Annotated in this window: 53 protein-coding genes and 1 tRNA gene (1 of these 54 running past the window's edge); 29 read left to right on the top strand and 25 right to left on the bottom strand. The window is 58.0% G+C overall.

Features of this window, described 5'->3' with window-relative positions; genetic code table 11:
* Positions 1–227 carry the 3' portion of an iron export ABC transporter permease subunit FetB gene (gene fetB, locus IM271_RS08670; protein ID WP_041911046.1) on the top strand. Its footprint begins 556 nt before the window's first position, so 227 of the gene's 783 nt are visible here — the last part of the coding sequence; its start codon lies off the left edge, out of view; its stop codon occupies positions 225–227.
* A 50-nt stretch (positions 228–277) separates the two neighbouring features.
* Here the strand turns inward: fetB and IM271_RS08665 are convergent, their stop codons facing one another.
* From IM271_RS08665 to tesA, 3 genes are read right to left on the bottom strand one after another with little or no spacing between them, the layout of a single operon-like run.
* Entirely contained in the window at positions 278–1,132 is an 855-nt protein-coding gene (locus IM271_RS08665) for a co-chaperone YbbN (protein ID WP_193052455.1), read from the bottom strand.
* 58 nt (positions 1,133–1,190) lie between these two features.
* A complete protein-coding gene (locus IM271_RS08660; protein ID WP_193052454.1) occupies positions 1,191–2,000 on the bottom strand; it encodes an SDR family oxidoreductase in 810 nt (269 codons plus the stop codon).
* Entirely contained in the window at positions 1,990–2,613 is a 624-nt protein-coding gene (gene tesA / locus IM271_RS08655) for a multifunctional acyl-CoA thioesterase I/protease I/lysophospholipase L1 (RefSeq protein ID WP_028012213.1), read from the bottom strand. Before tesA ends, IM271_RS08660 begins: the two co-directional genes overlap by 11 nt.
* Between tesA and ybbA the strand changes: the two genes are divergently transcribed.
* The 3 genes from ybbA to IM271_RS08640 all read left to right on the top strand — a co-directional run bounded on the left by ybbA (position 2,584) and on the right by IM271_RS08640 (position 7,009).
* Entirely contained in the window at positions 2,584–3,270 is a 687-nt protein-coding gene (gene ybbA / locus IM271_RS08650) for a putative ABC transporter ATP-binding protein YbbA (protein WP_041912055.1), read from the top strand. The two genes, tesA and ybbA, sit on opposite strands and share 30 nt — an antisense overlap.
* On the top strand, positions 3,267–5,681 hold the full coding sequence (gene ybbP, locus IM271_RS08645) for a putative ABC transporter permease subunit YbbP (RefSeq protein WP_059357446.1): 2,415 nt from the start codon (positions 3,267–3,269) through the stop codon (positions 5,679–5,681). The genes ybbA and ybbP overlap by 4 nt, the downstream gene beginning before the upstream one ends.
* 182 nt (positions 5,682–5,863) lie before the next feature.
* A complete protein-coding gene (locus IM271_RS08640) occupies positions 5,864–7,009 on the top strand; it encodes a porin (RefSeq protein WP_047367634.1) in 1,146 nt (381 codons plus the stop codon).
* Positions 7,010–7,131: 122 nt separating this feature from the next.
* Here the strand turns inward: IM271_RS08640 and mnmH are convergent, their stop codons facing one another.
* The 5 genes from mnmH to ppiB all read right to left on the bottom strand — a co-directional run bounded on the left by mnmH (position 7,132) and on the right by ppiB (position 11,200).
* The gene (gene mnmH, locus IM271_RS08635; RefSeq protein ID WP_059357447.1) at positions 7,132–8,202 is read right to left on the bottom strand and encodes a tRNA 2-selenouridine(34) synthase MnmH; all 1,071 of its coding nucleotides are present in this window, start codon (positions 8,200–8,202) and stop codon (positions 7,132–7,134) included.
* A gap of 84 nt (positions 8,203–8,286) precedes the next feature.
* On the bottom strand, positions 8,287–9,354 hold the full coding sequence (gene purK, locus IM271_RS08630; protein WP_028012218.1) for a 5-(carboxyamino)imidazole ribonucleotide synthase: 1,068 nt from the start codon (positions 9,352–9,354) through the stop codon (positions 8,287–8,289).
* Positions 9,351–9,860, bottom strand: coding sequence for a 5-(carboxyamino)imidazole ribonucleotide mutase (gene purE / locus IM271_RS08625; RefSeq protein WP_006809824.1), 510 nt, complete (start codon positions 9,858–9,860; stop codon positions 9,351–9,353). Before purE ends, purK begins: the two co-directional genes overlap by 4 nt.
* 119 nt (positions 9,861–9,979) lie before the next feature.
* Entirely contained in the window at positions 9,980–10,702 is a 723-nt protein-coding gene (gene lpxH, locus IM271_RS08620) for a UDP-2,3-diacylglucosamine diphosphatase (RefSeq protein WP_047367637.1), read from the bottom strand.
* 3 nt (positions 10,703–10,705) lie between these two features.
* Entirely contained in the window at positions 10,706–11,200 is a 495-nt protein-coding gene (gene ppiB, locus IM271_RS08615; protein ID WP_000256009.1) for a peptidylprolyl isomerase B, read from the bottom strand.
* A gap of 175 nt (positions 11,201–11,375) precedes the next feature.
* Between ppiB and cysS the strand changes: the two genes are divergently transcribed.
* A complete protein-coding gene (gene cysS, locus IM271_RS08610) occupies positions 11,376–12,761 on the top strand; it encodes a cysteine--tRNA ligase (protein ID WP_041911037.1) in 1,386 nt (461 codons plus the stop codon).
* Positions 12,762–12,803: 42 nt separating this feature from the next.
* On the opposite strand, the gene IM271_RS08605 is transcribed toward cysS, so the two are convergent.
* The 5 genes from IM271_RS08605 to folD form a co-directional block, all read right to left on the bottom strand.
* Entirely contained in the window at positions 12,804–13,325 is a 522-nt protein-coding gene (locus IM271_RS08605; protein ID WP_193052453.1) for a metal-dependent hydrolase, read from the bottom strand.
* Positions 13,326–13,398: 73 nt separating this feature from the next.
* Positions 13,399–14,415, bottom strand: a complete 1,017-nt coding sequence (gene malI, locus IM271_RS08600; RefSeq protein ID WP_193052452.1) for a Mal regulon transcriptional regulator MalI — start codon at positions 14,413–14,415, stop codon at positions 13,399–13,401.
* Positions 14,416–14,498: 83 nt separating this feature from the next.
* Positions 14,499–15,998 (bottom strand): PTS transporter subunit EIIC, encoded by a 1,500-nt coding sequence (locus IM271_RS08595; protein ID WP_028012223.1) that lies wholly within the window; start codon positions 15,996–15,998, stop codon positions 14,499–14,501.
* Between the two features lie 223 nt (positions 15,999–16,221).
* Positions 16,222–16,434: a ribosome-associated protein YbcJ gene (ybcJ, locus tag IM271_RS08590; RefSeq protein WP_028012224.1), complete on the bottom strand. Its 213-nt coding sequence runs from the start codon at positions 16,432–16,434 to the stop codon at positions 16,222–16,224.
* Position 16,435: 1 nt separating this feature from the next.
* Positions 16,436–17,302 carry a bifunctional methylenetetrahydrofolate dehydrogenase/methenyltetrahydrofolate cyclohydrolase FolD gene (folD, locus tag IM271_RS08585; RefSeq protein WP_028012225.1) on the bottom strand — a complete coding sequence of 289 codons (867 nt, stop codon included), beginning with the start codon at positions 17,300–17,302 and terminating at the stop codon, positions 16,436–16,438.
* A 310-nt stretch (positions 17,303–17,612) separates the two neighbouring features.
* Between folD and fimA the strand changes: the two genes are divergently transcribed.
* The 6 genes from fimA (at position 17,613) to sfmF (ending at position 23,624) form a co-directional block, all read left to right on the top strand.
* Positions 17,613–18,176: a type 1 fimbrial major subunit FimA gene (gene fimA, locus IM271_RS08580; protein ID WP_028012226.1), complete on the top strand. Its 564-nt coding sequence runs from the start codon at positions 17,613–17,615 to the stop codon at positions 18,174–18,176.
* Between the two features lie 68 nt (positions 18,177–18,244).
* On the top strand, positions 18,245–18,790 hold the full coding sequence (gene fimI / locus IM271_RS08575; protein WP_088205209.1) for a type 1 fimbrial protein subunit FimI: 546 nt from the start codon (positions 18,245–18,247) through the stop codon (positions 18,788–18,790).
* A gap of 34 nt (positions 18,791–18,824) precedes the next feature.
* Positions 18,825–19,517, top strand: a complete 693-nt coding sequence (gene fimC, locus IM271_RS08570; RefSeq protein ID WP_028012228.1) for a type 1 fimbria chaperone FimC — start codon at positions 18,825–18,827, stop codon at positions 19,515–19,517.
* A gap of 14 nt (positions 19,518–19,531) precedes the next feature.
* A complete protein-coding gene (locus tag IM271_RS08565; protein WP_041911034.1) occupies positions 19,532–22,093 on the top strand; it encodes a fimbrial biogenesis usher protein in 2,562 nt (853 codons plus the stop codon).
* Positions 22,086–23,093, top strand: a complete 1,008-nt coding sequence (gene fimH, locus IM271_RS20205; RefSeq protein WP_059355415.1) for a type 1 fimbria D-mannose specific adhesin FimH — start codon at positions 22,086–22,088, stop codon at positions 23,091–23,093. The genes IM271_RS08565 and fimH overlap by 8 nt, the downstream gene beginning before the upstream one ends.
* A 9-nt stretch (positions 23,094–23,102) precedes the next feature.
* Positions 23,103–23,624 (top strand): fimbria assembly protein, encoded by a 522-nt coding sequence (sfmF, locus tag IM271_RS20200; RefSeq protein ID WP_226858963.1) that lies wholly within the window; start codon positions 23,103–23,105, stop codon positions 23,622–23,624.
* A 51-nt stretch (positions 23,625–23,675) separates the two neighbouring features.
* On the opposite strand, the gene fimZ is transcribed toward sfmF, so the two are convergent.
* The 3 genes from fimZ to IM271_RS08545 all read right to left on the bottom strand — a co-directional run bounded on the left by fimZ (position 23,676) and on the right by IM271_RS08545 (position 26,560).
* Positions 23,676–24,308, bottom strand: coding sequence for a fimbria biosynthesis transcriptional regulator FimZ (fimZ, locus tag IM271_RS08555; protein ID WP_028012232.1), 633 nt, complete (start codon positions 24,306–24,308; stop codon positions 23,676–23,678).
* Positions 24,309–25,120: 812 nt separating this feature from the next.
* A complete protein-coding gene (locus IM271_RS08550; protein ID WP_028012233.1) occupies positions 25,121–25,837 on the bottom strand; it encodes a response regulator transcription factor in 717 nt (238 codons plus the stop codon).
* Positions 25,838–25,861: 24 nt separating this feature from the next.
* Entirely contained in the window at positions 25,862–26,560 is a 699-nt protein-coding gene (locus IM271_RS08545; RefSeq protein WP_059357448.1) for an EAL domain-containing protein, read from the bottom strand.
* Positions 26,561–26,838: 278 nt separating this feature from the next.
* Between IM271_RS08545 and IM271_RS08540 the strand changes: the two genes are divergently transcribed.
* From IM271_RS08540 to IM271_RS08500, 8 genes are all read left to right on the top strand, one after another.
* Positions 26,839–26,915, top strand: a tRNA-Arg gene (locus tag IM271_RS08540).
* Positions 26,916–27,203: 288 nt separating this feature from the next.
* A complete protein-coding gene (locus tag IM271_RS08530; protein WP_193052451.1) occupies positions 27,204–29,387 on the top strand; it encodes a TonB-dependent siderophore receptor in 2,184 nt (727 codons plus the stop codon).
* A 127-nt stretch (positions 29,388–29,514) separates the two neighbouring features.
* Positions 29,515–31,488: a PhoX family phosphatase gene (locus tag IM271_RS08525; RefSeq protein ID WP_193052450.1), complete on the top strand. Its 1,974-nt coding sequence runs from the start codon at positions 29,515–29,517 to the stop codon at positions 31,486–31,488.
* Positions 31,489–31,590: 102 nt separating this feature from the next.
* A complete protein-coding gene (gene pheP, locus IM271_RS08520) occupies positions 31,591–32,979 on the top strand; it encodes a phenylalanine transporter (RefSeq protein WP_193052449.1) in 1,389 nt (462 codons plus the stop codon).
* 244 nt (positions 32,980–33,223) lie between these two features.
* The gene (locus IM271_RS08515; protein WP_048956981.1) at positions 33,224–34,459 is read left to right on the top strand and encodes an MFS transporter; all 1,236 of its coding nucleotides are present in this window, start codon (positions 33,224–33,226) and stop codon (positions 34,457–34,459) included.
* Positions 34,460–34,474: 15 nt separating this feature from the next.
* The gene (locus IM271_RS08510; RefSeq protein WP_193052448.1) at positions 34,475–35,500 is read left to right on the top strand and encodes a sugar phosphate isomerase/epimerase; all 1,026 of its coding nucleotides are present in this window, start codon (positions 34,475–34,477) and stop codon (positions 35,498–35,500) included.
* The gene (locus tag IM271_RS08505; RefSeq protein ID WP_193052447.1) at positions 35,493–36,635 is read left to right on the top strand and encodes a Gfo/Idh/MocA family protein; all 1,143 of its coding nucleotides are present in this window, start codon (positions 35,493–35,495) and stop codon (positions 36,633–36,635) included. The genes IM271_RS08510 and IM271_RS08505 overlap by 8 nt, the downstream gene beginning before the upstream one ends.
* A 75-nt stretch (positions 36,636–36,710) precedes the next feature.
* On the top strand, positions 36,711–37,682 hold the full coding sequence (locus IM271_RS08500) for a LacI family DNA-binding transcriptional regulator (protein ID WP_193052446.1): 972 nt from the start codon (positions 36,711–36,713) through the stop codon (positions 37,680–37,682).
* Here the strand turns inward: IM271_RS08500 and IM271_RS08495 are convergent, their stop codons facing one another.
* Complete coding sequence (locus IM271_RS08495; RefSeq protein WP_041911005.1) at positions 37,683–38,927, bottom strand: mechanosensitive ion channel family protein; 1,245 nt, start codon at positions 38,925–38,927, stop codon at positions 37,683–37,685.
* A 65-nt stretch (positions 38,928–38,992) separates the two neighbouring features.
* The gene (locus tag IM271_RS08490) at positions 38,993–40,429 is read right to left on the bottom strand and encodes an MFS transporter (RefSeq protein ID WP_193052445.1); all 1,437 of its coding nucleotides are present in this window, start codon (positions 40,427–40,429) and stop codon (positions 38,993–38,995) included.
* 107 nt (positions 40,430–40,536) lie between these two features.
* Here IM271_RS08490 and IM271_RS08485 point away from each other — a divergent pair, with 107 nt between their 5' ends.
* The 4 genes from IM271_RS08485 (at position 40,537) to IM271_RS08470 (ending at position 42,824) form a co-directional block, all read left to right on the top strand.
* On the top strand, positions 40,537–41,406 hold the full coding sequence (locus IM271_RS08485) for a helix-turn-helix transcriptional regulator (protein ID WP_069733226.1): 870 nt from the start codon (positions 40,537–40,539) through the stop codon (positions 41,404–41,406).
* A 139-nt stretch (positions 41,407–41,545) separates the two neighbouring features.
* On the top strand, positions 41,546–41,875 hold the full coding sequence (locus IM271_RS08480) for a type II toxin-antitoxin system RelE/ParE family toxin (protein ID WP_193052444.1): 330 nt from the start codon (positions 41,546–41,548) through the stop codon (positions 41,873–41,875).
* Complete coding sequence (locus IM271_RS08475) at positions 41,856–42,143, top strand: helix-turn-helix domain-containing protein (protein ID WP_028012247.1); 288 nt, start codon at positions 41,856–41,858, stop codon at positions 42,141–42,143. The genes IM271_RS08480 and IM271_RS08475 overlap by 20 nt, the downstream gene beginning before the upstream one ends.
* A 78-nt stretch (positions 42,144–42,221) precedes the next feature.
* Positions 42,222–42,824 (top strand): hypothetical protein, encoded by a 603-nt coding sequence (locus tag IM271_RS08470; RefSeq protein ID WP_045260722.1) that lies wholly within the window; start codon positions 42,222–42,224, stop codon positions 42,822–42,824.
* Positions 42,825–42,851: 27 nt separating this feature from the next.
* Here IM271_RS08470 and nfsB read toward each other — a convergent pair whose 3' ends face one another.
* From nfsB to IM271_RS08455, 3 genes are all read right to left on the bottom strand, one after another.
* Positions 42,852–43,505: an oxygen-insensitive NAD(P)H nitroreductase gene (gene nfsB, locus IM271_RS08465; protein ID WP_047367650.1), complete on the bottom strand. Its 654-nt coding sequence runs from the start codon at positions 43,503–43,505 to the stop codon at positions 42,852–42,854.
* 120 nt (positions 43,506–43,625) lie between these two features.
* Complete coding sequence (locus IM271_RS08460) at positions 43,626–43,994, bottom strand: MmcQ/YjbR family DNA-binding protein (RefSeq protein ID WP_028012250.1); 369 nt, start codon at positions 43,992–43,994, stop codon at positions 43,626–43,628.
* Positions 43,984–44,574 (bottom strand): TetR/AcrR family transcriptional regulator, encoded by a 591-nt coding sequence (locus IM271_RS08455; protein WP_028012251.1) that lies wholly within the window; start codon positions 44,572–44,574, stop codon positions 43,984–43,986. The genes IM271_RS08460 and IM271_RS08455 overlap by 11 nt, the downstream gene beginning before the upstream one ends.
* 190 nt (positions 44,575–44,764) lie before the next feature.
* Here IM271_RS08455 and IM271_RS08450 point away from each other — a divergent pair, with 190 nt between their 5' ends.
* Together IM271_RS08450 and IM271_RS08445 are read left to right on the top strand one after the other, a co-directional pair.
* Positions 44,765–45,868 (top strand): RomA family MBL fold metallo-hydrolase, encoded by a 1,104-nt coding sequence (locus IM271_RS08450; protein ID WP_048960930.1) that lies wholly within the window; start codon positions 44,765–44,767, stop codon positions 45,866–45,868.
* Positions 45,869–45,900: 32 nt separating this feature from the next.
* Entirely contained in the window at positions 45,901–46,242 is a 342-nt protein-coding gene (locus IM271_RS08445) for a RamA family antibiotic efflux transcriptional regulator (RefSeq protein ID WP_028012253.1), read from the top strand.
* A 56-nt stretch (positions 46,243–46,298) separates the two neighbouring features.
* Here the strand turns inward: IM271_RS08445 and IM271_RS08440 are convergent, their stop codons facing one another.
* Positions 46,299–46,547, bottom strand: coding sequence for a DUF1158 domain-containing protein (locus IM271_RS08440; protein ID WP_041910998.1), 249 nt, complete (start codon positions 46,545–46,547; stop codon positions 46,299–46,301).
* 488 nt (positions 46,548–47,035) lie between these two features.
* Between IM271_RS08440 and IM271_RS08435 the strand changes: the two genes are divergently transcribed.
* From IM271_RS08435 to IM271_RS08425, 3 genes are all read left to right on the top strand, one after another.
* Positions 47,036–49,744: a cation-transporting P-type ATPase gene (locus tag IM271_RS08435; protein ID WP_193052488.1), complete on the top strand. Its 2,709-nt coding sequence runs from the start codon at positions 47,036–47,038 to the stop codon at positions 49,742–49,744.
* An 83-nt stretch (positions 49,745–49,827) separates the two neighbouring features.
* Entirely contained in the window at positions 49,828–50,892 is a 1,065-nt protein-coding gene (locus IM271_RS08430; RefSeq protein WP_193052443.1) for an efflux RND transporter periplasmic adaptor subunit, read from the top strand.
* Positions 50,893–50,901: 9 nt separating this feature from the next.
* Positions 50,902–54,036: an efflux RND transporter permease subunit gene (locus IM271_RS08425; RefSeq protein WP_193052442.1), complete on the top strand. Its 3,135-nt coding sequence runs from the start codon at positions 50,902–50,904 to the stop codon at positions 54,034–54,036.
* On the opposite strand, the gene IM271_RS08420 is transcribed toward IM271_RS08425, so the two are convergent.
* Positions 53,987–55,108 carry a YbdK family carboxylate-amine ligase gene (locus IM271_RS08420; protein WP_028012257.1) on the bottom strand — a complete coding sequence of 374 codons (1,122 nt, stop codon included), beginning with the start codon at positions 55,106–55,108 and terminating at the stop codon, positions 53,987–53,989. The two genes, IM271_RS08425 and IM271_RS08420, sit on opposite strands and share 50 nt — an antisense overlap.
* Before the next feature lie 105 nt (positions 55,109–55,213).
* On the opposite strand from IM271_RS08420, the gene IM271_RS08415 reads away from it, so the two are divergent.
* Positions 55,214–56,104, top strand: coding sequence for an oxidoreductase (locus IM271_RS08415; protein ID WP_028012258.1), 891 nt, complete (start codon positions 55,214–55,216; stop codon positions 56,102–56,104).
* Here the strand turns inward: IM271_RS08415 and IM271_RS20195 are convergent.
* The gene (locus tag IM271_RS20195; RefSeq protein WP_226858962.1) at positions 56,101–56,265 is read right to left on the bottom strand and encodes a hypothetical protein; all 165 of its coding nucleotides are present in this window, start codon (positions 56,263–56,265) and stop codon (positions 56,101–56,103) included. The genes IM271_RS08415 and IM271_RS20195 overlap by 4 nt on opposite strands.
* Before the next feature lie 133 nt (positions 56,266–56,398).
* Positions 56,399–57,092 (bottom strand): retron Ec48 family effector membrane protein (locus tag IM271_RS20190; protein WP_226858961.1); only part of this gene is annotated, 694 nt, incomplete at its 5' end.

The following is a 57,092-nucleotide window of genomic DNA, read 5'->3' as shown; positions in this document are numbered from 1 at the left end:
TGGATTCTGCCAAAACGGTGGGGCTGGTGAGCCTGCCGGGCATGATGTCGGGGCTGATCTTTGCCGGTATCGATCCGGTAAAAGCGATTAAATATCAGATCATGGTGACGTTTATGCTGCTTTCCACGGCGAGCCTGTCCACCATCATTGCCTGCTACCTGACCTATCGGAAGTTCTACAACCCGCGCCACCAGCTGGTGGTGACGCCGTTGAAAAAGACGGGGTAATATCCGTTTTTGTAGGCCCGGTAAGCGTTAGCGCCACCGGGCATTTTTTGTTAGTAGAGCAGCGCGTACAACTGACGACGATACTTCGACGCCAGCGCGTCTCCGGTGCCCAGCGCGGCCAGGATCTCCTGGAACATCTTGCGCGCCTGACCGTCTGCGGCAGCCAGATCTTTCTGCAGGTGGCTGAACAGCAGCTCCAGCGCCTCTTCGTTACGTCCCACCTGATGCAGCTGGAGCGCCAGCTGGCTTGCCAGCGCGGCATCCGCCGGGTTGTCGGCCACCTGCTGCTGCAGCTGCTGAATTTCCGGGGTGTCCGCCGCCTGCTTCAGCAGCTCAATCTGCGCCACCAGCCCCTGATACCGGGTGTCCTGATCCTGCATTGGAACCGACTTGAGCACGGCTTCCGCGTCTTCTGAACGGTGCAGGGCGATCTGCGTTTCCGCCAGCAGCAGGCCGATCTGGCTGTTCTGGTTCGACAGCTGCCACGCCTCTTTCAGCAGCGGCAGCGCCTCGTCGTATTTGCCTTCCTGCATCAGCGCCATCGCTTCCTGCGCTTTCAGCTCTTCTTCGCGCGGCAGCACTTTATCCAGCAGGGCGCGAATCGCCTCTTCCGGCTGGGGGCCCTGGAAGCCATCGACAGGCTGGCCGTTCTGGAACAGATAAACGGTTGGAATGGCGCGCAGACCAAACTGCGACGCCACCATCGGCTCGGCGTCACAGTCCAGTTTCGCCAGAATGAACTGACCGTTGTACTGCGCGGCAAGGCTTTCCAGCACCGGCGTCAGCTGCAGACAGTGCTGGCTGCGCTCAGACCAGAAGTAGAACAGCACCGGTTTAGCCATCGACTGTTCGAGGACCTGTTGCAGGTTTGCTTCTGTAATATTGACGATATTCTGTACGGACATGCGGCTTTCTCTTTTGTCGGTTTACTCTTTACATGGGGATGAGCGTCGTCGCTTCAACTCAGCCGTGCAAAATTTTGTCCATTATCCTGCCCGGCAGCAGGCGCTTTAACCAGCCGACGGCATGGGTGACCAGCGTCACCGGATAGCGCATTTTGGGATGCTCGCTCTCAAAAGCATGGCGCACTTTGGCAACCACCGCCTCTGGCCCGAGGGTAAAACGTGCGGCGATGCCGGGGTTTTCGACCGGTTTATCCGCCTGGGTCTGGTTAACGTTTTCGGTAAAGCGGGTGCGGATCGGGCCGGGTTCAATCAGGCTGACCTTGATGCCGCTGTGGCGCAGCTCCATGCGCAGGGCGTCGGACCAGGCTTCCAGCGCATATTTGCTGGCCGCGTAGGCGCCGCGGCCCGGGGTGGAAATCAGCCCCATCACTGACGATGTCATCACGATGCGCCCTTCGCCGTGCGGCAGCATGGCCGGGAGCAGACGCATGGTGAGCTGATGGACGCCGAAGAAATTGGTTGAAAACTGCTTCTCCAGCGTTTCGCGCGAGAGCGTATCCAGCGGGCCATACACGCCGTAACCGGCATTATTAAAGAGACCGTACAGACGGCCTTCGGTCAGGGCTATCACCTCGTCGGCGGCGCGTTCAACGCTCTCCGGCGAGTCCATATCCAGCTGTATGCCGGTAAAGCCCAGCCCGTTCATGCGCTCGACATCGTCAGGCTTGCGGCACGCTGCCAGCACCCTGAATCCCTGGCGCTTTAGTTCAAGCGCGCTTTCAAAGCCGATTCCGCTGGAACATCCTGTGATTAAGACCGATTTTTGCATAACTTTACCTGTCAGGAACTCCGCTGAATTACGAGTCATGTTTAACTAAAGGAGCCAGCCGCGTTGCCATCCAGTCGGCAATAAACGGCTGCGCATCGCGATTGGGGTGGATACCGTCGTCCTGCATCCACTGGGGTTTGAGATAGACCTCTTCCATGAAAAATGGCAGGAGCGGAATATCAAACTCTTTGGCAAGCTTAGGGTAGATCGCGCTAAAGGCCTCATTATACCGACGACCGTAGTTGGCGGGCAGGCGAATTTGCATTAGCAGCGGCTGGGCGTTTGCCGCCTTGATGTCCCGCAAAATGGTGCGCAGCGTTTGCTCGGTTTGCTGCGGCTGGAAGCCACGCAGGCCGTCATTACCGCCAAGCTCAACCAGCACCCAGCGCGGCTGATGCTGCTTGAGCAGCGCAGGCAGGCGCGACAGACCTTGCTGCGAGGTATCGCCGCTGATGCTGCCGTTGATAACGGTTGTCTTGCTTTGCCATTTGTCATTGAGCAGAGCCGGCCAGGCCGCGCTGGCCGCCATGCGGTAGCCCGCGCTCAGGCTGTCGCCAAGAATCAGTAACGTGTCCGCTGCCGCCGCGCGGAAGGTCATCAGCATCAAAAACAGGAAGGGCAAATGCCAGCGGAAAACAGTGTTGAAGTTCATCGTCTTAAGAAGTCCGTCGGTCAGGGGGAGCAGGAGCTTTCAATCCTTACCGGAGTTGAACTCGTTGTCAAACGCGCCGAAACCATCGCGCTGATTGGCGAATCCGGTTCCGGCAAGTCTACGCTGCTGGCGATTCTGGCCGGTCTGGACGACGGCAGCAGCGGCGAAGTCCACCTGGTCGGGCAACCGCTGCACCAGCTTGATGAAGAGGCGCGAGCCGCGCTGCGCGCGCGGCATATCGGTTTTGTCTTTCAGTCCTTTATGCTGATCCCGACCCTGAACGCGCTGGAAAACGTCGAGCTCCCGGCGCTGCTGCGCGGCGAAAAGAGCCGCGAAAGCCGCACGCATGCGAAGGCGCTGCTGGAACAGCTCGGCCTGGGCAAGCGCCTCGACCATCTTCCGGCACAGCTTTCTGGTGGCGAGCAGCAGCGCGTGGCGCTGGCGCGGGCGTTTAACGGCCGCCCGGAAGTGCTGTTTGCCGATGAACCCACCGGCAACCTTGACCGTAAAACCGGAGACAAAATTGCTGACCTACTGTTTTCGCTTAACCGCGAACATGGCACCACGCTGATCCTCGTGACCCACGATCCGCAACTGGCCGCCCGCTGCGACCGCCGCCTGCGGCTGGTGAACGGTATTCTTCAGGAGGAAGCATGATCGCCCGCTGGTTCTGGCGCGAATGGCGCTCGCCCTCGCTGCTGATTGTCTGGCTGGCGTTAAGCCTGGCGGTGGCCTGCGTGCTGGCGCTCGGCAGCGTCAGCGACCGTATGGAAAAAGGGCTCAGCCAGCAGAGCCGCGAATTTATGGCCGGGGACCGGGCGCTGCAAAGCTCGCGTCCTGTGCCGCCTGGCTGGATTGAGGAAGCGCGCAAGGAAGGGCTAAAGGTGGGGGAGCAGCTCACCTTCCAGACCATGACCTTCGCGGGGGACACCCCGCAGCTCGCCAGCGTGAAGGCCGTGGACGACATCTACCCGATGTACGGGGAATTACAAACCAGCCCGCCGGGGCTAAAGCCGACGCCCGGCACGGTGCTGCTGGCATCGCGCCTGATGGCACTTCTCAACCTGAAACCCGGCGACAGTATTGACGTTGGCGATGCCACGCTGAAAATCGCCGGGGAAGTGGTGCAGGAGCCCGACTCCGGCTTTAACCCGTTCCAGCTCGCGCCGCGCCTGCTGATGAACACCGCCGATGTCGCGAAAACCAACGCCGTCCAGCCGGGAAGCCGCGTCACCTGGCGCTACAAATTTGGCGGCACGCCCGCGCAGCTGGAGGCGTATGAAAAATGGCTTCTGCCGCAGCTCAAGCCGGAACACCGCTGGTACGGGCTGGAGCAGGACGAAGGGGCGCTCGGCAAATCCCTCGAACGTTCCCAACAGTTCCTGCTGCTGTCGGCGCTGTTAACCCTGCTGCTGGCGGTGGCGGCGGTTGCCGTGGCGATGGGGCACTACTGCCGCAGCCGCTACGACCTGGTGGCGATCCTTAAAACCCTCGGCGCGGGGCGGGCGCAGCTGCGCAAGCTGATCGTCGGCCAGTGGCTGATGCTGCTGGCCCTCTCTGCGCTCACTGGCGGAATAATAGGCCTGCTGTTTGAAAAACTGCTGATGGTGATGCTGAAACCGGTGCTGCCGGCCGCTTTGCCCCCGGCAAGCCTCTGGCCGTGGCTGTGGGCGATGGGCGCGATGACGGTGATCTCGGTGCTGGTGGGGCTGCGCCCGTACCGCCTGCTGCTCGCGACGCAGCCGCTGCGGGTGCTGCGCAATGATGTGGTGGCGAACGTCTGGCCGCTGAAGTTCTATCTCCCGGCGATTATTGCTGTTGCGGTCGGGCTGCTGGCCTGGCTGATGGGCGGCAGCACCCTGCTGTGGGCCGTGCTGGCCGGCGCGGTGGTACTGGCGCTGCTGTGCGGAGTGCTGGGCTGGATACTGCTCAACGTCCTGAAAAGGCTGACGGTAAAATCCCTGCCGGTGCGGCTGGCGGTCAACCGCCTGCTGCATCAGCCCTGGTCAACGCTCAGCCAGCTGTCGGCCTTTTCGCTGTCGTTTATGCTGCTGGCGCTGCTTCTCGTGCTTCGCGGGGATCTGCTGGATCGCTGGCAGCAGCAGCTTCCGCCGGAAAGCCCGAACTATTTCCTGATCAACATCGCACCGGAACAGGTAACGCCGCTGAAGGGCTTCCTGTCGGAGCATCACATTATCCCCGAGTCGTTCTATCCCATCGTCCGCGCGCGTCTGACGCAGATCAACGGCCAGTCAACTGAGGGGAACAAGGACGAGTCGCTTAACCGCGAACTCAACCTGACCTGGCAGGAGAAACGTCCCGACCATAACCCCATTACCGCCGGTTCCTGGCCGCCGAAAGCGGGAGAGGTGTCGATGGAAGAGGGGCTGGCGACGCGCCTGAACGTGAAGCTCGGGGACAGCGTGACCTTCACCGGTGATACCCAGGATTTTACCGCCAAAGTCACCAGCCTCCGTAAAGTGGACTGGGAAAGCCTGCGGCCAAACTTCTTCTTCATCTTCCCGCCGGGCGCGCTGGACGGGCAGCCGCAGAGCTGGCTGACCAGCTTCCGCTGGGAAAACGGCAACGGCATGCTGACGCAGCTTAACCGGGAGTTCCCGACGGTGAGCCTGCTGGATATTGGCGCGATCCTCAAACAGGTCGGGCAAGTGCTGGAGCAGGTGAGCCGGGCGCTGGAGGTGATGGTGGTGCTGGTGACAATCTGCGGCATATTGCTGCTGCTGGCGCAGGTGCAGGTGGGCATGCGCCAGCGTCATCAGGAACTGATAGTCTACCGCACGCTCGGCGCGGGTAAGCGGCTGCTGCGGGCGACGCTCTGGAGCGAGTTTGCGCTGCTTGGGCTGGTGGCGGGTCTGGTCGCGGCGATTGGCGCGGAGACGGCGCTGGCGGTGCTGCAGACAAAGGTCTTCGACTTCCCGTGGGAGCCTGACTGGCGTCTCTGGCTAGTACTCCCTCTCTGCGGCGCGGTGCTGCTCTCCCTCTGCGGGGGCTGGCTCGGGGCGCGATTGTTAAAGGGCAAGGCTCTGTTCCGGCAGTTTGTGAATTGATTTGGCATGGTAATAATTACGCACCGGTTTTTATGCCGGTGCGTAATGCTTAAATAGCACAAAGTGATAATGCCAGCGCATTTAGTAGCACAAAACATTAAAAACCCGCCCACACAGCCCGAAAATTTCCGGTTAATATTCACCAGCTAAATATTTAGCAGCGTGTCTATTAAGGAAAAATAATGACTATAAAAAAATCAGCGCTGGCGGCAACGATCGGCGCGGCAGTGGCATTGACTACTTTTGCATCTCAGGCAGAAATCACCGTACTTAAGCAAGATCCTCAGGCGGGTAACCCGCTGAGCCGCCTGAACTTCACCGTTGGCGGTAGTATTCGTCCGCAATTCCAGAACATGACCGGCGATGACGGCAAAAACGGCTACAAGCGTAACGGCTTTGACGGCGGTACCCGCTTCCGTTTCGCGGCAGACTACTACCTGTTTGACGACATCAGCTGGATCAGCTACTACGAGCTGGGGGTGAACATTCCGGCGCAGTTTAACTGGGATAACCACTACGCCGACGGCGCGCACGACACCTCACGCCGTATGCTCTACACCGGCCTGAAGAGCGACACCTGGGGCACGCTGACCTTCGGCCAGCAGAACAGCGTGTACTACGATGTGGTGGGCGCGAAAACCGATATCTGGGACTACGACATGATCGGCCAGGCGCCGGGTAACGGGATCAACGGCGACTACGACGGCTCTTACCGTTCACGCCAGATGCTGAAATATAAGAAAACCGTGGGCGATGCGGACATCTATGCATCCTACCTGTTTGAAGACAGCGAATACCTGCCGGGCAACGGCCTGCGCTACAAGCGTAAAGGTGGCGGCTCACTGGGTATCGATTACCACCTGACCACCGATCTGACCTGGGGCGCTGCGTGGAACTACACCCGCGCGGACATGCGTAACCCGGACAACGGCGACAGCAAATCCTACGACCAGAATATTGTCGGTACCGCGCTGAGCTGGACGCCGGACAACTGGACCTTCTCCGCTGGCGGCGGCTGGTACCAGAACTTCCTGACCACCAAAAAAGTGTCTGTTAACGACTACTTTGCGGGCGACGCGTGGGGTATTGAATACTTCGCAGGGTACAAATTCCCAATCGGTCAGTACGCGGTGAAATCCATCCAGCCTTACTTCATGGGTGACCGCATTGAGTACGTGAATGGCCGTAACTACCAGCGCATCGACAACGGCGTGGGTATCAGCTTCCAGCTGGATTACGGTTTCCGCGTGGATTACGAACACGTGTTCACCTCCAGCACCGACAACCTGGGCGACATGAACCTGGTGCGTCTGCGTTACGACTTCTAAGGTGTCATGTAGGGTGCGGCCTGATGCCCTCACCCTGACCCTCTCCCACAGGGAGAGGGAAAAAACATTATAAACGGCAACCCAGGTTGCCGTTTTGCTTTTACCTCGCCACCCGGCTTTTTTTAGCGATTAAGCCACTCGGCAATTTCTGCGAACGTCCCGCGATAGACAATCTTCTCCGCTTTCTTCTCCAGCTGATAGCCGTACATCGGGTCGTAATAGTCCTTCAGCAGCGGTACAAGCCAGCTGAAGTGCGCGTCGGTGCTGCCCGTTCGCTGTTGTTCGGCAAGAGCCGCGTCCAGCAGCGCCGTAAATTCCGCAAAACGCTGTAGCCCAAGCCGACGGCGAATGGCAAACAGGCCGTGGTGCAGGTACTCGCTGTACTCCTTCCAGCCCGCCTCCTCACCGTACGCGGCAGAAAAATCCGCCCACATGTGGTCAAAATACTCTTCGCGCAGGCGCTCAAGTCGGGTTTCAAACGGGTCTTCGACGACAACGATAGGGGCGTCAACCATGCGGTCGCGCAGGCACTCCGGCAGGTGGTTGGAGCCAATCATCCGGCCCTCGTCCTCCAGCACCCAGCGCGCGGCGTCTTTTTTCAATAGCTCAACCGCAAGGTGATTCTCGAAGCTCGCCTGGGAAAGCTGCGGCGTAAGCGTGCGGCCAAACGACGAGCCGCGATGGTGCGCCAGCCCTTCCAGATCGATGCCCTGTGCGTGCTGCTTCACCAGCAGCGTTTTACCGTTGCCGGTACAGCCGCCAATAAGCACCATCGGCTTTTGCGACTGCTCAATGGTGACCTGAATCGCCGTCTGGCGCAGGGCCTTATAGCCGCCGCGGATCAGCGGGTAGTCGATGCCAGCTTCTTTCAGCCAGGCCTGAGAGATATGCGAGCGCTGACCGCCGCGCGCGCAGCAGAGATAGCCTTCGGGGTGCGCAAGGCTGGCTTCGCGCCAGGCGTTAATGCGCGCCGCCCGCGTCTCGCCGCTCACCAGGCTATGGCCGAGCGCCAGCGCGGCGTCGGGTCCCTGGCGCTTATAGCAGGTACCGACGGCGGCACGCTCGTCGTCGTTCATTAAGGGCAGGTTGAGTGCGGCGGGCATCGCACCCTGGGCAAATTCGATCGGCGCGCGAACGTCGATTAAAGGGGTATCAGACGCGAGGATCGCGCGATAGTCCGTTCCATCGTTCATGGTGATTCCAGAAGAAAACTCAGCAGCAATGGGCGGGGATTGTACGCCGGGGAAGGGGAAGGTCAACTCCCCGGCGCAGATGTCTTACTTGAGCTTTGACTGTGCCCAGACAATCCCGCTCGCGTATTCTGGCGGCAGGAGAGGAACGATCGCCTCCAGGGTGGCGCTCAAGCGGTCGGTATCGCTGTCGTTCAGGTTGAGATGACCCACTTTACGACCCGCGCGAACCTCTTTGTCATACCAGTGCAGATGCACCAGCGGCAGCTTCAGCCAGTCGTAGTTCAGATCGGTCCCGATCAGGTTGATCATCACCGACGGGCTGTTAACAACGGGCTGTGGCAGCGGCAGGTCGGTGATGGCGCGCAGGTGCAGTTCGAACTGGCTGATGGAGGCGCCGTTTTGCGTCCAGTGGCCGCTGTTGTGCACGCGCGGCGCCAGCTCGTTGATCAGCAGGCCCGACGGCGTGACGAAGCACTCCATCGCCATCACGCCTACGTAGCCCAGCTCGTGCATGATGGCAGAAAGCATCTCTTCCGCCTGCGCCTGCTGGTCGGCATTGGCGTGCGGGAAGGCGACGCTGGTGCGCAGAATGCCGTCCTGATGCAGGTTATGCGTCAGCGGGTAAAACACCGTGCGGCCATCGTGCCCGCGGGCGCCTACCAGCGACACTTCGCCGCTGAAGTTGATGCCCTGCTCAACGATGCACTCGCCGTAGCAGTCGTCCGGCAGCTCGGCGGTGTCGCCTGCGCGCAGGCGCCACTGGCCGCGGCCGTCGTAGCCACCCACGCGGCGCTTCACGATCGCCAGTTCGCCCAGCATGGCGAAGACGTCATTCCACTCGCTTTTATCAGACAACAGCTGCCACGGGGCGGTTGCGAGGCCCAGCTTGTCGAACAGCTGCTTCTGCGTCAGACGGTCGGCAATGATCGGGAACACGTCGCGGTTCACAAAGGCGTTATGGCGCGCCAGCTCGCGGGTCAGGGCGGTTTCCGGCCAGCGTTCAATTTCGGCGGTGATCACGCTCTGATGGAACGGCACCGCTTCCGGCTCGGCGTCCAGCCCGACGGGCCAGACGGCAATCCCCAACGGTTCGCCAGCCTGACGCAGCATGCGGCCCAGCTGGCCGTTGCCGAGGACGCAAACCTGCTTCATGCCGCACCCCGCGGGTCCGGGTTATCCAGCACCTCGTCGGTCTGGGCTTTACGCCACTCCGCCAGGCGCTGGTGTAAATCTTTGTCGTGCGTTGCAAGAATTTGCGCGGCCAGCAGGGCGGCGTTCGCCGCGCCCGCTTTGCCAATTGCCAGCGTACCGACGGGAATACCGCGCGGCATCTGGACGATGGAGTAGAGGCTATCGACACCGCTTAACGCGGCGCTTTGTACCGGGACGCCCAGAACCGGCACCAGGGTTTTGGCGGCAATCATGCCCGGCAGATGTGCTGCGCCGCCCGCACCGGCAATAATCACCTCATACCCGTTCTCTTCGGCGCTTTCGGCGAAGCTGAACAGTTTGTCCGGCGTACGGTGTGCGGAAACCACTTCAACGTGGTGCGGAACATTCAGGATTTCAAAGATTTCGGCGGCGAACTGCATGGTAGCCCAGTCGCTTTTGGACCCCATCACGATGGCGACACGCGCCGGATTATTGCGGGAAGACATGCGTCTTAAAACTCCTGTGGTGCGAAACACACTGCTTTCGAGGGCACAGAGAATAGCATGTTATACGGGCAAGGAAAACGGTTGCGTGGCTGAGAAATAAGCGAAACGACGAGAAAACGTTAAAACGGAAAAGCGATCAGTTCGACACCTTCCGGGGTGACTTTGACCATCGAACCCTCAGTGTGCCATGCGCCCAATACCACGCGATGGGCCGGTTCACCGTTGGCGCTCAGAGAATGCACGTCAGGGCGATGGGTATGACCGTGGATCAGCCACTGAACGCCATGCTTTTCCATCACGCTCACCACAGCTTGCGGGTTGACGTCCATGATGGTCAGGGATTTACTGCTGTTGGCGGCTTTGCTGCCCGCACGCATTCTGGCGGCGATGCGGTTGCGGATAAACAGCGGCAGGGCAAGGAACATCTTCTGGATCCACGGGGTGTGGACCTTAGCGCGAAACGCCAGGTAGCCGGTATCGTCGGTGCAGAGCGTGTCGCCGTGCATGATCAGCACCTTGCGGCCATAGAGATCGAGCACCTGCTCTTCCGGCAGCAGCGTCATACCGCTTTCGCGGGCATAGCGCTTGCCGAGCAGGAAATCACGATTGCCGTGAATGAAGTAGCAGGGGACGCCGGAATCTACCAGCGTTTTAATGGCGGCAGCCATTTCACGGTGCAGCGGGTTAGGATCGTCGTCGCCAATCCAGGCTTCAAAGAGATCGCCCAGGATGTACAGCGCGTCGGCGCTTTTCGCTTCACCGCGTAAAAAACGCAGAAAACCGGCGGTTATCGCCGGTTCTTCTGTTTGCAGATGCAGGTCCGCAATAAAGAGTGTCGCCACGAATTACTCGCTGACGGTCACGCTTGTAATCACAACGTCTTCTTTAGGAACGTCCTGGTGCATGCCGCTGCGGCCGGTAGAGACGGCTTTGATCTTGTCGACCACGTCCATACCTTCAACCACTTCTGCGAACACGCAGTAGCCCCAGCCCTGCAGGCTTTCGCCGGAGAAGTTCAGGAAGTCGTTGTCCGCTACGTTGATGAAGAACTGCGCGGTGGCAGAGTGTGGTGCCTGAGTACGGGCCATTGCCAGCGTACCGCGGGTGTTTTTCAGGCCGTTGTTCGCTTCGTTTTTGATCGCCTCTTTGGTCTCTTTCTGGCGCATGCCAGGCTCGAAACCGCCGCCCTGGATCATAAAGCCGTTGATCACGCGGTGGAAAATAGTGTTGTTGTAGAAACCTTCGCGGCAGTAGTCCAGGAAGTTTTTAACTGTTTCAGGCGCTTTGTCATCAAAGGTCTTGATTACGATATCGCCATGATTAGTGTGGAAAGTAACCATTTTTGCATCCTGTTCCGTTATTGTGGTACGTCGACCCGCCTTCGGGTCATATATAGGGGCTTGTTATAGCATAACCACAGGACGCGATCACCTTGCATTGTGTGCTGATCCTATTCCGAATTATGGGTATTATATGGAACAAACAACTCACACACGTGTTTACATGGAATCTTCGATGTTAAAAATCTTTAATACAATGACGCGCCAGAAAGAGGAATTTAAACCTATCCATGCCGGGGAAGTCGGCATGTACGTGTGTGGTATTACGGTTTACGATCTCTGTCATATCGGCCATGGCCGTACCTTTGTCGCGTTCGACGTGGTCTCTCGCTACCTGCGCTTCCTGGGCTATAACCTGAAGTACGTGCGTAACATCACCGACATCGACGACAAAATCATCAAGCGCGCTAATGAAAACGGCGAAAGCTTTGTTGCGCTGGTGGATCGCATGATTGTTGAGATGCACAAAGATTTTGATGCCCTCAATATTCTGCGTCCGGACAGCGAGCCGCGTGCGACCCACCATATCCACGAAATTATTGAGATCACCGAAAAGCTGATCGAACGCGGTCATGCGTACGTAGCGGAAAACGGCGACGTGATGTTCTCCGTCCCGACGGACCCAACCTACGGCGCGCTTTCCCGTCAGGACCTGGACCAGCTGCAGGCCGGCGCGCGCGTGGACGTGGTTGACGTGAAGCGTAACCCGATGGACTTCGTGCTATGGAAGATGTCCAAAGAGGGCGAGCCGAGCTGGCCATCCCCGTGGGGCGAAGGCCGTCCGGGCTGGCACATTGAATGTTCCGCGATGAACTGCAAGCAGCTGGGCAATCACTTCGACATTCACGGCGGCGGTTCGGATCTGATGTTCCCGCACCACGAAAACGAAATTGCGCAGTCCACCTGCGCCCACGGCGGCGAGTACGTTAACTACTGGATGCACTCCGGGATGGTGATGGTTGACCGCGAGAAGATGTCGAAATCGCTGGGCAATTTCTTCACCGTGCGCGACGTGCTGAAGTATTACGATGCGGAAACCGTGCGCTACTTCCTGATGTCTGGCCACTATCGTAGCCAGCTGAACTACAGCGAAGAGAACCTGAAGCAGGCGCGCTCGGCGCTGGAGCGTCTGTACACCGCGCTGCGCGGCACCGACAAATCTGTGCCTGCGGCGGGCGGCGAGGCATTCGAAGCGCGCTTCGTTGAGGTGATGAACGACGACTTCAACACGCCGGAAGCCTACTCCGTGCTGTTCGACATGGCGCGTGAGGTCAACCGCCTGAAGTCAGAAGATATGGCGGCGGCGAATGCGCTGGCGTCCCATCTGCGCAAGCTCTCTTCCGTGCTTGGCCTGCTGGAGCAGGAGCCGGACGCGTTCCTGCAGAGCGGCGCGCAGGCGGACGACGGTGAAGTGGCGGAAATTGAAGCGCTGATTAAAGCGCGTCTGGAAGCGCGTCAGGCCAAAGACTGGGCGGCGGCAGATGCGGCGCGTAACCGTCTGACCGAGATGGGCATCATTCTGGAAGACGGCCCGCAGGGGACGACCTGGCGTCGTAAGTAAGTCTGTAACGCCCGGTGGCGCTAACGCTTACCGGGCCTACTTTTACCTTCTTTTCCACCACAACATCCCCATCAGCACCACCCCCGGTAGCCACACCCACAGCAGTTCCGAGATAATGACCTCATGCCCGTACGGCGTGGCGTAGCGCGATAGCGCAAACGGCGCGACCTTAATCACCTGCCACGGCGCAAAGAAGCGCTCGTCTGACCACGGCCACAGCCAGCCGACGCCTTTTCCGCCGGTGGTAACGGCATCCAGCAGGCTGTGCGACAGCAGTGAAACGGTTAAGAACAGCCAGCAGCGCGTCAGGCTGGCCCGGAACCATCGTCGGCCAATCAGCACGCAGAGTAACGGTACCGCAAAGGCAAACAGCAGCGAATGGGTAAAGCCGCGGTGGCCGAAAATATTCCCGTAGGCGACGCCGAATTTGAACGCCAGCACGTCGGCGTCCGGCAGCATGGCGAGCACGATCCCGGCAAACAGCAGGCGGGGAGGGATGACTTTCGTTCCCAGACCTAAGCCCAGGCAAAGGGGAACAGCAGCGTGAGTGATAACGGTAGGCATTGCAATTATCCATGGCAAATCACAGCAATATAGCAGCGAATTCGCTGCAGCAAACCTGTGTCAAATTCTGATTTTACGCCGACTCGCGGGCGATAAGCTGCCCGGACAGCGTAATGCGCTGGGTTTGCAGATCCGGCTCCTTCAGCTTGCGGATAATCAGCCCCGCCGCCTGTCGTCCGGTTTCATCGCTGGCCGAAGAGACGTAGGTGAAGGAAGGGGAGGTGAGGTTGACGTGGAGCATATCTTCAAAACCGATCAGCGCCACCTGCTGGGTCAGGAACACGTCTTTCCCCACGGTGCGGCCCACCTGATGAATGCCGGAAATGGAGCCGATCATCGCATCCGGGGAGTGGCAAAGCAGGGCGGTGATGGAGCTGTTTTTCTCCAGCAGCTGGCGCGTTGCCATCGCGGCGGCCTGGGTGTCGTCGCTGCAGGCCGGTGAATAATCATCGCGCCAGACCAGCCCGTTTTGCGTCATCGCGCTGCGAAAGCCGAGCAGGCGCTGCTCGCGGATAAGACAGCCCTCGCGCCCGCCAATGTAGGCGATCGTGCGGTGTCCGCGTTCGATAAGATAGCGTGCGGCAAGGTTCGCTGCCTGGCGATTATCGCGCATGACCAGATTGCATTTTTCGTCCAGCAGAGACTGCGAGACCACCACCAGCGGCAGCGGGCACTGGCGGATCTGCTCCGGTAAAGCGGCGTTACGGGTGTCAGACGCCAGATAAATAACGCCCGCGACGCCCTGCTGCTTAAACGACAGCAGGGTCCGTTCCAGATGTTCCTGGTCGTTCAGCGGCTGGCCGAGAAACACCATATAACCCTGCTTCTCCAGCTCCTGAACGATGCTCGCCATCACCTTGATGGAAAAGCTGTCGCTGAAGTCGCGCAGGATCAGGCCGATAAGATTGGAGGTGTTGGCGCGGAGGTTGGCAGCGGCAACGTTATGAACATAGCCCAGCGTCGTGATGGCGGCATTGACCTTCTCGATCGTCGCCTCTGAGATTTTCCCTTTCTGACGTAGCACCAGCGACACGGTAGAGACCGAGACGCCCGCGTGCTTTGCGACATCAATGATGCTGACTTTCTTCAAAACCGCTCCCTGAAATTTACCGATTATCAGCCGGATAAGACACGTCTCCCAGCGTACAGGAGACGTGTCGTTCAGGCATCTTATTATTTGCCGATCATGGTGGACATGGTCTGGGCGATAAACTGTGCTCTGGCACCGAAAATCACCTGGATCCCGTTGTCGCCGACGAAGACCACGCCGCGTGCGCCAAGCCCGTTCAGTCCGTCCCTGTCCACCGCATCGCTCTTCGCCACTTCCAGACGCAGGCGGGTGATGCAGGAGCCGACGGAGTCAATGTTCTGCGCGCCGCCCAGCAGGCCGATGATTTCGGTGGCAAGTTCGGAATCGGACTTGTCATTCGCGCTGGCGGTCACCTCCGTACGGCCCGGCGTTTTCACGTCGAAACGACGAATCACGAAGCGGAACGTGAAGTAGTAAATCAGCGCCATCGGAATGCCGATGATAATGGCACTCAGGAAGTTGGTCTGATAGCCGTTAAACGACGGCAGGATCCCGAACGACAGGTAGTCGATAAAGCCCGCCGAGAACGATTTGGCGATATGCGCGTGCAGCAGGTACATGGTCATGTACGCCAGGCCCGCCATGATAGCGTTGAAGACGTACAGAATCGGCGCCACGAAGATAAAGGTGAACTCTACCGGCTCGGTGATCCCCGTCAGGAAGCAGGTGAGGGCAGCGGAGAAGAGAATACCGGCCGCGATTTTCTTATTCTTCGTATGCGCTTCGTGGTACATCGCCAGGCATGCCGCAGGCAGCGCGAACAGCATCAGCGGGAATTCGCCCTGCATGAACTTACCAGCGTTCTGGTAGGTGTCGCTGCTGAAGGATTTCACCCCCTCTTCGAGCATTTTGAACCAGATGGTCTGGTCGCCGTGGATCACCTGGCCCGCCTGGGTGGTGTAATCCCCGAACGAATACCAGAAGGACGGATACCAGATGTGGTGCAGGCCGAGCGGGATCAGCGCGCGCTCCACCAGCCCGAAGATAAAGGTTGATGCCGCCTGGTTATCACCGTTTACGATCACGGAGAGCGCGTCGATACCGGCCTGAATATGCTGCCAGACGTACGGTAGCAGCAGCCCCATCAGGAAAGAGAGAAACGCCGTGGCGATCGCCACAAAGCGCTTCCCGGAGAAGAAGCCGAGGAATTCCGGGAGCTGCATGGTGTGGAAGCGGTTGTAGCACCAGGCTGCGAGAATGCCGCAGATAAGCCCGCCGAAGACGCCCATCTGCAGCGTCGGGATGCCGACCACCATGGCATATTTTCCGCCCTGTGAGGCCATTTCCGGCGTGATGCTTAATACGGTACTGATGGTGATGTTAGTGACAAACACCGACACCGCCGCCGAGAGTGCTGCAATGCCGGATTCCGATGCCAGACCGACAGCAGAGCCGATGGCAAACAGCATCGGCAGGTTATCAAAGATAACCCCGCCGGCGTTCATCATCAGCGGCAGGTGGAACTTATCGCCGAAGGCCAGCAGGAGGCCCGCAGCGGGAAGCAGTGAAATTGGCAGCATTAAGGCGCGACCAATCATCGATAACTTAGACAGCGATTTAACAAACCCTGATATCAGACTCATGCTGATTTCCCCCGAGTAGCGCTTTTTAAGCGCTGTTATTGTAAGTAGAACGTTTTAGTAGAACGTTCTACTTATCGTGGGGAAAGAGTGAAAAACGCGCAACTGAAATCTCACCTTTCAACAGATGAAATAGTGATTATTTGAAGTTGATCGATAAATAACCGTGATGGATATGGGGGGATTTTTGATCCCCTCTCCCCTTTGGGGAGAGGGTGAGGAGGACTCAGGCCGTCACGGTCACGCTCTGCCCTTCAAAGCTCACGGTCTGGCCGGCGACAATCTTGCAGCGCTTGCGGGTTTCCACTACGCCGTCTACTTTCACCTGCCCGTCGGCGATAACGATTTTCGCCTGCGCGCCGCTTTCGCTCCAGCCTTCAAGCTTGAGCAGATCGCACAGCTCAACGTGCGGGTGTTTGCCTAATGAAAATGTGGCCATCTTATGCTTCCTCTACATCGTGGTACTCTTCGCATGCCTGCAAAGTATTCTGAATCAGCGTGGCTACAGTCATCGGACCTACGCCGCCCGGCACTGGCGTAATGTAAGAGGCGCGAGCCGCCGCATCTTCGTACACCACGTCGCCGACCACTTTGCCGTTTTCCAGACGGTTAATCCCGACGTCCACGACAATCGCGCCCTCTTTGATCCACTCGCCCGGAATAAAGCCCGGCTTGCCGACCGCGACGATCAGCAGATCGGCGTTTTCAACGTGGTGACGCAGGTTTTTGGTAAAGCGGTGGGTCACGGTGGTGGTGCAGCCGGCCAGCAGCAGCTCCATGCTCATCGGACGGCCCACGATATTGGACGCGCCGATGACCACGGCGTTCAGGCCGTAGGTGTCGATGTTATAACGCTCCAGCAGCGTCACGATGCCGCGCGGGGTGCACGGGCGCAGACGCGGCGCGCGCTGGCACAGGCGGCCCACGTTGTACGGATGGAAACCGTCGACGTCTTTATCTGGCGCGATACGCTCCAGCACCTTCACGTTGTCGATGCCCGCAGGCAGCGGCAGCTGAACCAGAATGCCGTCGATCTCTTTATCGGCATTCAGGGTGTCAATAAGTTCCAGCAGTTCCGCTTCGCTGGTGGTTTCCGGCAAATCGTAAGAGCGGGAGACGAACCCCACCTCTTCACACGCTTTGCGTTTGCTGCCGACATAAATCTGTGATGCCGGGTTGCTGCCAACCAGCACAACGGCCAGCCCGGGAGCGCGTTTTCCGGCGGCTTTACGCGCCTTCACTTTTTCCGCGACCTCAGAGCGCACCTGCTGCGCAATCGTTTTACCGTCAATAATCTTTGCTGCCATCAGAGAGAAGATTCCGTCTGTAACGTTTGAAAGGGGGGATTGCTTGTATTTTGTCAGAAGCGAGCGCCGCTGTCAGTCACCCTTTACGAGTTTTCATCCGTGAGGCGCAAAAACCCTTCTTAAGTGATGGTCAATTTCTTAGACGGGATTAGGATGTGACCTGGCGAAATGGCAGTGTTTTGACATATTTAAAAATTACATCCTGAGCTACTTTGTCTCCTCCGAAATAAGTTTTCAATTATGCAATTGAACGTATTTCTTATTCCCGATTTTTCGCGGGAAGGGTTATTTACATTTTAAAGGAATAGACATGAAACTCAGCAACATTGCTTCTTCTGTTATTGCAACACTGGCCCTGGTCGCGGGTGCCGCTAATGCAGCCGATCCCGTTACGCCGGTTACCGTAAATGGCGGTACCGTGCATTTTAAAGGTGAACTGGTTAATGCTGCTTGTTCAGTAAATACCGATTCTTCCGAGCAGACGGTTAATCTCGGTCAGTATCGTACCGCGAAATTCACCAAAGTGGGCGACACCACCTCTAATATTCCGTTCAACATTGAACTGAATGACTGCGATCCGCTGGTTGCGAAAACCGCTGCCGTTGCTTTCACCGGCCAGATCGACGCGACCGACAAAACCCTGCTGGCCGTGACGTCCGGTAACAACGACAACACCGCGAAAGGCGTGGGTATCGAGATCCTCGACAGCAAATCTAGCGTGCTGACCCCGGACGGTGCCACCTTCTCTGCCGCGAAAGACCTGATTAAAGGGACTAACACCCTGCAATTCACCGCGCGCTACAAATCAACGGCTGCAACCACCGAGCCAGGCCAGGCGAACGCTGACGCCACCTTCGTAATGAAATACGAATAATACCCTCGCACAGGGATGTTCAGGCCTCAGGGACGAGGCCCGTCATACGCTACTGCCAGGAACGAAGGATGACAAGGACTGGAACACTACTGCTGTTAACCCTTGCGATGGCCTGCCCGGCATCGGCGCATACCGTGGTGATCGAAGGCGGCAAGGTGCATCTTCGTGGGGAGCTGGTAAACGGCGGCTGCGCCGTGGCGCCCGACAGCCAGAATATGCGCATCGACATGGGGCAGTACCGAACCAATTCATTTTCCGGTGTGGGCAGCTTTTCAACGGTTAATGTGCCGTTCACCGTGCGGCTGCTGGACTGCAGCGTGGATGTCTCCCGCATCGTGGGGATCCAATTTCAGGGCGTGACGCCCGCGGAAGATCCGCAGGTTTTTCTGGCGACATCGCGGCCAGGTGAAAGGCCTGTCAGCAGCGGTGTAGGGCTGGCGCTTTTTGATGAGCAGCAGCGTCAGATTATCCCGAATGCGACGGCCGTCAGCTGGTTGCCCGTGAATACCAGCGAGCTCGCATTTCATTTTAGCGCCCGCTATCGCGCTATTTCCGAACACCTCGTGCCAGGCAATATTCAGTCGGATGTCTGGTTTACGTTGATTTATCCATAACACCTGCGAACACATTATTAAAGGTACGGTTTTGATGAATATGCTAATTAAACCAGGACTGCTTTTATCGTTTATTTTAATGATGGTTTCTGCTTGCGCGAATGCTTCCGGCGGTATTGCGCTGGGGGCCACGCGCGTTATTTATCCGGCGGATGCGAAGCAAACGTCGCTGGCGATCACCAACAGCAATAAACAAGAACGCTACTTAATTAACGCGTGGATCGAAAATGCCAGCGGGCAAAAGGAAAAAACCTTTGCCGTCACGCCGCCGCTGTTCGTTAGCGAGCCGGACAGCGAAAACACGCTGCGTATTATTTACGCCGGGCCCGCGCTGCCCGCCGATCGCGAATCGCTCTTTTACATGAACGTGAAGGCGATCCCGTCAGTGAACAAAGCGAAAACGGAAAACAATAACGTGCTGCAGCTGGCGATCCTTTCGCGCATCAAGCTGTTTGTGCGCCCGAATAACCTGGCGATGCAGCCGGATGAGGCGCTTTCCCAGCTGCGCTTTGAGCGCGTGGGGAACCATCTCAAAGTCAGCAACGCCTCGCCGTATTACATCACTCTGGTCAACCTGAAGCTGGGCGGTCAGACGCTGGAAAACCTGATGGTCGCGCCGAAAAACTCGGCTCAGCAGGTGCTGCCTGCCGGGGCTGGCGGTACGCTCTCCTGGCAGAGCGTGAATGACTACGGTGCCATTACACCGGCGCGCAGCGTCAACCTGTGAGCAGAGTCAGGGCGATGAAAAACCACCAGGGACGTTACTGCCCGGTTGCACTGGCGCTGATGGCCGCGCTCTGGCCGCAGGCTGGCTGGAGCGAAAGCTACTTCAACCCGGCCTTCTTATCCGACGACACCGCCAGCGTGGCGGATTTGTCGCGTTTTGAACAGGGGCACCAGCAGGCACCCGGCATCTATCGCGTGGATATCTGGCGTAACGATGAGTTTATCGGCACCCAGGACGTGCGTTTTGAACAGGCCGAGAACACGCCGCCGGTGGCGGGCGGCCTGTCGCCGTGCATTACGCGCGCGATGCTCGATCGCTTTGGCGTCAACGTTGCCGCATTTCCCGAGCTGGCGAAGGTGCAGGGTGAAACGTGCGTTCCATTGACCACGGCTATTCCCGGCAGCGAAACGGTATTTAACTTTGCTTCACAGCGCCTGAACGTCAGCCTGCCGCAGGTGGCAATGCAAAACAGCGCGCGCGGCTATATTCCGCCTGAACAGTGGGATGAAGGCATTCCCGCCGCGCTGGTGAACTACAGCTTTACGGGCAACCGGGGAAGCGAAGACGACAGCTATTACCTGAACCTGCAGAGCGGGCTGAACTATGGTGCCTGGCGTTTACGCAACAACGGCGCATGGCGCTACACGCAAAATAACGGGAAGCGGCGCAGCGAGTGGCAGAATATTGGCACCTGGGCGCAGCGCACCGTTATCCCACTGAAAAGTGAGCTGGTGCTGGGCGACAGCAACACCGGGAATGACGTTTTCGACAGCGTCGGTTTTCGCGGCGGGCGGCTCTATTCGTCTGACAGCATGTACCCCGACAGCCTGCAGGGTTACGCGCCGACCGTACGCGGTATTGCCCGTACGCCTGCCAAAGTGGTGGTTCGCCAGAACGGCTACGTTATCTATCAAAGCTACGTCCAGCCCGGCGCGTTCGCCATTACCGATCTTAACCCGACCTCCTCCAGCGGTGACCTTGACGTCACGGTGGAAGAGAAAGACGGCAGCCAGCAGCGCTACACCGTGCCGTACTCCACCGTGCCGCTCCTGCAGCGTGAAGGGCGCTGGAAATATGACCTCGTGGCGGGGGATTACCGCAGCGGTAACAGCGACCAGGATACACCGTTCTTCGCCCAGGGCACCCTGATTACCGGCCTTGCTAACGGCTTTACGCTCTATGGCGGCACCCAGCTGGCGTCACGCTATACCGCAGTGGCCGTCGGGGCCGGGAAAAACCTCGGTGACTGGGGCGCAGTCTCCGTCGATATCACCCACGCCCGCAGCCAGCTCGCGGACGACAGCAAACATGAAGGTCAGTCCCTGCGTTTTCTGTATGCAAAATCGCTGAACGGGTTTGGCACCAACTTCCAGCTGCTGGGCTACCGCTACTCAACGAAGGGGTTTTACACCCTGGACGACGTGGCCTGGCGCTCAATGGAGGGCTACCAGTATGCCGATAGCCAGGACGATAACGATGTGCCGGACGTGCAGAGCTATCACAACCTGACGTGGAATAAAAAAGGCCGCTTCCAGCTCAACATTTCCCAGTCGCTGGGGGATTACGGCTCGGTCTATATCTCCGGGAGTGAGCAAACCTACTGGGGGACGGACGAAACAAACCTCTGGTATCAGCTGGGCTACGCGGGGGGCGTGAAGGGGATCAACTACTCCCTGTCATGGTCGTGGAACAAATCCGTCGGGATCGACGGTACCGACCGGATCGCGTCGTTTAACGTCTCCGTGCCGTTTAGCCTCTTTACCCGCCAGGGCTATCGCCGGGACAGCGCGATCGATCGCGCCTATGCCACCGCATCCGCCAGCCGAAACAGCGATGGCGACACGAGCTGGCAAACCGGCGTCAGCGGCACGCTGCTTGAGGACCGCAACCTGAACTACAGCGTGACCCAGGGACACGCCAGCACCAACGGCTCAAGCGGAAGCGCCAGCGCCAACTGGCAGGCGACCTACGGCACGCTGGGCGTGGGCTACAACTATTCCCGCGATCAGCACGATCTCAACTGGCAGCTCTCCGGCGGGGTGGTTGGCCATTCTGACGGCGTGACCTTCAGCCAGCCGCTGGGCGATACCAACGTGCTGATTAAGGCGCCGGGGGCATCAGGCGTCAGCGTGGAAAACCAGACCGGCGTGAAGACGGACTGGCGAGGCTACGCGGTCATGCCGTATGCCACCGTCTACCGCTACAACCGCGTGGCGCTGGATACCAATACCATGAGCAACAACACCGACATCGAAAACAACGTGAGCAGCGTGGTGCCGACCAAAGGCGCGCTGGTCCGCGCCAGCTTTGATACCCGCATTGGCGTGCGCGCCCTGCTGACGGTAACGCGCGGCAACCAGCCGGTGCCGTTCGGCGCCGTGGTGCGCGAAACCCAGAGCGGCGTGACCAGCATGGTGGGGGATGACGGGCAAATTTACCTGAGTGGGCTGCCGCTGGAAGGCGAACTGCTGGTCCAGTGGGGTAACGGGGCGCAGTCCCAGTGCCGTGCGCCTTACAGCTTGCCTGAAAAGAGCCTGCAACAGGCGATCACACTTAAGGGGATCCGCTGTGATTAAAATCCATATCTTTGCCTTGTCGCTTCTGGCACTCCTGCCCGCGACAAACGCGTTAGCCACCGTGTGCGTCAATGAAAAGGGCGTGCCGACGGAGGTGCATTACGACCTGACGGATAAATTCAACAGCTCGAATAACCAGGTTGGGCAGGTTGTCACCCTCAGCGAGAAATCGCAGTGGGTGGGGGTCAACGCCGTCTGCCCGAAGGGCACCGTCGGGAATACCACCAAGCGCAGCTACGTGACGGATTACCCGATCACCGGGACCAGCGATGGCTATCAGTATCTGAAGCTTAACGACTATCTGGACGGGGCGATGAAGATCACGGACAGCTATGCTGGCGCGTTTTATCCACCCAAAAGCTATATCCAGATGGGGAGCCATCCGAACGTTTCAAAAAACAAACCGTTTGGCGTGCAGGATTCCAGCCTTATTTTCCGTCTTAAGGTGACCCGACGCTTTATCAATATGGTGGTGATCCCGCGTGCCACCATGTTCCGCGTTTACGTCACTACCACCTCCTCCGATCCGTTGACCACGCCGGTCTACACCATCAGCTACAGCGGAACCATTCAGGTGCCGCAGAGCTGCGCCATCAACGCCGGCAATGTGGTTGAATTTGATTTCGGCGACATTGGCGCCTCCCTGTTCAGCAAGGCGGGCGTGGGTAACAAGCCGGAGGGCGTCTCATCGCAAAGCAAAACCATCGCGATTAAATGCACCAACGTGGAGGCAAACGCCATGCTGACGATGCGCGTCGAGGCTGAAAAGGTCTCCAATAATGTGGTGGTGTCGGATAACCCGGATGTGGGGTTTATCATTGCCAACGAGAGCGGTGCGCCGCTCACGCCTAACAACCTGACGAGCAAAATTCCGTTCCGCCTGGACGACAGCGCGCAGGCGCAGGTGGGGATCCGGGTCTGGCCGGTGAGCGTGACGGGCAACAAGCCAGCGGAAGGACGCTTTACCTCACGCGGATATTTGCGTGTGGATTACGACTAAGGAGCAGACATGCGAAACGGGATCCGTTTTATCACCGTGGCGCTCTTTGCGCTTTGCACCCAGGCTCAGGCGGAAACCGCATTGGGAGAAATTAATATTCGGCTCTACGGCAATATTGTCGATTTCACCTGCGTGGCAGAGGGTAACGATAGCGACAAAACGGTCACGCTGGGCACCTGGCCCACTAAGCAACTCAACACCACGGGGAGCCGCACGCAGCCTATGCCCTTCACGCTGAAGCTGACCGGCTGTCCCCCCGGGGCGGCGTCCATTACGTTCTCGGGTAAGGCTGACGGGAGCAATAGCGGGTTGCTGGCGCTGAATGATGCCAGTACAGCGAGCCACGTCGCCGTCGAAATCAGGGATGCGGATAAAACGCGTCTGGCGCTTCAGCAGGTCAGCCAGCCGGTCACGGTTGATGCACAGGGGAATGCGACCCTATCATTTTATGCCAATTATATTGCTACGGCCGATAACCCTCAGCCCGGACGGGCTGATGCGGATGCTACCTTCATGATTAATTATAATTAGCACTGACCGCACTCCCTGCAGCTCGGATAAACTGCAGGGAGTGAATTCAGGTTATAGCAGCTCGTGCGCTTTGGCGTAATCTATTAATTCCACGATGCTTTGTACGCCAAGCTTGGAATAAATATTGGATTTGTGCGCACTGATGGTCTTATTGCTTAACAGTAACTGTTCAGCAATCTCCTTATTGGATAATCCATTCGCCAGATAACGTAATACCGTGACCTCGCGATTCGATAATGGCATATCCGCTGCCATCCCTTTTCCCGAACCCATATGGTTTATAAAATTCAGCGTTTCCGACGGGAAAAAAGAATAACCCATCAGAATCATCTCTACGGCGTTGTAGATCTCACCCAAATCTTTTCGTTTACTGACGAAGCCGTTGGCCCCGGCGCGAATCGCACGACCCGCGTAAAATAACTCTGATTTAGAGGAGAGGAACAGAATCTTAATGTCTTTGTTTAAGTTTCTGATTCTCTTCAGTAAAGCGAAGGCGTCTGTGCCCGTAAGTTCGATGTCAAGGATCACCAAATCGATAGGATGATTGCGAATACAGTCAAGAACTTCATGGCTATCGCCAGACTTAAGCTTGACTGTGATATTTTTATTTTTCTGTAGCAGGACCTCTATCGACATTCTGACGATAGGATGTTCGTCCATAATGATAACGGATGCCGGTTTCATTTTTAATGCCTCAGATTGTTAAAAGCGTTATGCAGAGTTTTGTAAAACTCTCGAAATGCCGGAAGGATATAAAGTGCAGATCCCTATACCGTAGTATTTCCCTGGAAAGAGCGAAAGCATCCTTGTTTACGTAATGAAAAGAACAGTGCCTCAGCGCGGTCATCTCATTTGGCTGGTGTTGGCAAAAAGATTTTTCTTATTCAGATTTGGTACGCATCTTATTATACAGAGTAAGTTTTTTCCGAAAACCCTGTAAATTAGTCTCCGCTTATTGGTTTGTATTATCTTCTGGATCTTAATGGCTATGTTTTTAAATTTAGCGGAAATATCCTGTTATCCCATTTACCGCATCTTTTCATCTTTATGTAATAACAAAAAATAACAGATGTCACTTTATGTTGCGTAATTGTTAATAAAAAAGACCGTCGATTCGGCGGGCGACCCAGGGTCAAAGAGGCGAAAAAGTGCCCTCGCAAGGTGTCAAACCTTCATCTGAAAGTGCTTAAGGCGCATCAACGTCACGCCATCATCGCGCAGGAGAACATGCTATTCACTTTGCTTTCCGCTCCTGGAGAGTGAAGCGAAGCTGCTTGTTTTTACATCATTATCATCTTATTAACGCCTTCTGCATTCACTTAACGGATGGAGGAAAGTGCTGCCTTTGGTTCATTCTGTGACATTTCACATGGTTCCGAACCATAAATTAGGAATAGTTATAAAATCGAATACATTGTTAAAATTTAACCATTTCATAACATGCGTGGTAAGTAAATTCCTAAAGCGCTTTAGGAAATAAGAAGTTAGTGCGTAAGTTAAAACGTGCAGTCAGAGAGGTTATTAAGAAGGTGTAACAATTCCTGGCGATGGCTCAGCCCCAGCTTAAGCAGGATGCAGCTGAGACGATAGATAATGCGGCTATAGGGGCGATTCTGCAGAAGGGCAATCTGACGCAGCGTCTTACCGCGGGCAAGCTCCTGCAAAATGGGCCATTCATTGCGGGAAAACCAGTCTTTATCGGACCCCTGCGGTGGGCGGGCATCCATCAGGCTGTGTTGAAGCCCTGCCGCGTTCATCTGACGTTCCAGCACGTGAAAAGGCCCCGCAGCTTTGCAGAAGAGGCGGGTATCATAATTATCTGCCCGGACCAGTAGCCACGGCGTCAGGAAGGGGGGATACAGGCTATGCCTTCTTAACTGATCCAGTTGATCAATCAGCCCGGTGGAACGGCTTTCTACATCCACCACCAGACGCGCTGAAGGCCATTGTGCCTGAGCACCGAGCGCATCATCCAGTGAGATATAGTCGCAACAGCTGCTCAGGGGAAACTGCCCATTGAGAAAACCGGTGCGCAGAAAATGATCCTCCGTGACCAGAATGATAAACGGAGCGTCGGTTTTTCGGGGCTGGCTGATGGACTGGCTCAAAAACTCGAGCCGGTCGAAAAAGGGGGGAGCAAAAGGTGAGCGCGTAAATCCCAGTGCATCACTTCCTGTACGCCGCCGCCGGTAACGGCGCACTGTCATTCGCATGGTCTCCCTCCTGGAAATGGCTCTTTAATCCTCCGGCCATGTCCAGGACGGCCAGTAATATCCCTGGCCGAGATCTGCGCCTGCCTGCAGTGCCCAGGTGCGATCGCGTTCAGTCTCAATACCTTCGATGAGCACGCTCCCGGCCAGCTGAAAGCAACGTGAAACCAGCTGCCTCAGCGCGGGTGTGGCGCGTAAACGCCAGAATGCGCCCTTATCAATTTTGATGCCGTTCAACGGTAATCGACAAAATAAAAACGGCTGAATAACCGTTTCGTCGATGTCATCCAGCCATATACTGTGCCCCTGTTCCCGGAGTTTCGACAGGTTTTGAATGACGCGCTGCTTCTGTGCGGCAGAGAAAGCCAGAAAGACAGAGAGATCAACAATCTCGATATTCAGCGGCGTGTTTTTCAGATTGATGAGCCGCTGAAAGGACGCTGGCTCTGTCAGAACGGTTATCGGCAGATTAATAAAAAGATTTTTACCGTGCGGCGTCTTTTTTAGTGCAGCAAGCTGCGCTTCAAGCAGCGTCATTGACCAGCCTGCCGACTGATGGCGGAAAAAATCCTCGCTGTGCTGCGTTTCGGACAGAATGCTAAGCACCTCCACGCCAACCTGACGCTGAGAGGTGAGGGCGACGACAGGCTCCAGTTTGATGCCGACGATGTCCTGAGACATAAACTGTAACCGGGGGGGCGTATCGAACGGGTTGTGCGCTGTCACTCCATTGTCCTGTTGTCTGTCAGCCTCCAGGCGGCCGGGAAACCTCGCTCTAGTGTGACGAGCCGACGAGCAGGAAAACAGCAGGCGTTACTTAAATGCAACTAAGCCTTTTCGCAGCGCTAAATTTTACGGTGAAACAGCGAGAAATGTTGAGAAAATAGCCGTATTTACAATCGGCTAGCGGTAATTGCCCCCGAAAACGGAAAAGGCATTGACTCACCTGCCATTGACCGTATAATTCTTCGCGTTTCACCACCGCGAAGTTCACTCTTCTCAGTGCGCCCTTAGCTCAGTTGGATAGAGCAACGGCCTTCTAAGCCGTAGGTCGTAGGTTCGAATCCTACAGGGCGTGCCATTTAGAAACAGGCACTTACGCCAGTTTCAAACCATCCTGATTTTCTCCTTGTGTCGTATTTGCGTCATGGTTGCCAAAATGGCATCCATTTTCCGTGCGTGTTCACTTAAATGGTTCAGCGCAAGGTGAGCATCCCCTTTTATCACGCATTAACTTGAGCAGGATCCTGCAGAGATTTGCGCTTGCCAAAGCATAGATAATGCGTATAGTTCTCATTTGCATTGCAACCAATATATTCTAAGGCCCGTCCACGGGCTATTTTTGCGCGCACTTTCAAACGAGTTAACGATGAACAACACCAAAATGCATAAAACGCTGCTGGCGCTCGCCATTGGCGCGGTTACACATTCCGCCTGGGCGGCAGAGGATAAAAAAGAAGACACCATCGTTGTGCAGTCTGCACCTGCCGGCGACTTTAAACCCGGTGGCGACCAGCTGGTGCCGGCCTTCCTTGACGGACAGGTGGCGAACGGCGGGCGAATGGGGATGCTCGGCCAGCAGAACGCCATGGACGTGCCGTTCAACATCATCAGCTACACCTCAAAGCTGGTGGAAGATCAGCAGGCGAAAACCATTGCTGACGTGGTCGCCAACGACGCGGGCGTGCAGTTTGTTCAGGGTTACGGCAACAGCGCAGAAACCTTCCGCATTCGCGGCCTGAAGTTTGACGGCGACGACATGACCTTCGGTGGCCTCTCCGGCGTGCTGCCGCGTCAGGTGGTGGATGCCCAGATGGTTGACCGCATTGAGATCTTCAAAGGGGCCAACTCCCTGATGAACGGCGCGGCAAGCTCGGGTGTGGGCGGGATGATTAACCTTGAGCCTAAACACGCGGGCGACACCCCGCAGGCGAAAGTGGGCGTGGACTACACCTCGGATTCCCAGATTGGCACCACGCTGGATGCGGGGCGTCGCTTTGGCGATAACGACCAGTTCGGCGCGCGCGTGAACCTCGTGCATCGTGAAGGGGAAACCGGCGTACCGAACGATCGCCGCCGCACCACGCTGCTCTCCACCGGCCTGGACTACAAAGGCGACCGCTTCCGCACCTCGCTGGATCTGGGCTATCAGAAAAAAACCTTCCACGGCAGCCCGACCAGCGTCAACATCTCGGCGGTGGATTTTGTGCCAGAACCGCCGAAGAACGATCGTAACTTCTCGCAGAAGTGGGCCTACAGCGATATCGAAAACGAGTTCGGGATGTGGCGCAGCGAGTACGACATCACCGACAGCTGGACGGCCTATACCGGCCTGGGCGCGCAGCACGCGCATGAAGAAGGGATCTACAGCGCACCGAAGCTGGTGGACAAGAGCGGCAAGGCGACGGCCAGCCGACTGGATACCAACCGCATCAGCGATTCCGTCAGCGGCATGGCGGGCATTCGCGGCAACTTCAACACCGGCTTCGTCTCGCATAAGGTCAACGTCGGGTATTCCGCAATGACCAAAAACGAAAAAATCGCGTGGAAAATGTCGGCGACGGCGGATAACCCGACCACCAACATCTACCACAACACCGGCGTGGATATGCCGGACAGCACCAACTTCAACGGCTCCGGCGGTAAATACAGCGATCCGCTGACCAGCGGGCGCACCCGCACCCAGGGCTGGCTGCTGAGCGATACCTTGGGCGTGCTTGATGACAAGCTGCTGTTCACCGCAGGCGCGCGCCATCAGAAAGTGGTCGTTCGCGGGTATAACAAAATTACCGGCGCAGAGAACGACGCGGACGGCTTCGACGGCAGCCGCTGGATGCCAACCTACGGCGTGGTTTACAAACCGTGGGAAGAAATTTCCCTCTACGCCAACCACACCGAAGCGCTGCAGCCGGGCAAAACCGCACCTAACACCGCCACCAACTACGGCCAGAGCACCGGCATCGTTCACTCTAAGCAGAACGAAGTGGGCGTGAAGGCGGACTTCGGGCGCGTGGGCGGCTCTCTGGCGCTGTTTGAGATTAAAATGCCCTCGGCGATCCTCGATGCTAACAATCACTACGGCCTGGACGCTGAACAGCGCAACCGTGGCGTGGAGCTGAACGTCTTCGGCGAGCCGATGCTCGGGATGCGTCTGAACGCCAGCGCCACCTGGCTGCAGGCGGAGCTAACCAAAACCAAAAACGGCGTGAACCAGGGCAACGATGCAATTGGTATTCCGAACTTCTACGCCGTGCTGGGCGCGGAGTACGACATCAAGCCGGTTGACGGCCTGACAGCGACCGCGCGCGTGAACCACTCCGGCACGCAGTATGCCGACCTCGCGAACAGCAAAAAGCTGGATAGCTACACCACGCTGGATCTGGGCATGCGCTATCGCTTCGCGGTGAACCACAACGCAAACCAGATGACCGTGCGCGCGGGCATCGACAACGTGACCAATGAGAACTACTGGGCCAGCGTGGACGATTCCGGTACCTACATCACTCAGGGCGAACCGCGTACCTTTAAGGTCTCGGTTGGCTACGAGTTCTAAGCGTTCCACCTCGTTATCCGGGGCACGGATGCCCCCATCCTTCCGTCATCGTGTTATAAAATTGTAATAAAAGCTTCTTACACTGGTCGCCAACTCTTTACCTCTTGGCCAATGACAGGAAGCCGCTATGGGCAGACCCCTCAAATCCGTTTTTAAAAAAGAACATCGCGACGACATCGCTAACCGCAGCGCAAACCCGGTATTCTCCGAGGTGGCGGAGGTGTTCCTCTCCCGCCGCCGTTTTCTCCAGATGGGGGCCGTTGCGGGGGCCGCCGTATCATTCCCGTTTCTGATCAAACCTGAGAACGCCATTGCCGCGGTATCGAAGCCTTCCGCGCTGGCAAAAGCGGTTTCCCTGGGCTTTACCAGCATCGACGTCTCTACCGAAGATACGGTCAGGGTGCCGGAAGGCTATATTGCCCGCCCGTTCTATCGTTGGGGTGACCCGACGGGGATCAAAAACAACATGCCGGCCTTTAAGCCGGACGCCAGCAACACCACGGACGAACAGGCTGTGCAGGCGGGTATGCACCACGACGGCATGGCGTGGTTTAGCCTGCCGCAGGGGGAGCAAAACCCGGAGCATGGCCTGCTGGCGATGAACCATGAATACATCGACAACGGGATGCTGTTTACCGACGGTACGGCGAACTGGAGCCTCGACAAGGCCCGCAAGGGGCAGAACGCGATGGGCGTCTCGGTGGTGGAAGTGAAAAAAGCGGGCAGCGACTGGCAGGTGGTACGCCCGTCTTCATATGCCCGCCGCATCACCGTCAATACGCCGATGCAGCTTACCGGCCCGGCGCGGCATCAGGACTTAATGAAAACCGCCGCCGACCCGCAGGGGGAGCGCGTGCTGGGCACCATGCAAAACTGCGCTAACGGCCACACGCCGTGGGGCACCTATCTCACCTGCGAGGAAAACTGGTCGGATATTTTTGTCAAAAAAGCCGATCTCAATCCGCTGGAAAAACGCTACGGCATCAGCGACAGCGATGAATCCTACCGCTGGAACGAGGTGGACGAGCGGTTCAGCGTCGATAAAACCCCTAACGAACCCAACCGTTTCGGCTGGGTCGTGGAGATCGATCCCTACAACCCCACCTCCACACCGCGCAAGCACACCGCCCTGGGCCGCATCAAGCATGAGGGGGCAGCCGTCACGCTCGCCGCCGATAACCGCGTGGTGGTCTACATGGGGGACGATCAGAAGTTTGAGTACATCTATAAGTTTGTCTCGGACAAAAAATACGATCCCGCGAACCGTGAAGCCAATATGCAGCTGCTGACCTCCGGCACGCTGTACGTCGCCAGGTTCAACGAGGACGGTAGCGGCGACTGGCTGCCGCTGATCTACGGGCAAAACGGCCTGGATAAGAGTAAAGGGTTTGAAAGCCAGGGGGATCTGCTGATTAAAACTCGCCTGGCGGCCGACGCGGTGGGGGCGACCAAAATGGATCGCCCCGAATGGATAGCCGTCGATCCGCACGCCAGCGGCAGCGTCTACTGTACGCTCACCAACAACAGCGATCGCGGGAAAGAGGGGAAAGCGCCGGTGGATGCCGCCAACCCGCGCGCCAACAACGTGTTTGGGCATATTATGCACTGGCACGAAGACGGGGCCGATCCTGCTGCCGCGCGCTTTAAGTGGGATATTCTGGTCATGGCCGGACGCACCGACGGCGACGATCCGAAGGCCAAAGGCTCCATGCAGGGCGCGGCATTCGGCAGTCCGGACGGACTCTCTTTCGATCATCAGGGCGTCCTGTGGATCCAGACCGACGTCTCCTCCAGCACCATCAATAAGAAAGCGTACGAGGGAATGGGCAATAACCAGATGGTGGCGACCATTCCGGGCACCAACGAGTATCGCCGTTTCCTGACCGGGCCGCGCGGGTGTGAGATCACCGGCATTGCGTTTACGCCGGACAACCGCACGCTGTTTATCAACATTCAGCACCCAGGGGAGGGCGGGGATGATATTACCGACCCGGCCAATCCGCGCGCCGTCTCTAACTGGCCGGACGCCAGCCCGAACGGACGCCCGCGATCGTCCACGGTGGTGATCGTGAAAGCGGACGGCGGAATTATCGGGTCGTGACGTTTATCCGCCGGGCGCACGCGCTGGCCCGGCGTTAAGCTTGCTACCACCAGCATGAAGTGTTAAAACGTGCCCCTTCTAAAAAAGAGACAGGGGTAGGGCGTGAAAGACGCGTCATCCGCTTCAGGCCATGGTCGCGCTGAAGCCTCGTCGGATCAGAATCCGACGCTGCAACGTGGTTTGCAAAATCGACATATTCAGTTAATTGCCCTCGGCGGCGCAATCGGTACCGGGCTGTTTCTCGGCATCGGCCCCGCCATTCAGATGGCCGGCCCGGCGGTTCTGCTGGGTTACGCTATCGCCGGGATTATTGCCTTCCTGATCATGCGCCAGCTCGGCGAGATGGTCGTTGAAGAGCCGGTGTCAGGCTCCTTCGCGCACTTTGCCTATAAATACTGGGGCCCGTTCGCAGGCTTCCTCTCCGGCTGGAACTACTGGGTGATGTTCGTGCTGGTGGGGATGGCGGAGCTGACCGCTGCAGGCATCTACATGCAGTACTGGCTGCCGGACGTGCCCACGTGGATCTGGGCGGCGGCCTTCTTCATCATTATTAACGCCGTTAACCTCGTCAACGTGCGTCTGTATGGTGAAACCGAGTTCTGGTTTGCGCTGATTAAGGTGCTGGCAATTATCGGCATGATCGGCTTTGGCCTGTGGCTGCTGTTCTCCGGCCACGGCGGCGAGCGTGCCACTATGGACAACCTTTGGCAGCACGGCGGCTTCTTGGCGACCGGCTGGAAAGGGCTCATCCTCTCGCTGGCGGTGATTATGTTCTCCTTCGGCGGTCTGGAGCTGATTGGCATTACCGCGGCCGAAGCGCGCGATCCGCACAAAAGCATTCCGAAAGCGGTCAACCAGGTGGTGTACCGTATTCTGCTGTTCTATATCGGCTCGCTGGTGGTGCTGCTGGCGCTTTACCCGTGGGTGGAAGTGAAGTCCAACAGCAGCCCGTTCGTGATGATTTTCCACGATCTCAACAGCAACGTGGTCGCTTCGGCACTGAACTTCGTCATTCTGGTGGCCTCTTTGTCGGTGTACAACAGCGGGGTCTACTCCAACAGCCGTATGCTGTTTGGCCTCTCCGTACAGGGCAACGCACCGAAGTTCCTTACCCGCGTCAGCCGCCGCGGCGTGCCGGTCAATTCGCTGTTCCTTTCCGGCGCGATTACGTCTCTGGTAGTGCTAATTAACTACCTGCTGCCGAAACAGGCCTTCGGCCTGCTGATGGCGCTGGTTGTCGCCACGCTGCTGCTGAACTGGATCATGATCTGCCTGGCGCACCTGCGTTTCCGCGCGGCGATGCGCCGCAAGGGGCGCGAGACGCAGTTCAAAGCGCTGCTCTATCCGGCGGGGAACTACCTCTGTATCGCGTTCCTGGCGTTGATTCTGGTGCTGATGTGCACCATGGATGAGATGCGACTTTCAGCAATGCTGCTGCCGGTATGGGTGGTGTTCCTGTTTATCGCGTTTAAGCTCTCACGCAAAAAGTAGCCCGTTTTTCTCCCTCTCCCTGTGGGAGAGGGCCGGGGTGAGGGCAACAGACCGCACCAAACCAGTCCGCACCTGCCTTCACGCCCGGTGGCGCTGCGCTTACCGGGCCTACAAAACACTGCTTCATCTTTATCGTGACTCCCCTCCCAAATCTTCTACGATCCACAGGATCTTTATTTTGTAATCGATTACTTTTCATTTGAACTGTTTTGTAATCGATTACTTTTTCCGGGTGAGGCTTATCATGGTGTCAACTGAAAGTAGTGAAAAGGCGATAACACAGCACCGGCTACTGGTGCCGCGGCTGTCGCTGATGATGTTTCTGCAATTTTTTATCTGGGGTAGCTGGTCGGTCACGCTCGGCCTGGTGATGACCCAGCACAACATGTCTCTGCTGATTGGCGATGCGTTCTCCGCCGGGCCCATCGCCTCCATTCTCTCGCCGTTCGTGCTCGGGATGCTGGTGGACCGCTTCTTCGCCTCGCAGAAGGTGATGGCGGTAATGCACCTCGCGGGCGCGGCGATCCTCTGGTTCGTGCCGGGGGCGCTGATTGCCGAGAACGGCGCGCTGCTGATTGGCCTGCTGTTTGGCTACACGCTCTGCTACATGCCGACGCTGGCGCTGACCAACAACATCGCGTTCCATAGCCTGGCGAACGTGGATAAAACCTTCCCGGTGGTGCGCGTGTTCGGCACCATCGGCTGGATCGTGGCGGGCATTTTCATCGGCGTCACCGGCGTGGCGTCCAGCGTTACCATCTTTAAGGTAGCGGCGGCCAGTTCCGTGCTGCTGGCGCTTTACAGCCTGACGCTGCCGCACACGCCTGCGCCCGCGAAAGGCCTGCCGGTGAAGGTGCGGGATCTCTTCTGCGCGGATGCCTTTGCGCTGCTCAAAACCCGCCACTTTTTCGTCTTCTCCGTCTGCGCGATGCTGATCTCCGTCCCGCTCGGCACCTATTACGCCTACACCGCCTCGTATCTGGCGGATGCAGGAATTGCCGACGTCAGCACCGCCATGTCTTTCGGGCAGATGTCCGAGATCTTCTTCATGCTGGTCATTCCGCTGCTGTTCCGCCGTCTGGGCGTGAAGGTCATGCTGCTGATCGGCATGCTGGCGTGGTTCGTGCGCTACGCCATGTTCGCGCTGGGCGTCAGCGAGGAGGGGCGCATTCTGCTGTATCTCGGCATTCTGCTCCACGGCGTCTGCTACGATTTCTTCTTTGTCGTCGGCTTTATCTACACCGACCGGGTGGCAGGCGAAAAGGTGAAAGGCCAGGCCCAGAGCATGATCGTGATGTTCACCTATGGCATCGGCATGCTGCTTGGCTCGCAGATTTCCGGCGCGCTCTATAACCGCCTGGTGGCAGGGCAGACCGTGCCGCAGGCGTGGGTGACATTCTGGTGGATCCCGGCGGTAGCGGCCGCGGCGATCGCGCTGATTTTCCTTCTCACGTTTAAGTATGACGATGACAAGGCGTAACGTTCAGGAGGTGGTATGAGGACAATGAAAGGACCCGGCATTTTTCTGTCGCAGTTTATTGGCGCAGAAGCGCCGTTTAATTCGCTCGACGGGCTGGCTGAATGGGCGGCAGGTAAAGGTTATAAGGCGGTGCAGATCCCCTGCAACCATCCGCACATCTTTGACGTCGAGAAAGCGGCGGAGAGCCAGGCCTACTGCGATGACATCGCCGCTACGCTGGCCGCGCACGGGCTGGTCATTAGCGAACTGTCTACCCATCTGGAAGGGCAGCTCGTGGCGGTGAACCCCGCCTACAGCGACGCGTTTGACCACTTCGCGCCCGCGTCCGTGCGCGGTAACGATGCGGCGCGTCGGGCGTGGGCCACGGAGAAGCTGAAGCAGGCGGCGGTCGCCTCGGCAAGATTAGGTCTGAAAGCGCACGCCACCTTCTCCGGCTCGCTGGCGTGGCCGTTTTTCTATCCGTGGCCGCCGCATAATGAGCAGCGTTTTCAGGAAGCGTTCGAGGAGCTGGCAACCCGCTGGCGGCCAATACTGGATAGCTTTGGCGAGCAGGGGGTGGACGTCTGCTTTGAGCTGCATCCCGGGGAAGATCTGCACGACGGCGTGACCTTCGAGCGTTTTCTGGCGCTGGTGGATAACCATCCGCGCTGCAACATCCTCTTTGATCCGAGCCATATGCTGCTCCAGCAGATGGACTATCTGGCCTTTATCGACATCTTCCATGCGCGTATTAAAGCGTTCCACGTGAAGGATGCCGAGTTCCGCCCCAGCGGGCGCAGCGGCGTGTACGGCGGCTACCAGCCGTGGATCAACCGCGCCGGTCGCTTCCGTTCGCCCGGTGACGGGCAGATCGACTTTAAGGGCATTTTCAGCAAGCTGACCCAGTACGACTACGACGGCTGGGCGGTGCTGGAGTGGGAGTGCTGCCTGAAGGACGGCGATACCGGGGCGAGTGAAGGCAGCGAATTTATCCGCCGCCATATCATTCCCGTTTCCGGACGGGCGTTTGATGATTTCGCCGCAGGGGGCAGTCATGATTAACGTCGGGATCGTCGGCAGCGGGTTTATTGGCCCGGCACATATCGAGGCGCTCAGGCGCCTCGGGTTTGTTCAGGTGGTCGCGCTGTGTGACGGCTCGCTCGTTAAGGCGCAGGAAAAGGCGCGCCTGCTAAACGTACCGCACGCGTACGGCAGCGTTGAGGAGTTGCTCGCGCACCCTGATTTGCACGTGGTGCACAACTGCACGCCGAACCACCTGCACGCACAGATTAACCGCCAGATCCTGCGTGCGGGCAAGCACGTGTTTTCCGAAAAGCCGTTGTGCATGACGTCTGAGGAGGCGCGCGAGCTGGTGGCGCTGGCGGAGCAGGCGGGCGTGGTGCATGGCGTGAGCTTCGTCTATCGCCAGTTTGCGATGGTGCGTCAGGCGGCGAGCATGCTGCGCGCAAGCAGCCTCGGGCGGATTTTTGCCTCACACGGCAGCTACCTACAGGACTGGATGCTGCTGGAAACCGACTACAACTGGCGGGTGGATGCCGCGCTCGGCGGCGCATCGCGTGCGGTGGCGGATATCGGCTCCCACTGGTGCGACACGGTGCAGTTCGTCACCGGGCGGCGCATTACCGAGGTGATGGCTGATTTATCCATCGTCTGGCCGACGCGCAGGGCCAGCAAGGGCGGGAATCAAACCTTCTCCCATGACGAACAGGCGGAGTATGAAGACAAACCGGTCACGACCGAAGACTTCGGCTCGGTGCTGTTCCGCTTTGACGACGGCAGCAAGGGCTGCTTTAGCGTCTCGCAGGTGAGCGCCGGGCGTAAAAACCGCCTGACGTTTGAGATCAACGGCAGCGAGCTCTCGCTGGCGTGGGACCAGGAGGTGCCGCAGCAGCTGTGGATCGGCCATCGTGCGCAGGCAAACCAGACGCTCACCGACGATCCGGGGCTGATGAACCCTGACGTGGCCGACAGCGCCCATTTCCCCGGCGGGCACATTGAAGGCTGGCCGGATGCCTTCAAAAATATGATGGCGCAGTTCTACCGCGCCGTGCAGGCGGGCACAATGCCGGAGACGCCGCAGTTTGCGACGTTTCACGATGGCGCAAACGTGATGTATATCATTGATGCCATTGTGAAAAGCCATCAGCAGCAGCGCTGGGTGCGCGTGGAATGCTGACGCATTGCCCGGTTCGCCGGGCAACAAATTTATGGTAGCCTGCACAAAACGCTAACCGCAGGATGTATCGTCGCTATGTCAATTCAGAAAATCGCTCAGCTGGCCGGGGTCTCCGTGGCGACGGTCTCCCGCGTGCTGAATAACAGCGACACCGTGAAGGCGAAAAACCGCGAGCGCGTTCTGCAGGCGATTCAGGAGAGCAACTACCAGCCAAACCTGCTCGCCCGTCAGCTGCGCACCGCCCGCAGCTATATGATCCTGGTGATGGTGTCCAACATCGCCAACCCGTTCTGCGCCGAAGTGGTGAAGGGCATCGAAGCCGAGGCGGAGAAAAACGGCTACCGCATTCTGCTGTGCAACTCCGGCTCGGACATCGAGCGCTCCCGCTCGGGCTTAAGCCTGCTCTCCGGCAAAATCGTCGACGGCATTATCACCATGGACGCCTTCTCGAAGCTGCCGGAACTTGCCGCGCTGATTGGTTCTGCACCGTGGGTGCAGTGCGCCGAATACGCCGATGCGGGCGCGGTCTCCTGCGTCGGCATCAATGATGTGGACGCTTCACAGCATGCCGTCAGCCAGCTGGCCGATGGAGGCCGCAAGCGTATCGCGATGATCAACCACGATCTCAGCTACAAATATGCCCGCCTGCGCGAACGCGGCTACAAGAGCGTGATCCACCTGCGGGATCTGGACTATCAGGCGGTGGAGTATGCCAGCGATCTCAGCTCCGGGGCGGGCATGGCGGCGATGCAAAACCTGTTAAAAGTTAATCCGCCGGATGCGGTATTTGCCGTTTCCGATACGCTGGCGGCGGGCGCGCTGCGCGCCATTCAGCAGGCAGGTCTGCGGGTGCCAGAGGATATTGCCGTGGTCGGCTTTGACGGTACGGAGCTGGCGGACATGATTTCACTTACCACCATCGAACAGCCGTCGCGGGATATCGGGCGCAAGGCGGTCAATCTTCTCTTAAACAAAATCGACAACCCGGATGCGCCCACGGAAAGGGTAATGATGGACTGGCGCTTTATTTCCCGCGCCAGCACCTGATTATCTGGCAATAACGCCTGCCAGGGAGCGAATATCGTTCCCGGTAGGCGACTGGTGAATACGCAGGCCAAACTCATCCACTACCGCGAAAATATGGTCGAAGATATCGGCCTGAATATCTTCGTATTCCGCCCAGATTACCGTATTGGTAAAGGCATATATTTCAATCGGCAGCCCGTTGGCATCCGGCGCCAGCTGGCGCACCATCAGCGTCATATCTTTACGAATACGCGGATGGTTACGCAGATATTCATTCAGGTAAGCGCGGAAGGTGCCGATATTGGTCATCTTGCGCAGGTTTAATACCGATTCCCCTTCGCCGTTCTGCTGATTCCACAGGCTAATTTCCTCATGCCGCGCGGCCAGATAAGGCTTCAGCAGTTTCGCCTGAATCAGCTTCTGCTGCTCCTGCTCGTCGAGAAAATGAATGCTGGTGGTATCGATATTCAGGCTGCGCTTGATGCGTCGCCCGCCGGAGGCGGACATCCCGCTCCAGTTGATAAAGGCGTCGGAGACCAGCGCCCACGTCGGAATGGTGGTGATGGTGTTATCGAAGTTGCGTACTTTAACGGTCGTCAGGCCGATGTCCGTCACCGTACCATTAGCGCCGTACTTCGGCATCTCCAGCCAGTCGCCGAGCTTGAGCATGTCGTTGGCGGAAAGCTGAATACCCGCCACAAGGCCGAGTATCGGGTCTTTAAACACCAGCATCAGGACGGCGGCCATCGCACCCAGACCGCTGATCAGAATCGCCGGGGACTGGCCGATCAGCAGGGAGATAATCAATATCCCCACCAGGATAGCGCTCACCAGCTTGATGCCCTGGAAGATCCCCTTCAGAGGCAGCTGGGAGGCGGTCGCCATCTTTTGCGACAGATTAAATATCACGTCCAGCAGCGAGAAGAAGGAGAGCAGGGCATACACCATCACCCACAGCTTCGCGCAGGTGGTGAGTATTTCCGCCGCTTCGCTGCCTTTTTGCAACCACAGTACCGCCTGAACGTTGACGATTATCCCCTGCAGGGTAAAGGCCAGACGGTGAAATAATTTATTCTGGGTAATGATTTGCAGCCATAAATGGCTACTGGCCTGCGCGCGTTTCTCGAATGCGCGCAGCACCAGTTTGTGCAAAATAAAATGAACAATGATGGCGGTGAGAAAAATAATACCAAAGATAATCACTAAAGAGGTGGTGTGATTAATTTCAATCCCTAACTCTTCAACCTGAGCAATTAATTCCTGCATAACGTCTCCTGTATTGTTGCAGCCCCATAATGGCGGCTGCGGATCTATTATGCAAATTCACAGGGTTATTTGGCGGCCTCACAGACCTTCACTACCGGCAGGCAGAGACGATGACGCATGCGCAGCGTCGCCAACGCCAGGATAACCATCAGGCCGGTTTCCACCGCCAGGAAAAGGGTAATCGCCTGCGCGTAATCCCCGTGGTAATGCTGCAGCCCGTGCAGCAAAATCGCCCCGAAAATGGCCGGTCCCAGACCCAGCGCGGCCTGCTGCAGCGTGCTGAGAATGGCGCTTGCGGCCCCTGCGTCGTCAGGCTGGATGTCGCGCATCCCGATGCGGTAGAAGCTGTTTACAATCAGCGCCTGGCCGTAGCCCACCAGCCCGGTGGCAGGGGTCAGCGTCAGCGCGGTGTTGTTTACGCCCCAAATCCGGAACGTCGCGATGAGCGCCAGCAGGCCGATTATCTGAATTGCCAGACCCGTCAGCAGAATCGTGCTGGTACTGTAGCGGGCAATCAACCGTGGCGCGAACCAGGCAGAGATAAAATAGGTCACGCCCAGGGCGATAAAGCTGTTCCCGGACTGCCATGGCGCCATCCCCAGACCGGTCTGCATGGTCAGCGCCATACAGAACATAAACCCGGACCAGACGCTGAAAAAGAGCAGCGCAATCACGATGCCAAAGCGAACGCTGCGAAGCTGAAGCAGGCGTGGCGGGATCAGCGGATGGGCATTCTCTCTCTCCTTTTTGCGCGCGTTCCGCGCCATCAGCCAGGCCAGCGGAATAATGGCAAGAAGCATAACCTTCAGCGACCACGGCCAGTGCCACTGGGGACCGAGCGCCATCGGGAACAGCAGGCAGCAAAGAATGAGGGCCAGCAGCACGGTGCCTGTCCAGTCGATGCGCGACGGTGTTTCACGACGGGTTTCCGGCACGTAGCGGCGGCTTAACGCCAGCACCACCAGACAAATCGGCACGTTGATAAAGAAGGCGTTACGCCAGCCCAGCCCGGCGATATCCGCCGACACCAGCCAGCCGCCGCCCATCTGCCCGACGATAAACGCAATCCCGCCAATGCCGCCAAACAGGCTAATGGCTTTCGCGTGGGCGCTACCTTTTAGCGTGACGTGCAGCGTGGCGAGGATCTGCGGCATGATGAGCGCTGCCCCCGCGCCCTGAACGATGCGTGCGGCCAGCAGTTGTTCAATATTTCCCGCCATCCCGCACAGCAGCGAGGCCAGCCCAAAAACTGCCACGCCCCACATAAACAGGCGACGGCGGCCAAGGTTATCCCCCAGCTTGCTGCCGAGCGCAAGGCAGACGGCAAAGGCCACGCCGTAGAGAGCGACAATGAGCTCCAGCTCGGTGGCGGTGGCATGCAGCGAGTGGGTGATGGCGTCCAGCGCCACGTTGGTGATTGAGGTATCAATCATCGGCAGCATCTGGCCGGTTAACAGCAATATCAGGCCTGCGCGACCCGGTGAAACAACTGACGTATTCATGGTAACTCCATTGCGTCATTCATCAGATGGTCGTAGCATCAACCATCTGATAAACGGGTACCAGTTCTTGCTTATACTGGTACTGGCACTACCATGCAGGGGGATTTATGGCCTTGATGTCTGAACCCGTCACCTCACTTCAGGATGACACCCGAAAACAGCTGGGGGCATTTTTACGTGCCCGGCGGGAAAGCCTCGATCCCCAGCGTCTCGGCCTGCCGCGCAGCGGTCGACGGCGCACGCCGGGCCTGCGCCGGGAGGAGGTGGCGATGCTCGCTGACGTGGGCGTGACCTGGTACACCTGGCTTGAGCAGGGCAGGGACGTCAACCCCTCCAGCGCAGTGATGGCCGCCATCGCAAAAGCGCTGCAGTGCACCCCGACCGAGGCCCGGCATCTTTTCGTGCTCGCCGGCTTGCCGCCGGGTGAAGCCCCGCAGGCGGTCTGCTGCGAGGGTATCAGCGAAGGCACGCGCCGCCTGCTCGATACCCTGATGCCTAAACCCGCCAGCATTCAGAAGCCCAACTTCGACATCGTCGCGTGGAATGACAGCTTCGGGCACCTGATGGGCGTTGATTTCAATGATATCCCGCCGGAAGACCGCAACTGTATTTACCTGTTCCTTACCCATCCGGCGTGGCGCGCGCGTCTCGGCAGACGCGACGACGTGCTGCCGATTTTCGTCTCCTATTTCCGCGCGGCGATGGCCGAGCACCGGGGCGACCCGCTGTGGGAAGCCAAACTGGCGCGCTTCTTCGCGGTGTCCGAAGAGTTCAAAACCCTGTGGCACCAGCGCAACGACGTGCGCGGCGTGGAGAACCAGCTCAAGCTGTTTACCCATCCAGAACTGGGAGATTTTACGCTGCAGCAGATGTACTGGTACTCCGCGCCGCGAAACGGATCGCGGCTACTGGTGTATCTCCCGGTGGATGAGGCGGGGGAAAGGGCGATGGAATGGCTGGCGGCGCAGGGGAAGTAAGTTTTTTGCGAGGCGCTTTCAGGTAATCAAAGCGGCTCCGGTTCTTCCTGTTAAAAATGGGTAAGGTGGGACACGAAAAGCTAAATTAGCCTTTAATGCAAATTGCCTTATATGCTAATATCATCAGGGATGAAATATTGTGTTCAGACTTATCGTTCATGAGGCGGTAAGGGAAGAGATTCTCTTACTACCTGCTGGGGTGAAGGCGAAGCTGATTCGCCAGCTTGATAAATTGCGTTTAAACCCGACGGTTCTTCGGGAACCTGACAGCAAACCATTGCCGCATGGCCTGTTTGAAATATGGACCGTTGGGCTGATCCATACCCGAGGTATCTATGTTTACCAGCGGGAAAACACGATTTTTCTCTTGCGCGTGTTTGTTAAGAAGACGCAAAAAACGCCCTCTGCTGAACTTCGTCTGGCACTGAAGCGACAACAGGAGATGTTGGATGAGCAAGAAGATTATTGACTGGGATGAACTCAGGGCTGAACTGTTAAGCGATTCAGAGGTTCAGGCTTCCTTTGATGCAGAAGAGCGCAAGGAGCGTTTGCGGGAGATGCTGGCGCAATGGCGCAATCATGCTGGCCTGACGCGCGCCCAGGTGGCGGAGCGGATGGGCGTCAGCGCACCAACGGTATCAAGAATGGAAGCGAATATTACCCGGGCGAGTCTCGATACATTAACGCGTTATGCGCTGGTGTGCGGGATAAAGCATCCGCAGATTACGCTCTATTGACGCTTAATCAACTTGCTGAATTTACGCGATTTCTATTGGAAGTTAAGTTGACTATACTTATGCGATGAGAAACAACTAATGTCGCCACTAATGATTGATTCCGCAGAGTTCAGCCAAAAACTCGGGCTTATCTCCCGAAACGTCGAACATACCGAAGCATTTCTGGCGCGGGGTACTGCGGATTTTCATCTGCCGGGGTTCTTGCTGCCTGTCGGATACCGGCTTTTAAAATCGCGTTATGGTGATGAATATCGTCTCGTGACTACCGATGACGGTAAGCCTTATACGGCGTATGCCGTGAAGCTTACATTTCATAAAGAAATTACCTTTCCCCACGGTGCCGCCACGCAGGTGATGGTATGGCGCACCCCGCGCGCCGTCCACCAGCGCGTAATAAGCGGATTACCGCAATTATTTTTCCAGTGGGTGCTCAGCGAATACGACATCGTAGTCTCCGACAGCGAGCAAACGGGGGACGGGCAACGGTTCTGGCTGCGCATGATCGACTGGGCGTTCACCATGAACTATCGCATTAGCGTGGCAGACGGTACAGTGGGAGAAGAATGGACGTTAACGCCCGTAAACTCTTACGCCGAGCTGGAAGAGCGCTGGATTGCCTTTGCCTGGGGAAGCGATCGCGATGTACATCCACACCGCAGGCTGGTTATCAGTAAAACGTAACGGGCCGCGTGCAGCGGCCCGTTTGAATCAGCACTCGGTCACAATCGTGCTCAGCGGCAGACGAGACTTCGGCAGCGTGGCGTTAAAATCTTCCACGCTGTGGTGCCCGACCGGGACCACCACCAGGCTGGTGAAGCCTTTCTCTTTCAGGCCAAACTCTTCATCCAGAATCGCCGCGTCAAAGCCTTCAATCGGCACCGCGTCCAGACCCATCGCGCCCACGCCCAGCAGGAAGTTACCGACGTTCAGGTAAACCTGTTTCGCCATCCACTGGTCGTCATCTTTCAGATCCACGCGGTGCATGTCGGCGAAGTAGGTGCGGCCCTTATGGTTCGCGGCTTTAGCTTCCGGCGTGTTGAAACGGCCATCGGCCTCTTCCTGGTCGACAACGCGTTCCAGCCAGGCGTCGTCCATCGCGGTTTTCGCGCAGAACACCACCACGTGAGAGGCGTCCAGCATTTTGCGTTCGTTGAACACGTAAGTGCCCGCCGCGGATTTCGCCACGCGGGCTTTACCTTCCTCGGTGCTGGCCACAATGAAGTGCCACGGCTGGGAGTTGGTGCTGGACGGGCTGTACTGCAGCAGGGTTTTGATTTTCTCTGCTTCTTCAGCGGTCAGTTTTTTGGTTGGGTCGAACGCCTTGGTAGAGTGGCGTTTCAGGGCGACAGAAATGATATCCATGACTACTCCTGGTAATGAAATTCGCCCGTGCGCGGGCGCGAAAGGAGAGCAGATTACCGCGCGAAGCGGCAAAAGATAAGTGCGATTCGAGCGGTTATACTGTTCGGCACAGACGAACAATCAGGCAGGGCGTATCCATTTCTGGTCTTTTTTCGGCAGCTTATCGACGACCAGGTTCCACGAATCCTCGATCAGGTCGGCGACCAGTTCTGGCGTGATGTCCTCGGTGCCGTAGAGCGAAATCCAGTGTTTTTTATTGAGGTGGTAGCCCGGCTCAACGCCACGGTAAATCTGCTGATTTAACAGGGATTTTTCCGGGTCGGATTTCAGGCTAACGTGGGGGCGTCCGTGCGCGGTGGCCATCAGCATAAAAATTTTCCCGCCCACCTTAAACACGTCGTACTCGGGGCCAAACGGCCAGCAGTGTTCGGTGAAAGGCATCTCCAGCGCGACGCGTTTTGCGTGCGCCTGCAGGGATTTACTGTCCATCGTTATCCTCCTGAGCCAGCCCGCGCCACATGGCTTCGAAACCCAGCGCTTTAAAATCGGTGGCGCGGGACGGATCGCGGGTGGCAAACTCCATGGTGGTTTCCGCCAGCGATAAGAAAAGCGCATCGCCAAATGTTTTGAATTCATCGGACATAAACACCGGGCGCACCGAACGGCGGCATAGCTCGTGAAGTTCCGGGAACATCTCTTTCACCGCCTGTTCCGTTTCAGCGCTCAGCTTTTCACTCACGCCAATCTGGCGGATCGCCGCATGCGCCACGGGGTTACGAATCCCCCAGTCCACGTAGCTGTTCCAGATATTGCGGGTATGCTCTTTAGGAAGCGTGAGGGTGCGATCGAGGTTCGCCAGCATGGTCTGGCAGAGATCCTGCTTGAGGTGCAGGTAAAGGGCATTCAGCAGATCGTCTTTAGTAGCAAAGTAGCGAAACAGCGTGCCTTCAGCGACGCCCGCATTACGGGCAATTAACGCCGTTGAGGCGGCAATACCTGACTGTGCAAATGCCACCGTCGCGGCTTCCAGTAAGGCCTGTTTTTTATCTTCACTCTTCGGACGTGCCACTAAATTTTTCCCCCTTTCAATTATAAAAACCCTGATTGAAACACGTGCTTTGACACGCTGCAACGCGGAATGTCAAAGATCGAAAACGTCTTGACGACTTTATCATCATATCTATAATGAGTGCTTACTCACTCATAATCAAGTTTCCCTCGCGTAAACCATCGGATGGCGCGCGTTTTCGGGTCAGGATATGAAAAAGCCTCTCTTCATCTGCGTGGTGTTCCTCATGATTATTGCTTCAGCTGCGAGTTTACCGTTTGTTCTGAATGCCGGATTTGGCCAGCCGCCGCAGGGTGCGCAGCTCACCGAAGTGGAGGCTTCTCCGCACTATCGCGACGGGAAGTTCCACAACGCGCTCCCGACGCCTGGCTTTACCGGGCAGCAAAACATGCTGGTGGCGTGGTGGCAGTTCCTGACCCGTAAAACCGAAAACGCTCGTCCGGCGCAGCCGCTGCCGCTGGTGAAAACCGATCTGGCGAGCCTGCCTCTGGAGCAGGATACGCTGGTGTGGCTCGGCCACTCCTCGTGGTATATGCAGCTGGCGGGAAAACGCATTCTGATCGACCCGGTCCTCGGCAACTACGCCGCGCCGTTCTCGTTCCTCAATAAAGCGTTTGCGGGAGAGTATCCGTGGCGCGCGGAGAGCATGCCGGAAATCGACCTGCTGATTATCTCGCACGATCACTACGACCATCTGGACTACGCCACCATCCGGGCGCTGCTGCCGAAGGTGAAGCGCGTCGTTACGCCGCTCGGCGTGGGATCCCACCTGCGCTACTGGGGAATGAAGCCTGAGATTATCGACGAACGGGACTGGAACCAGTCGGTGCATATCAGCGATGCGCTGACGGTTCATGTCCTGCCCGCGCGCCACTTCTCGGGGCGCGGCATTAAGCGTGACCAGACCCTGTGGGGCAGCTTCATGTTTGTCACGCCAGAGCAGAAGGTCTACTACAGCGGCGATTCCGGTTATGGCCCGCACTTTAAGGCCATCGGCGAGCAGTTTGGCGAAGTGGATTTAGCCATCATGGAAAACGGCCAGTACGACCAGGACTGGAAGTACATCCACATGCTGCCGGATGAAACGGCGCAGGCCTCGGCGGACCTCAATGCGAAAGCGGTGGTGCCGGGGCATAACGGACGCTTCGTGCTGGCGAAACACACCTGGAACGATCCGCTGATCCAGCTGGCGCGGGCCAGCAAGGACAAAAATTATCGGCTGCTGACGCCGGAGCTGGGTGAGCCGGTCCGGGTGAGCGATAGCACGCAACAATTTCGTGAGTGGTGGGAATAATGTTGAACCAAGAAACAGAGGGGGAGAGCAGCATGACGATTTCCGCTCAGGTCATTGATACCATTGTCGAATGGATCGATGACAACCTACACCAGCCGCTACGCATCGAAGAGATCGCCCGCCACGCGGGTTACTCCAAGTGGCATTTACAGCGGCTGTTTATGCAGTACAAAGGCGAAAGCCTGGGGCGCTACATCCGCGAGCGCAAGCTGCTGCTGGCGGCGCGGGATCTGCGTGAATCTGACGAGCGCGTGTACGAAATCTGCCTGCGCTACGGCTTTGAATCGCAGCAGACCTTTACACGCATCTTTACCCGCACCTTCCATCAGCCGCCCGGGGCTTACCGCAAAGAGAACCATAGTCGGGCGCATTGAAATTGACGAAACAAAGGCCGGGTAAGGCATCGCTGCTACCCGGCTTTTTTATTGGCCTACGACGCCAGTGAAAACCAGCGGCGCCAGACGAAACGCAGGATGAAGAATTCGATAGCGCCGAGCAGTAAAAACCACACGCAGAACAAAATGGTGTAGAGCTGGTTCAGATCGACCATATGAAAGGTTTGAACCAGCTTCTGCGCCAGCACCAGACCCAGCGACGGCGCGGGTAGCAGTAAGCAAGAGATGAGGGCCATCAATAAAATGCCCCCCGCAGTCAGCAGCGATTCCAACGGGTGTTTCATCGTAATGTTAATCGTCAGTTAAAAATGTCATTGTCCGGCATCCTTTAACGTAAAGCAATATCAACCCGTCGGCCCTTTTTAAATTAAATAATTCCTTCCCCCGAAGAATAATGCGCGAAAGGAGAATAATTTAATCCTGATGATTAAATTAATATCGCGCTATGTAAATAAATGTCTGCATCACGAAAATAATTTTACAAACATATAGGTGCTATATCCAATTAACGTCGCAATAACAATGGCTGCGACAATGTATAACGCCAGGCGCCGTCCGCGATAAATACCAAACATGGTTCCCCCTCGTTTAGGATTGGTTTAGAAATATTTTGTAAAAATCAGCTCGTCGAAATAATTTTAATCAATTTTGAATAACCCAGTGGTAAATATATTGCGGTAGATCAATTTTACCCGCAAGACTTTAAAATCAATTTATTTAAGCCAGAAAGGAATTCAGGCTTCTGTTCACCGGAAATTGAAGGAAAAATATGATGACTGAAAAAAAATACTCCCCAAACGTGCCGCCTTCCGGCGGGCTGGCATACCAGCAGACCGCAGAGCAGGTGCTTACCCACGTGCAGAGCCAGGCCAGCGGTCTGGATCGTGCAGAGGCGCAGGCGCGTCTGCAAAAAACAGGGCCGAATGCGCTGCCGGAGAAAAAAGGTAAACCCGCCTGGCTGCGTTTTTTGGCCCATTTTAACGATGTGCTGATTTATGTCCTGCTGGCCGCCGCGGTATTAACGGCGGTAATGGGTCACTGGGTCGATACGCTGGTAATTTTGGGCGTGGCGGTCATCAATGCGCTAATTGGCCACATTCAGGAAAGCAACGCGGAAAAATCGCTGAAGAGTATTCGCAATATGCTTTCCAGCGAGGCGCGCGTTATTCGCAACGGCAACCATGAAACCATACCAACGACGGAAATAGTTCCGGGCGATATTATTGTATTGCGCGCGGGGGATCGTATTCCGGCGGATATGCGTTTAATCGAGGCGCATAATTTACGCGTGGAGGAGGCGATTCTCACCGGTGAGTCCACCGTGGTGGATAAACACACGAATCCGCTGAGCGGCGAATTACCGCTGGGCGACCGCACCAATATGGTCTTCTCAGGAACGACCGTGAGCGCGGGCGGCGGCATCGGCGTGGTCATTGCCACCGGTAAGGATACGGAGCTCGGCCACATCAACCAGATGATGGCGGGCATTGAAAAGCACCGCACCCCGCTGCTGGTGCAGATGGACAAGCTGGGTAAAGCCATCTTCGTCATTATTCTGGCGATGATGGCCGCGCTGTTCGTCTTCAGCCTGATGTTCCGCGAGATCCCGATGGGCGAGCTGCTGCTCTCCCTGATCAGCTTGGCGGTCGCCTCCGTACCGGAAGGCCTGCCGGCGATTATCTCCATCATCCTCTCCCTGGGCGTGCAGGCGATGGCGCGCAAGCGGGCGATTATCCGCAAGCTGCCGACGGTTGAAACCCTGGGCGCGATGACCGTGGTCTGCTCGGATAAAACCGGGACCCTGACCATGAACGAGATGACGGTAAAAGCCATCATCACCGCCGACGTCTGCTACCGCGTGGACGGCAACAGCTACGAGCCGGTAGGCAATATCTACCTGGAAGGCAGCGACGAGCCGGTTCACATCCAGCCGGGCACCGTCCTGGAGCAGTACCTGCGCACCGTTGACCTGTGCAACGACAGCCAGCTGATTCAGGACGAGCGTGGCCTGTGGGGCATCACCGGCGGGCCAACCGAGGGCGCGCTGAAGGTGCTGGCGGCCAAGGCCCACCTCGAGCCGGTGGCGACCACGCTGATTAACAAGATCCCGTTCGATTCTCAGTACAAGTACATGAGCACCCACTACCAGATTGGCGGTGAGGAGCAGATTTTGATTACCGGCGCGCCGGACGTCATTTTCGCCCTGTGCAACCAGCAGCAGACGCGTAACGGTGCGCAAGCGTTCAACCGCGCGTACTGGGAAACGGAGATGGAGCGCTATGCGCGTCAGGGGCTGCGCATGGTCGCCGCGGCGTTCAAGCCGGCGAACGGCGAGCAGGCATTAACGCACGACGACCTGAGCCACGGCCTGATTTTCCTCGGCATTGCCGGAATGATGGATCCGCCGCGCCCGGAAGCGATTGATGCGATTAACGCCTGCCAGCAGGCGGGGATCCGCGTCAAGATGATCACCGGAGATCACCCGCAGACGGCGATGAGCATCGGCCAGATGCTGGGGATCAGCAACAGCGAGCAGGCGGTCACCGGCTATCAGTTGGAGAAAATGGACGACGCCGAGCTGGCGGAAGCGGCGGTGAAATATGACATTTTCGCCCGTACCAGCCCGGAGCATAAGCTGCGCCTGGTGAAAGCGTTGCAGGATAAAGGCGAGATCGTCGGCATGACCGGCGACGGCGTAAACGATGCCCCGGCGCTGCGCCAGGCGGACGTCGGCATCGCGATGGGCATTAAGGGCACGGAAGTCACCAAAGAGGCGGCGGACATGGTCCTGACGGACGATAACTTCGCCACCATCGCCAGCGCGGTGAAAGAGGGGCGTCGCGTTTACGACAACCTGAAGAAAACCATCCTGTTCATCATGCCGACCAACCTGGCGCAGGGGCTGCTGATTGTGATTGCGCTGCTGGCGGGGAACATCATTCCGCTAACGCCGGTGCTGATTCTGTGGATGAACATGGCGACCTCCGCCACGCTCTCCTTCGGCCTGGCCTTTGAGGCCGCCGAGCGCAACATCATGCGCCGCCCGCCGCGCCAGACCGGGCAGCACGTGATGGACGCCTACGCCGTGTGGCGCGTGGCTTTCGTCGGCACCATGATTGCCATCGCCGCCTTTGCGCTGGAAGCCTGGCTGGCCCCGCGTGGCCACAGCGCGGAGTTCATCCGCACCGTGCTGCTGCAGATGCTGGTCTGCGCCCAGTGGGTGTACATGATTAACTGCCGCAACACCGAAGGGTTCTCCCTCAACCGCGGCCTGCTGGCGAACAAAGGGATCTGGCTGGTGACGGGCGTACTGTTCCTGCTCCAGGCGGCGATTATCTACCTGCCGTTTATGCAGATGCTGTTCGGCACCGAAGCGCTGCCGCTGCGCTACTGGTTCGTGACGCTGGCGGTGGCTGGGGGGATGTTCTTCGTCGTCGAAATCGAGAAGCGACTGACCCGCAGGTTCCGTAAGGCTGCATAACGAAAATCTTACCCCTCACCCTAACCCTCGCCCCTTTGGGGAGAGGGCCGGGGTGGGGGGAGAAACAACGCTGAGGTACTCCCATGAAACTTCCACTCTTGTTCGCCCTTCTTGTCAGTACCCTGCAACCCGTCTTCGCCGCCGCGGTCCCCGTTCGCGTCGCCACCGTGGAGCAGACCGCCCATGCCGCCGAGCGCCAGATCCCAGGCCGCATCGAAGCCATTCACACCGTTGAGCTGCGCGCGCGTACGGAAGGCGTGATAACGAAAATCAACTTCCGCGACGGGCAGTACGTGAAAAAAGGCGACGTGCTGTTCGAGCTGGACGACGCCGAGCCGCGCGCTGCCCTGCGTCTGGCGCAGGCCGAAGTGAGAAGTGCTGAAGCCACGCTGCGTCAGGCGCAGCAGCAGCTTTCCCGCTTCGAAAGCCTGGGCAACAGCAACGCCATCAGCCGTCACGACGTGGACAACGCCCGCATGCAGCGCGACGTGGCGAGCGCCGCGCTGGAGCAGGCGAAAGCCCGGCTCGACACCCGCAGCGTCACCCTGAACTACACCCGCATCACCTCGCCGATTGACGGTCGCGTGGGCCACAGCCAGTTCCACGTGGGCAGCGTGGTGAATCCTGCCAGCGGCGTGCTGGTGGAGGTGGTGCAGCTCGATCCCATCCGCATCGCCTTTGCGCTGGAAGAGGGGGCGTTTGCCACCAAAGCCGGACAGCACGCGGATATCAGCGCCATGAAGCAGGCCTGGCAGGCGCTGATCGACAGCAACGGCCAGCGCGTCGGCGGGGAACTCACCTCCGTGGACAACCGCATCGATCCGCGCACCGCCAGCGTGATGCTGCGCGCCGAGTTTGCTAACCCGCGCCATCAGCTTTTGCCCGGCGGCAACGTGAATGTCTATCTGCGTCCGGCGAGCGAGCAGCCGGTGCTGACGCTGCCTGCCGCTGCGGTTCAGCAGAACGGCGACGGCTACTTTGCCTGGGTCGTTAATGTCGACGGCAAAGCCGAAAGGCGCCCGCTGAACGTGGCCGGGCATATCGGCCAGCAGTTTCAGATTGCCTCCGGCGTGAAGCCCGGTGAGCGAGCGATTACCGACGGCGCGCAGCGCGTGCAGCCCGGCGCTGCCGTCCAGATACTCAATTAAGGAGCCATCATGCTGACGTTTTTCATCAAACGCCCGCGCTTCGCGATGGTGATTGCGCTGGTCATCACCCTGCTGGGGGCCATCGCGCTGAGGATTATTCCGGTAGAGCAGTATCCGCAGATCACCCCGCCGGTGGTGAATGTTTCTGCCAGCTGGCCGGGCGCCAGCTCGGCTGACGTGGCGGAAGCCATCGCCACGCCGCTGGAGACGCAGCTTAACGGGGTGGATCACATGCTCTATATGGAGTCCACCAGCTCGGATGAAGGCACCTACAGCCTGAACATCACTTTTGCGGCGGGGACCGATCCGGACCTCGCCGCCATCGACGTGCAAAACCGCGTGGCGCAGGCCGTGGCGCAGCTGCCGACCGAGGCACAGCAAAACGGCGTGCAGGTGCGCAAGCGCGCCACCAACCTGATGATGGGTGTAAGCCTTTACTCACCGAACAACACCCACACGCCGCTGTTTGTCAGCAACTACGCCAGCACGCAGGTGCGCGAGGCGCTGTCGCGTCTGCCGGGCGTGGGACAGGTGCAGATGTTCGGCGCGCGGGACTACAGCATGCGCATCTGGCTGCGTCCGGACCGCATGAACGCCCTGAACGTGACCACCGATGACGTGGCGCAGGCGCTGCGCGAGCAGAACGTGCAGGGGGCGGCGGGCCAGATCGGTACGCCACCGGTATTCAACGGCCAGCAGCAGACGCTGACCATCAACGGGCTGGGGCGCTTAAGCCAGGCCGAAGACTTTGCCGACATCATTATTCGCGCCGGGGAGATGGGCCAGCTGGTGCGCATGAAGGACGTCGCCACCATCGAGCTCGGCTCGCGCAGCTACAGCTCGGGCGCACAGCTGAACGGGCATGACTCTGCTTACCTTGGCATCTACCCAACGCCGTCCGCCAACGCCCTGCGCGTGGCCGACGCGGTGCGCGCGGAGCTGGAGCGTCTCTCGACGCGCTTCCCGGACGACCTGGTCTACGAGGTAAAATTCGACACCACCACCTTTGTTGCCGCCACCATTAAAGAGATTGGCGTCTCGCTGGCGCTGACCATGCTGGCGGTTGTGGTGGTCGTTTCCCTGTTCCTGCAAAGCTGGCGCGCGACGCTGATTGTCGCCCTCGCCATTCCGGTGTCGCTGGTGGGCACCTTTGCGGTGCTCTACGCGCTCGGCTACTCCGCCAACACGCTGAGCCTGTTCGCCATTATTCTGGCGCTGACCATGGTGGTGGATGATGCCATCGTGGTGGTGGAAAGCGTCGAAACCCTGATGGCGGAAGGGCAGAGCCGCACGGCGGCGACCGCGCTGGCGCTGCGCCAGATTGCCGGGCCGGTGATTGCTACCACGCTGGTGCTGTTGGCGGTGTTTGTGCCGGTGGCGCTCCTGCCGGGGATCGTGGGCGAGCTGTACCGCCAGTTCGCGGTGACGCTCTCCACCGCCGTCACGCTCTCAAGCCTGGTGGCGCTGACCCTGACGCCCGCGCTCTGTGCGATGCTACTGCGCCCGCGTCCGGCGAAGCCTGCCGCCATTTTTCGTGGGTTCAACCGTGGGCTGGACGCCACGCGCACGCTTTACACCCGGATAGTGAGCGTATTCAACCGGCGTCCGTGGCTGGCGCTGCTGGCCACCGCAGGCGCGGCGGCGGTGGTGGCGTTCAGCTTTATGTCGATGCCAAAGGGCTTCCTGCCCCAGGAAGATCAGGGCTACTTCTTCGCCAGCGTCCAACTGCCGGAGGCGGCCTCGCTGGAGCGCACCGAAGCGGTGATGGCTACCGCGCGCGCGCTGATCGCTAAAAACCCGGCGGTGGAAGACGTCATTCAGGTCTCCGGGTTTAACATCCTCAATGGTACCAGCGCGTCGAACGGCGGGTTTATCTCCATCATGCTGAAAGACTGGAGCGAGCGCCCGCCGCTGGACGAGGTGATGGGCACGCTTCAGCGCCAGCTGCTGGCCCTGCCGGAAGCGACCATCATGACCTTCGCGCCGCCGACGCTGCCGGGGCTGGGCAACGCATCTGGCTTCGACCTGCGCATTCAGGCGCAGGCGGGGCAGAGCCCGGCGGAGCTGGAGCGCGTCACGCGTGAGGTGCTGGCGAAAGCCAACCAGCATCCGCAGCTGAGCCGCGTGTTCACCACCTGGAGCAGCAACGTGCCGCAGCTGACGCTGACCGTTGACCGCGAGCGTGCGGCCCGGCTCGACGTGCCGGTGTCGCGCATCTTCAGCAGCCTGCAAACCGCCTTCGGCGGCACCCGCGCCGGGGATTTCAGCGTCAACAACCGCGTCTACCACGTGGTGATGCAGAACGAGATGCAGTGGCGCGAGCGCGCGGAGCAAATCAGCGAGCTGTTCGTGCGCAGCAACAGCGGCGAGCGGGTGCGTCTGAGCAACCTCGTCACCATCACGCCGACCGTTGGCGCGCCATTTATTCAGCAGTACAACCAGTTTCCGTCGGTATCGGTAAGCGGTTCGTCAGCGGAAGGGGTAAGCAGCAGCACCGCGATGGCGGCGATGGGCGAAATTCTGGCGCAGAGCCTGCCTGCCGGGTACGACTACGCCTGGAGCGGCATGTCGTATCAGGAGCAGCAGACCGGCAACCAGGCGGTATGGATTGTGCTGGCGGCGGTGGTGATGGCGTGGCTGTTCCTCGTCGCCCAGTACGAGAGCTGGACGCTCCCGGCGAGCGTGATGCTTTCGGTGCTGTTCGCCATCGGCGGGGCGCTGGTCTGGCTGTGGCTGGCGGGCTACGCCAACGACGTGTACGTGCAGATCGGTCTGGTCTTGCTGATCGCGTTAGCGGCGAAAAACGCGATTCTTATCGTGGAGTTCGCCCGCGCGCGGCGGATGGACGGGATGGCGATTGTCGATGCCGCGCGGGAAGGGGCATCGCGCCGCTTCCGCGCGGTGATGATGACCGCCGTGTCGTTCATCATCGGCGTCCTGCCGATGATGCTGGCGACCGGGGCGGGTGCCCAGAGCCGCCGCATCATTGGCACCACGGTGTTCAGCGGCATGCTGGTGGCAACCGTGGTAGGGATTGTGTTTATCCCCGCGCTGTTCGTGCTGTTCCAGCGCCTGCGCGAGTGGGGCCACGGCCTTACGGACTCGTCGCCCACAGCTCGCAGTGCTTCTGAACCAGAGAAATAAGCGAGCCGCCGTCGGCGATGAAGTCCCGCATGCGCTGCGCCTCGCTCTTGCCCTGCTTTAACAGCAGGGCAATTTCATTAATTGCGCTCGTTGCGCCGAGCTTCTCGGCCGACGGCGCAACCTGCTCCAGCAGCCAGGCGATATCCTCCGCCACGGTTTTGTGCTCGCCGGTATGCACGTCCGTCAGAACCCCCTCCAGCCCGTAGCGACACGCCTGAAAACGGTTAAAGCGGTACAGCAGAAAATCCCGCTCCTGATGCTTATACGGCCGCGTGGTCAGCAGCCAGTGGGACGTCGCCTGGATCAGCCCGGCGATATTAATCGCGTGGCCGAGCGTCAGCGGGGTATCCATCACCCGTACCTCCACGGTGCCAAAGTGCGGGCTGGGGCGGATGTCCCAGTGCAGATCTTTAATGCTGTCGATCATGCTGGTAGCGCTCAGGCGGCGGAACAGCCCCTCGAACTCCTGCCAGCTGTTAACCCACGGCATCTGGCCGTTATCCGGGAACCCGGAGAAGATGTTGAGCCGCGACGAGGAGAACTTCGTGTCTGTGCCCTGCATGTACGGCGAGGCGGCCGCCAGGGCGATAAAGTGCGGCACGAAGCGCGACAGGCCGTGCAGGAGATAAATGGCGTCATCCCCGGTCCGGCAGCCGACGTGCACGTGCTGTCCGAACACCGTTGCCTGCAAAATCAGGTAGCCAAAGCGCTCCAGCGTGACGTTATAGCGCTCGTCGTCGCACACCTCCTGACGCTGCCACTTCTGGAACGGGTGCGTCCCGCCGCCGCAGATCTGGATGTGCTGCTCCGCCGCCGCGCGCAGGATGCTCTGCTGCATCACCGAGAACTGCGCCGCCGCCTGGTCAATGTTCTGGCACACGCCGGTGGCGATTTCGAGCATGCTTTCGGTGATGTCGTGTTTGACTTCACCGCCTTTGATGTCGTGTTTGACGGCGGCGATGAGGGCAGAGGAGTCCTGGCTCAGATCGTAGCCCGGCGGGTTAACCACCTGCAGTTCGAGTTCGATGCCGAGGGTGAACGGTTCAGAGGATTTGAAATCAGGTAAAGGCATGGCGCACTCCGTTGTCTGTTGTGTGTTGAGTATAGACAACGACGTGGCGCTCACTTTTCAGGGTGGTATAACTGTTAGCAGGCTTAGCGAAAAGAGGGGTTAACCATGTCTGAGAATCCAGTTATTGCGCTGATTGGTCCCGGTGCGATTGGCACCACCATTGCCGCGGTGCTGCATGACGCTGGCCGCATGCCGCTGCTCTGCGGACGCACCGCGCATCCGGAATTACGCCTGCGTTACGACGAGGGGGAAACGGTTGTGCCCGGTCCGGTATTCACCGATCCGTCCGTCATTACTCGCCCCGCAGATCTTGTTTTTGTGGCGGTAAAAACGACGCAAAATTCCGACAGCGCCGGATGGCTGCGCGCGCTGTGCGATGAAAACACCGTGGTCTGCGCGCTGCAAAACGGCGTAGAGCAGAAGGCGCAGCTTGAGCCTTTGGTCAGTGGCGCAACGGTGCTGCCGTCGGTGGTCTGGTTCCCGGCGCAGCGCGAGCCGGATGCCTCCGTCTGGCTCCGGGCGAAGCCGCACCTGACGCTGCCGGACGTTCCGCAGGCGCAGCGGGTGGTCGAAGCGCTTCGTGATACGCGCTGCGCGGTTGAGCTCTCGGAAGATTTCGCCACCGTCGCCTGGCGCAAGCTGCTGCAAAACGCGGTCGCCGGGCTGATGGTGCTGGCCAACCGCCGCGCCGGGATGTTCAGGCGCGAGGATGTCAGCGAGCTGGCGCTGGCCTACCTGCGCGAAGGGCTGACCGTCGCCCGCGCTGAGGGGGCGAAGCTGAACGATGACGTAGCGCAGGAGATCCTGGCGAACTTCCAACGCGCGCCCGTGGATTTGGGTACGTCGATTCTCGCTGACCGCCAGGCGGATCGCCCGATGGAGTGGGATATCCGCAACGGCGTCATCCAGCGCTACGGCCGCAAACACGGCATTGCGGTGCCCATCAGCGACGTGGTGGTGCCGCTGCTGGCGGCGGGGAGTGAGGGGCCGGGTTAACGGCCACTGTTTTTCAGTTCGGCAAAGTAATGGGCGGCCATGCTGCCCATCGCTTTTCTAAACAAGGTGATAAACGCATTCATACCTGAGAGTGGCGGCGAAAGGGAGGGAAGGCGAAGGGCGGTGGATATGAATTTCTGCTCTTTGGCAAAAGCCGACATTGTCATTTTAGATTAATATGTCAGCTACCTATAATGACGCTTTCATATTTTTGATGACTTTTATTAAATACTGCTAACCCAATTGTCATCAGTCTCGCTATCCACCGCCATTGTATTGGTTAATCCGCAATCATTATCTATACAGTCTTTTCACTAATGGTTCTATAGATGATGAATAACAAAACTCTCTATTTATATTGTCTATCAATTCAAAAACTTGATCTTCGACCTCATAGTAATCATTTCTAGGCAATCGAGGCTGAATTATTCCAAAATCTCGAAGCAACGTTGTGATTTTATTTTGATGTTTTACGTAAGAGAAAGAACCTGATTTGGCTTGTGAACAGGCAGTATTTGAATCACTTATGGTACTGTTTATTTTTAAAATCAGATTGCAGTAGTCTTGAGATATGGATGTAGAGCCAGAACGAGACTTATTAAAAATAATATTATACCATTTGAATATGTCAAATGAAGATGCAGATAGACGATCTCTTTTATTTATTTCGTATGATAAGTACTCTTGAAATATCTTAAAGTGCGATATATGGTTACCGAGGGCTGACACGCTGACACTATTGGTATATCCAAGTAACGCAACAATTATTCCACCTATGCTAGCCACTAACCCCAACAATATAAAAGTTGCTTGCAATATTAATATTGACTGTGAGTAACCTTTAGTGAAATTTAAAATGCAGGAATTATGAAAACAAAAATCCCGTCTAAAAAAACCTTCCTGCATTCCAGTTGAAATAAATGAAATCACAAAAAGTATCGTGCCTAAAGAAATAATGGTAATCAAACATAAAAGTAAGATTCTAAGA

Source organism: Enterobacter cloacae complex sp. I3 (genome assembly GCF_014896175.1).
Classification (GTDB): domain Bacteria; phylum Pseudomonadota; class Gammaproteobacteria; order Enterobacterales; family Enterobacteriaceae; genus Enterobacter; species Enterobacter bugandensis.
The sequence above is the reverse complement of the archived record's forward strand: the minus strand, read 5'-3'. Positions and strand labels throughout refer to the sequence as shown.

What these genes read in the sequence shown, in the direction of transcription:
- IM271_RS08665 (WP_193052455.1), bottom strand. Translation starts at nt 1,132, where the DNA reads ATGTCCGTACAGAATATCGTCAATATTACAGAAGCAAACCTGCAACAG.
- IM271_RS08660 (WP_193052454.1), bottom strand. Translation starts at nt 2,000, where the DNA reads ATGACTCGTAATTCAGCGGAGTTCCTGACAGGTAAAGTTATGCAAAAA.
- ybbA (WP_041912055.1), top strand. Translation starts at nt 2,584, where the DNA reads ATGCCAGCGGAAAACAGTGTTGAAGTTCATCGTCTTAAGAAGTCCGTC.
- tesA (WP_028012213.1), bottom strand. Translation starts at nt 2,613, where the DNA reads ATGAACTTCAACACTGTTTTCCGCTGGCATTTGCCCTTCCTGTTTTTG.
- ybbP (WP_059357446.1), top strand. Translation starts at nt 3,267, where the DNA reads ATGATCGCCCGCTGGTTCTGGCGCGAATGGCGCTCGCCCTCGCTGCTG.
- IM271_RS08640 (WP_047367634.1), top strand. Translation starts at nt 5,864, where the DNA reads ATGACTATAAAAAAATCAGCGCTGGCGGCAACGATCGGCGCGGCAGTG.
- mnmH (WP_059357447.1), bottom strand. Translation starts at nt 8,202, where the DNA reads ATGAACGATGGAACGGACTATCGCGCGATCCTCGCGTCTGATACCCCT.
- purK (WP_028012218.1), bottom strand. Translation starts at nt 9,354, where the DNA reads ATGAAGCAGGTTTGCGTCCTCGGCAACGGCCAGCTGGGCCGCATGCTG.
- purE (WP_006809824.1), bottom strand. Translation starts at nt 9,860, where the DNA reads ATGTCTTCCCGCAATAATCCGGCGCGTGTCGCCATCGTGATGGGGTCC.
- ppiB (WP_000256009.1), bottom strand. Translation starts at nt 11,200, where the DNA reads ATGGTTACTTTCCACACTAATCATGGCGATATCGTAATCAAGACCTTT.
- cysS (WP_041911037.1), top strand. Translation starts at nt 11,376, where the DNA reads ATGTTAAAAATCTTTAATACAATGACGCGCCAGAAAGAGGAATTTAAA.
- IM271_RS08605 (WP_193052453.1), bottom strand. Translation starts at nt 13,325, where the DNA reads ATGCCTACCGTTATCACTCACGCTGCTGTTCCCCTTTGCCTGGGCTTA.
- IM271_RS08595 (WP_028012223.1), bottom strand. Translation starts at nt 15,998, where the DNA reads ATGAGTCTGATATCAGGGTTTGTTAAATCGCTGTCTAAGTTATCGATG.
- ybcJ (WP_028012224.1), bottom strand. Translation starts at nt 16,434, where the DNA reads ATGGCCACATTTTCATTAGGCAAACACCCGCACGTTGAGCTGTGCGAT.
- folD (WP_028012225.1), bottom strand. Translation starts at nt 17,302, where the DNA reads ATGGCAGCAAAGATTATTGACGGTAAAACGATTGCGCAGCAGGTGCGC.
- fimA (WP_028012226.1), top strand. Translation starts at nt 17,613, where the DNA reads ATGAAACTCAGCAACATTGCTTCTTCTGTTATTGCAACACTGGCCCTG.
- fimI (WP_088205209.1), top strand. Translation starts at nt 18,245, where the DNA reads ATGACAAGGACTGGAACACTACTGCTGTTAACCCTTGCGATGGCCTGC.
- fimC (WP_028012228.1), top strand. Translation starts at nt 18,825, where the DNA reads ATGAATATGCTAATTAAACCAGGACTGCTTTTATCGTTTATTTTAATG.
- IM271_RS08565 (WP_041911034.1), top strand. Translation starts at nt 19,532, where the DNA reads ATGAAAAACCACCAGGGACGTTACTGCCCGGTTGCACTGGCGCTGATG.
- sfmF (WP_226858963.1), top strand. Translation starts at nt 23,103, where the DNA reads ATGCGAAACGGGATCCGTTTTATCACCGTGGCGCTCTTTGCGCTTTGC.
- fimZ (WP_028012232.1), bottom strand. Translation starts at nt 24,308, where the DNA reads ATGAAACCGGCATCCGTTATCATTATGGACGAACATCCTATCGTCAGA.
- IM271_RS08550 (WP_028012233.1), bottom strand. Translation starts at nt 25,837, where the DNA reads ATGCGAATGACAGTGCGCCGTTACCGGCGGCGGCGTACAGGAAGTGAT.
- IM271_RS08530 (WP_193052451.1), top strand. Translation starts at nt 27,204, where the DNA reads ATGAACAACACCAAAATGCATAAAACGCTGCTGGCGCTCGCCATTGGC.
- IM271_RS08525 (WP_193052450.1), top strand. Translation starts at nt 29,515, where the DNA reads ATGGGCAGACCCCTCAAATCCGTTTTTAAAAAAGAACATCGCGACGAC.
- IM271_RS08515 (WP_048956981.1), top strand. Translation starts at nt 33,224, where the DNA reads ATGGTGTCAACTGAAAGTAGTGAAAAGGCGATAACACAGCACCGGCTA.
- IM271_RS08510 (WP_193052448.1), top strand. Translation starts at nt 34,475, where the DNA reads ATGAGGACAATGAAAGGACCCGGCATTTTTCTGTCGCAGTTTATTGGC.
- IM271_RS08505 (WP_193052447.1), top strand. Translation starts at nt 35,493, where the DNA reads ATGATTAACGTCGGGATCGTCGGCAGCGGGTTTATTGGCCCGGCACAT.
- IM271_RS08500 (WP_193052446.1), top strand. Translation starts at nt 36,711, where the DNA reads ATGTCAATTCAGAAAATCGCTCAGCTGGCCGGGGTCTCCGTGGCGACG.
- IM271_RS08495 (WP_041911005.1), bottom strand. Translation starts at nt 38,927, where the DNA reads ATGCAGGAATTAATTGCTCAGGTTGAAGAGTTAGGGATTGAAATTAAT.
- IM271_RS08490 (WP_193052445.1), bottom strand. Translation starts at nt 40,429, where the DNA reads ATGAATACGTCAGTTGTTTCACCGGGTCGCGCAGGCCTGATATTGCTG.
- IM271_RS08485 (WP_069733226.1), top strand. Translation starts at nt 40,537, where the DNA reads ATGGCCTTGATGTCTGAACCCGTCACCTCACTTCAGGATGACACCCGA.
- IM271_RS08475 (WP_028012247.1), top strand. Translation starts at nt 41,856, where the DNA reads ATGAGCAAGAAGATTATTGACTGGGATGAACTCAGGGCTGAACTGTTA.
- IM271_RS08470 (WP_045260722.1), top strand. Translation starts at nt 42,222, where the DNA reads ATGTCGCCACTAATGATTGATTCCGCAGAGTTCAGCCAAAAACTCGGG.
- nfsB (WP_047367650.1), bottom strand. Translation starts at nt 43,505, where the DNA reads ATGGATATCATTTCTGTCGCCCTGAAACGCCACTCTACCAAGGCGTTC.
- IM271_RS08460 (WP_028012250.1), bottom strand. Translation starts at nt 43,994, where the DNA reads ATGGACAGTAAATCCCTGCAGGCGCACGCAAAACGCGTCGCGCTGGAG.
- IM271_RS08450 (WP_048960930.1), top strand. Translation starts at nt 44,765, where the DNA reads ATGAAAAAGCCTCTCTTCATCTGCGTGGTGTTCCTCATGATTATTGCT.
- IM271_RS08445 (WP_028012253.1), top strand. Translation starts at nt 45,901, where the DNA reads ATGACGATTTCCGCTCAGGTCATTGATACCATTGTCGAATGGATCGAT.
- IM271_RS08440 (WP_041910998.1), bottom strand. Translation starts at nt 46,547, where the DNA reads ATGAAACACCCGTTGGAATCGCTGCTGACTGCGGGGGGCATTTTATTG.
- IM271_RS08435 (WP_193052488.1), top strand. Translation starts at nt 47,036, where the DNA reads ATGACTGAAAAAAAATACTCCCCAAACGTGCCGCCTTCCGGCGGGCTG.
- IM271_RS08430 (WP_193052443.1), top strand. Translation starts at nt 49,828, where the DNA reads ATGAAACTTCCACTCTTGTTCGCCCTTCTTGTCAGTACCCTGCAACCC.
- IM271_RS08425 (WP_193052442.1), top strand. Translation starts at nt 50,902, where the DNA reads ATGCTGACGTTTTTCATCAAACGCCCGCGCTTCGCGATGGTGATTGCG.
- IM271_RS08420 (WP_028012257.1), bottom strand. Translation starts at nt 55,108, where the DNA reads ATGCCTTTACCTGATTTCAAATCCTCTGAACCGTTCACCCTCGGCATC.
- IM271_RS08415 (WP_028012258.1), top strand. Translation starts at nt 55,214, where the DNA reads ATGTCTGAGAATCCAGTTATTGCGCTGATTGGTCCCGGTGCGATTGGC.
- IM271_RS20195 (WP_226858962.1), bottom strand. Translation starts at nt 56,265, where the DNA reads ATGTCGGCTTTTGCCAAAGAGCAGAAATTCATATCCACCGCCCTTCGC.